Origin of the sequence: Breznakiella homolactica, assembly GCF_016616095.2 — a bacterium.
Taxonomy (GTDB): Bacteria; Spirochaetota; Spirochaetia; order Treponematales; family Breznakiellaceae; genus Breznakiella; species Breznakiella homolactica.
Map to the genome: position 1 here is coordinate 2186713 of NZ_CP067089.2, position 57671 is coordinate 2244383.

Sequence of the window (57671 nt, forward strand, 5' to 3'; positions counted from 1 at the left end):
AATCCGGAAAGCACCCAGCGTTACCGATGCGGAGGGGTGCTTTCCGGCTTAACCGGCTCGGTGCTGCCCCGGTCAGGAGGGCTGCTCCCCCTGGCTCCAGCCTTGCCGCAGTATGTGTGGCGTTTTGCTCCGCAAAACTCCCAAAAGACTTGGCGCCGCAGGCGGCAAGTCTTACGCTACCCCCACTTCGGGTTCCTCGGCAGCGGCTGCCGGTTCCGGAGGTACGGCACCACAACGGAAGGGTCTTATCGTACTGTAATCCCGCTCAGGCCGGTTTGTGTTTTACCGCTCTCCGTTCAAAAAACAGGAACACAGCGATAAAAATACAGGCCGCCGCGGGAAAGAGGATAAACCAGCGAAAGGCCGCGTCAATTCCGAAGTATTTGTACAGATATCCGCAGAGCATATTTCCCGTGACGTAGCCCAGGCCGTTGACCATAACCGTTTTGCAGGCGTGGGCGGTGGATGCGCACGCCGGCGGAACCGACAGCGCGAGGCATTCGGTGATGGCCGGCCAGATTACGGCGAAACTCATTCCCCCGATAAACTGTCCCAGGATCAGAAATACAATAGAATCCGACGCCAGCACAACCCCGTACCGGATTATTTGAATAATAAAGGAAATAAGAATCAGAGCAGGCAGGGATATTTTTTTTATCAGCATGCCGGTAATTTTATACGCGAGAAATTCACCCGCCATGGAAGCGGCCACAATCCACGCGGTGGCGGATGTGGAAAATCCGTGCTGCTGCATCCTGATGGGAAGGAACTGGGTAAACACGGATTCAGCGGCGCCCCAGAAAAAAAGGCAGGCCATGGAAAAATAAAACATCCGTATGGTAAACAGCGTCTTCAGCTGGAGCGATTTTTTCCCGCCGGGGCGGACATTTTCCCGGTCCGTCACCGCGGGTATGTTCCGGTGGTTAACCATCACGAAAAACGACAGTACCATAAACGCGGGAACAATAACCTGAACGCCGAAACGCTGTATCAGGTAACCGGAAACAATAACGCCCAGACCGTACCCCAGGGGGCCGGTGTTGCGGTACCGGGAATACTCACTGGACGCGCCGGTCTTTTTGAGGCTTGTCACAAGCAGTTCATCAATCACCGTGCTGAAGGGACCCAACCCCACGGCGAATAACACCACCGAAAGGATAAGCACGGGGAAACTGCCGCGGCCGATTGTTCCGATCCCGGCGGCGCCGGCGATGGAGACCGCCGAAAGGATATACAGTAATTTGCGGACATAGCCCAGGCGGTCTATCAGGTAACTGACAAGCAGCGCGGAAACAACGGTGAACCCGAAATAGACGCTCCCCGCGTATCCTATCCGGAGACCGTCGAGCCCGATGCTTTCGTAATACAATCCGAGGAAAGGATTGATCATCGCGCAGGCGGACCAGAAAATAAAATAAAACCGCCCGTAGACAGACGGGGTAGCTGGCTGTCGGCTCCGGTAGTCCATGGCTGAATAATACGTATTAAAACGAAAAGATTACAGAGGCCTGGGGCTCATCCCCGGGCTTTCCAAGCTGTGTTTGATTCCTTTCTCAGGGTATGATCCGTCGTCATAGGTGAAGTTCCGAGAGATATCTCTGTCATCACTTGTTCACTATTTCATAGTATGAGAAATAAGGAAGTGAAAACAAATACCGGAAACACTTATAAAGATAAATGAGACAGTCCTTTTTCTGAATACAAACAAGGCCGGGAAACATTCCCGGCCTTTTATTGGATGGATTATCCCAAAAAACTACTGCGGAGGAAGCTGGGGCAGCTGAACACCCCTAGCATCAACGTATACATGGTTGCTGGGCATGGTAAATGATACCTGGACTACATCCTGTGGGTCCTGTGTTGAGAAGTCTATGGATGTTCCGCCAACGAACAGTTCGGTAAGCTCAAACTGTTCAGCGGCCTTTACATACACCGTTACCGGGTCACCCTCCTTAGCATACGGAGGATCAAAATAGAAATACCCTATAGAGGGATCCCACATTCCGTCATTCCGGTAAATCATGTAATGATTTTCAGGAAGTTCCTTAAATGTTACCGCCAGGGCAATATCCTTGGCGGGCATGTTGAACGAAGGAACCGGAGGGGAGGAAAAAGGCGCTGTCAGCGTACTACCATCAATCTTGATAGTGTCCAGTACATACTGGATGTAATGCGGGTCGTTCAGTGTCTCAGGATCAGGAGTCATACCTATTTTGGAAAAGGGGGTTACAAAAATGGTAATGGTTGATCCGCTGAAAGGCTTGCCCATGCTATTATTACGTGATGAAAAAACAAACATGTTTCCTTTACTTTCAATATAGGAATTATAAGTAATAGTATAGGCGTCACCGGTATCAACGCTGTAATAGCGGCTCCAGAATGATGCTCCCGAAATAGTCTTTGCTTCAATCCGCACATTGTAGACAACATTTTCAACAATACCGTTATCTATTGTGGCCGAGCAATCTTTAACAGGTCCGAAAGAATCCGATATCGGCCCTCCGTCCCAGTAAGCGTAATGTACCGTATAGTCCGCAACTCCCTGGTGGGGGTTCCAGTTGACTGAAAGGCTTGTGGTACTTTCCTCGAATGTAACAGTGACTCCGCCGGCAAACTCTGTAGATTCCGGCGGTTTGATCTCCTCTTCCGGCGGAGACACCCCTCCGGAACCCTGTTCAGGCGGAGAAGAGCCCCCGGTGACATTGGAACAGGCCAGAAGCAATATTCCTGTGAAAACCGTGATGAAAAATACTTTAAAAAAACCTTCTTTCATGTATACCTCCCCATTTCTTCTCTCCGTGTCTTCGATAGGGATCGTTCCAAAATATCTGCTGCTCAAAGCTCCGTAACTCACATAGATATCGTCGATATCTGTCCCTTCACCGCATGCCACGGCACTGTCTATAATAAACAATTTTCTGGCAGCACTCTCAGCCCCGGGCTTTCCAAGCTGTGTATAATTCCTTTCTCAGGGTATGGTCTGGTTCAGCTCGCCGTTGTCGTCAATCACGGTGCTCCCGGAAGAGGTACTGGAAGTACCCTTGACCGTGAATTTTGATCTATTGTTCTGTATAAGCGCGGTTGTTCCGTCAAGAAGTTTCGTCCCACTGGAAAGATTGGTAGCGGTAATCACCGCGGTGGTTGTATAGGTACCGTAGGGGTTATTAACAGGCTGCAGTCCGTCTTCTCCAATACGAATGTATGTACCATAGGTATTAACAGAACTATCGATATATACCACGTTATCCGGAGCAATAACGGCACTGCCGTTTATAGTTACCTCCGTTGGGTCGCTGGCACTATATCCACCGTACATTATGCATAAACCTGTTCCATTTTGATCCCCTTTAATCACACCGCCATACATATTAAAAACCTGTCCCCGGCTAACATACACACTGCCGCCGCCAGCAGCCCCTTTATTATTGGTTATTTCGCCGCCATACATGTTAAATGTTCCCAAACCTACATATACCGCTGCACCGGCACGTCCGCTGGTCCATTTTGTACCACACTCAGTAATTTTTCCACCGTACATATTAATCGTACCGCCCCACATATAAAGGCCAACAACAGAAGCCGATTTAACAATAACATTATCATACAGATTGATTACCCCATTACCTGCTGCATACAAAATACCGTGGCCATTATTATCAGTAGCTGTTTGGATTAGTTCCAGCGTTCCGTATTGACTGGAATTGGGATGCCCCACATTCACGGTCGCAGATGCTGCCTGTATCCAAGCGGCAGTCCCGCTGGGAGTATAGGTTATTTTCCTAGTTTGCCCCTTCGGAACAACTATGGTTATGGTTTTTGAACCGGATGCATAAGAATTTCCAGTCTCGAAATCCTTAAGAATAGTAATGATTGCGGTCTGACCGCTCCCCACACCGTTAATACTGTCTGTGAATTTCTCATAGGAAACGGATCCTTCAACACCATTAATCTCAACTTTTGAGGCGTAACCAGCTACCGGTTCAAGATAGCCGTTATTGTTTATTTGATACGCTGCATCCGACAGGGTAAACTTGGATTTGTTCGCCGTAATTAAGGCTGCGCTGCCCCCGAGGACTTTGGCGGAATCCCGGGAATTTAAGGCATACACCTCAGGCTCTATCACGGCCGCGCTGGAAGCGGTGAGGCTTCCCGTCAGGGTAATACCCGCGCCGGTTTTAAGGTACACCCCGTGGCTCACGCCGCCGGAGGTGTTAACAGCGGCGGCCCCGGACATGGACAGAGCCGTGTGCCCCGGGACCGAGGGGGCTTCAGCGTACACCGCCCCGCCCTTGGCGCCGGCGGAATTCGGCTGCGATGCGGAAAGGGTATTAAAACCGATCTTCCCGCTGTTTATCGCCAGGCTTCCGCCGTCTTCAATATACACACCGCCGCCGTTAGCCGTTGCGGTATTCAAATATACAGCTCCGTTTTCCATCCGTACGGCGCCGCTGCCTGTTATATACACTCCGGCACCGTTGGCCGCGCTGCTGCCGTAAACCGCCGTTCCGCCGTCGAGAACCACTGTCCCGGCGTCAACCAGTATGCCGCCGCCGTTACCCGACGGTATGGACGCGTTCTTTATCTCCATCCCCTGGAGCGTTACCGTAGCGCCGGGGGCGTTCACATAGAGACCCCGTTTGCCCGCGCTGCCCGCGTCAATGACGGCGCTGTTCTCTCTTTTGATCGTCAGGGTCTTCAGCGCCGCCGCCTGGGGTATCACGACGTCGGCCATGCCGCTGCTGCCCGAATGGTTCCCGCTGCCCATTCCCTTCAGCAGGACGATGGTTCCGCTGGCAAAGTTCCGGTCTATAATTTTTTCAACCGCAGCATGTACAGTCGCCACCGGGTTTGTTTCGGTCCAGCCCGCGTCAGGGTCCGTTGGGGGCACGGCCAGTGTCGGATCAACGTACACCGAGGACAGATACGTCACCCGTACCGTCGCAACTGAAAGATAGGAATCCTGTAAACCGGGGGTTTTTGACCGGGCGCGGATTACACTACCGTCCCGGGCCGCGAACGGTCCGGTATACGTTTTTTCCTGGCCGCCGTCTACCGAGTAATAAATTGTTGTCCCTGATGATCCGCCGCCGGACGCCGTCAGGGTCATGGTAACCCATCCGTCCACCGTATTGGGATCGTAGGAGAAACCAACTGTAGGGGACTGGTCCGATCCGAACCCGGGGGTGGCGGTAACCGCGGTATACCCTTCTTCATCGGTTACCGTTACATGGAAATGGTAATGCGTATCCAGCTCCGTTCCCGCTGCCTTGACCATGGGGAATGACGCCGTATAGCTATCGCCCGACCGGGTCAGCTCATAGCCGTCGCTGCTGCGCCAGACCTCCGGCACCTCGGTTCTGACCCGCGTATACCGGCGGCTTACCGGGGTTCCATCCCCTTCCTTAAACTGTATCTGCACTTCTTCGTTGTCGTCATGGTCACCATCCGCCAGCATTTCCCACCCGGCCACAGGCCGGCCGCTTCCGTCGAGGCCCGCTATCTTCAGATTAGTCGGAATCTCCGGAGGACTGTTGCAGACAAAAAGATCCTGTATTTCGTAATCCTCAAATTTCCGCAGCCCGTCCACATGGCTGATTTCCAGCTTAAGCCGGAAATTATCCCTGACTTTGGCGTTCTGCAGAATTATCAGGACCCGCTCGTAATTCTCTACCACCGCTTCGGCAATTACATTGCTGGTCCCTTCGTTGGTAACCACCGCGTAGGGAACAAGCTCGTATTTCTGCGGATTCCGGAGTCTGACCCTGATCTGCACCAGATCCGGATCGCAGATACTGGAGGGCGGAAAGGTCGTGTACCCCGATCTGACCGACGTATACGTATCGGTTACGAATTCCCATTTTTCCGCCGCCGCTCCGCCGGCGTATTCGGCGATGTAATCCGGCGCGGACATATTAAAAAGTTCACACCCGGTGAACAGTATCATCAGGAAAATACAGTATTTCCATTTTAAACTGGAGGAAATGATAGAGTGTCTCATTAAGAACTAATTATCCACCTTTTCCCGGTTTTTTCACATCCCATATCCGCCCGTTTACGTCTCAAACACGCCCATTTACGCAGTAAAATGGGAAAAACACGCTTCAGCCAATTATACCCGCTGGTTTCACTTTAAACTATGGTATACTGCGGACATGGATATGGTGTATCCCGTCATCATCATCGCGGCAATATTTTCCCTGGCCATGGCTGTTTTTTTCAGCTCCCTCACAGCCCGGTACAAGACCGCCGTTTCTCTATTGATCTATGTAATTACCTGCATCATTTATATGTTTCTGGCCTTTTCGGGTATTCCGGGAATTTCGAAATTCCCTATGTTTGTTATACCCCTGATCCCTACTTTTATCTGTTTTAAGGACAATCCGTTCCAGAAGATTTTTGTGGTTTTTACGCTTATTACGGTCGCGCTGGTACTTTCCGCTGTTTCGTCGATCCTGGCGCAGCTTTTGTTTCCGTGGAATTCCGGTGAATATATGCTGGCCTACACGGTATTTTTTGCGTTTTTCTGCGCAGCATCGATTGTGTTAACCCTGGTATTCCTCCGGCGCATCTTTTCCAAGCTTTTTTCGTATACCGGCCGCAGGGTCTGGGCGCTGTATTCCCTGGCGCCGCTGACATCATTTTTTCTGCTCCGGGAAGCGATATTCGGATACTTCCAGATTCCGCCGCCGTATATTCAGGATATTCCCTCTTTTTTGCTCATGGTTGTCCTGATCCTTCTGAGCCTCAGCCTGGTATTTCTGGCAATCATAACCACCCATGACCGGACATCCGTATCCTTTGCGCTGAAGCAGGCGGAGGAAGCTCTGTCGTCAAGCCGGGACTATTACCAGATGCTGAATAAAACCTATGAAGAACTGCGGATTATGCGTCATGATTACAAATACCAGCTCCATGCCCTTTCGGGACTGCTGGCGGAAAAGAAATACGCCGAACTCGAAACCTTGCTGGCCGGTATGGAACGGATTCTGGATGACACCGCCATACCGGACTTTTCTCCCAATCCGGTTATCGGCGCCCTGGCATCGTGGTACGCCGGGAGATGCAGAAAAGACGGAATAGATTTCAGGTTCAGATCGATGCTGCCCGAAACTCCGCTTATTGACAATTACGATTTCTGCGTGGTCTTCGGCAATCTCCTGGAAAACGCCCTGGATGCCTGCCTTCTGCTTGCGCCCGGGATTCCGCGGTATATCGATACGGATATCCGCTGCACCGAAACCCAGGTATTCATAAAGGTAAAAAACAGTTTTGACGGTTATATAATAGAACATAACGGAGAACTGCAAACCAGGAAAACCAGCGGCGGCCTGGGAATCAGGAGTATCAAGGCCGCCTGCGGCCGGTATTTTGGGGATTATACCACCGAAACAGCGGACAAAGAATTCACTGCCTATGTTTTGCTGAACATATAGGTCATATACTGTTTCTTAAAGGCACCGCTGCGTTTGGCAATGGGTATCCGGTCATCGTTTACCATAATAACACAGCCTGGCTCCAGGCGTTTTACATAATCCATATTAATAATGAAGGAATTATGGCATACGGCAAAACGCCGGTCCGCCAGCAGCACCGGTGAAGTGTCCTTCATTTTCATGAACGTCTCAAGGGTTTCGCCGTTCTTGAGAAAAAACAAAAGGGTGTGGTTTCGTATTTCCGTATAGAGGAGTTCGCTGAAATGAATCCGGTGTGCGGTACGCCGGATAGTAACCGTGATTTCGGGATTGGGTTCTTTCCCGAGGTTATTTTCAATACGGAGGAGAATATCCCGTACCGCGCCGGGGTCCGCGGGTTTTAGAAGATAGGAAAAAGCCTGGACCCGGTAGGATTCAGCGGCATAATCATTGCTGTTGGTCAGAAAAACAATGGTCCCGGTATACCCCAGGCTCCGCATCCTTTCCGCCAGTTCGGTTCCGTTCATACCGGGCATAAGGATATCAAGAAATGCGGCCGTGAACCCGCGGCTGTGCGCCGGTGATTGGCCGCGGTCTTTTCCGAGGAAATCAAGCAGCCCCTGCGGTTCGGTATAGGTGAGGATTTCCGTTTCACCATCTCCGTAATAATCAGACAGTATAGAGCCGAGCCGGCCCGCGTCATCGGAATTGTCGTCGCAAATAAAAATCCGCCGCATAAAGTATACTTATAGTATAGCGAAAAATACGCGGAAACCATATTTTTACAGCCGCCGCCGGAAATATTCGCTTCGAAACCCAGCGATGAGATAAATTCCCGGGGATAGCCGGCACTTTCCGCGCCGCAACTCTGAATGATACGGCGGACCGGTGATTTCCGGTCCGCCGCTGTTTTTCGTAAGCACCGGCGCTAATACTCCGATAATAAAACATAATGCCTGCGGTTCAGTAACCTTTTTATACAGCGGTGTTTTAAATTTATGTAAAAGGGTAGGAATATGTATTTATCCAGATCGTCAAAAATATACAGAATCGGTTTTATTTCCACCAGGTTTAAGGGAACCGACGGGGTTTCCCTGGAAACCATGAAATGGCGGCATGTCCTCGAAAAAATGGGGTACGAATGCTTTTTCTTTTCCGGGCTTTCCGACTGGGATCCGGATAAATCCATGGTGGTGGAGGAAGCCTTTTTTGCCCACCCTCTGATCCAGGATATCCAGGACCGCTGTTTCGGGACCATTGTCCGGGGAGAAGGCCTCACCGGCGAAATCCAGGCAATCCGGTTCCGGCTAAAACGGGCGCTGTATGAATTTGTCGAGACTTTCAGCATTGACCTCCTGATAACGGAAAACGCACTGACCATACCCATGCATATTCCCCTGGGATTGGCCATCACCGAGTTTATCGCCGAAACCGGACTTCCTACTATCGCGCACCATCATGATTTTTCCTGGGAACGCCAGCGTTTCTCGGTAAACTGCGTCGAGGACTACCTGTCCATGGCCTTCCCTCCCCGGCTGAATTCCATAAGCCATGTGGTCATCAATTCCGAAGGACGGCGGCAGCTGTCCTACCGCTGCGGGCTTTCTTCCATCGTAATTCCCAATGTCTTTGATTTTGACACCCAGCCGCCGGCAATGGACAAGTACGCGAAGAGCATGCGGAAGGACCTGGGCGTCGCCGATGATGAACTGCTGCTGCTCCAGCCGACCCGCATCATTGACCGTAAGGGTATTGAGCACGCCATTGAGCTAGCCAGCCGTCTTAAGGACAAAAAGGCAAAACTCCTGATCAGCCACCAGGAACGGGACGAAGGCTCCGATTATTACAACCGGACCATGGACTACGCCGGACTGCTCGGGGTTGAGGTGATCGTCCGCCCGGATATTATTGGCGCCGAACGGGGTAAGACCGAAGAGGGGGCAAAGAAATACAGCCTCTGGGACTGTTACCTCAACGCGGATTTCGTGACCTACCCTTCAACCTACGAAGGATTCGGGAACGCCTTCCTCGAAGCCGTCTGGTTCAAGAAGCCGATCCTGGTAAACCGGTATTCCATTTTCCAGCAGGACATAGAACCGGCTGATTTCGATGTGGTGGTTATGGAAAACTACGTGACCCCGGAGATCGTGGACACCGTCAGGGCCATCCTTGACAGTCCCGACGCCGTGGAAGTGATGACCGCGAAAAACTTTGAGCTGGGGCACCATTTCTTTTCCTACAGCCTGCTCGAACAGCGGCTCCATCAGGTGATGATGAATTTCGGTCAACTGTGATACCAGGGCAGCCGCATCATACTTAATATGTAAAGCACAGAAGCATGGGAATACAAGTTCTGGGGGTCCCGTCGTATGAAAAAAATCCCGCGGGGCGGTATTTCTTTTCATACGACACCCCGCGCTGCTTGTCTGGCACCATGCTTCTGTGCCTTTGTTACAGGATTGCTGCGGCGGCCCTGGCTTGGCCGGAGTGCTGGGTCACGGAGGATAGTTCCGTGTTGGGTGATGCCACCAGCCGGAAGTGTTACCCTATACTTTGTGGACAGGGTTACCGTTTTTTTGCTTCTTCCCAGTAGGTGTCCATTACCGCGAGGTTTTCCTGTTTCATTTCCTGGCCGCTTACTTTCATGGAAGATTCCACGTGTTTGAACCGGGTGGTGAATTTTACGTTGGTTCTTTGGAGGGCGACGGAAGGCTCAATCCTGAGGAACCGGCAGAGGTTGACCACCGAAAAAAGCAGGTCCCCCAGTTCCGCTTCTACCTCATCCCGGGCTGCATCCCCGCCGCCGTCAGTGTGGCTGCCGATAGCGTCTCTGACCTCTTCCAGTTCCTCTTCGATCTTTCCGATCACCCCGCTGATGTCAGGCCAGTCGAATCCGACCTTGGAGGCTTTCTTCTGGAGCTTGTAGGCCCGGTCCAGGGGCGGCAGGGCTTTCGAGACTTCATCCAGGATTGAATCCTTCGGTTTGCGGCCTTCCTGTTCAACCTTGATTCTGTTCCAGTTAACCAGGACTTCGCCGCTGTCCGCCACGGTGGCATCTCCGAATACATGGGGATGCCGCCGGACGAGTTTATCCGAGACCGTGTCCAGCACATCGGATACGGAAAATTTCCCTTCCTGTTCATGCATATAGGACAGCATGGTAAGCAGAAAATACAGATCCCCCAGTTCTTCCTTGATGTGTTCCGAATCTCTTTCGTCGATGGCTTCGACGCATTCATAGGTTTCTTCGATCAGGTCGCCCCTGAGGGTCATGGGAGTCTGTTCCCGGTCCCAGGGACAGCCGTCCGGCCCCCGGAGCTGTGCGGTGAGTTCAACGAGGCGGTTAAACGCGCGGGATTCCTTTGTTTCGTTCATGGTATAATTTCATTCCTTTGAATATAAAAGATCAAGGGGCTATTTTCTTTTTGTTCCACTCGGGAAGCAGGGTTTCGGGGCCCCGGATCAGGGCTTCCGTGAGGGCCCGGGAAGACTGGTCCAGAACCTGGTCCAGGACCGGCTCTTCCTGGGGCGCGAAATCCGACAGCACCCAGGATGAAATATCATGGTGGTCAGGCCGGCCGATGCCGATGCGGAGCCGCCAGAAATCAGCCGTGCCCAGACGGGATTTCATGGACCGGAGTCCGTTATGCCCGCCCAGCCCGCCGGAAAATTTAAACGACGCCGTACCCAGGGGCAGTTCCAGTTCATCGTGGACCGCCAGGATACGATCCGGCTGTATTCTGAAAAACGACGCCGCCGCCTGCACGGAATCCCCGGAAAGGTTCATGAAGGTATGGGGCATGAGAAAGTATATTTTATCCGGAGCAGTACCGGCTGTCTCCGTATCGGAGGCCGTATCCCAGGAGGAAAGGCGGAATCCGTCCAGGGAAGCGTACACCCCCTTGAATTTTTCCTTCCAGCTTAATGAAGAATAAAACGGAAGCCGCTCCGCCAGCAGCCAGCCCGCGTTGTGGCGGTTCCCGGCGTACTGACGGCCGTAATTTCCCAGAAAGGCGACGAGTTCAATCATACCGGTTTGCGATTCTCCTGTTCCGATAGTAAACTGTAAACAAACATTTAGGGAAGCGCCGGCGGGGCCGGCCTTCCGCAAGGATTCTGCCATGGAAATACTCGGAATTAAAAAGACTGCTGCCAAAATAGACGGAGGGATTCCGGGAACGTGTTTACGGTACTCCGCGGACATGCAGGACGGTGAATGCCTGAGCTGCAATACTGTCCCGGAGGGGGTTGTGTTTGATTCCTTCACCCTGGATGACCTCCTCAAAACCGCCGCTGCCGGCGAAGAAGCGCGGACGGCGTTTTCCCGGAAGGAAGATCTCTGCATCCAGCCCGGGGGATGGCAGTCCTGGTCCGCGGGCTGGGAGCTGGGGCCGGGGGAATCCCTGCCCGGAAAGGTATATGTCATTCCGGAACTTATTAAACTGACAAACCGCCAGGGCGACGATCCGGGCCCGGATGAAACCGCGGGCCATTTTATAGCATACATACGGAGCGGAGACTGGTATCTCGGTATCGCGTCAAAGGAAGGAGATGGCCTCGCGCCGGTGACATACCGGATAAACCGGAAGGAGGCCCGCATCACCGCGGAAATTTTTGCCCCGGGGAAAACCCTGAATCCCGGAGAGATCCTGGCTGAATTAAACGTATTCCTTGTCCGGGGATATTTTATGTTTAAGGATTCCGTGGGAGCGATTTACCGCCAGGAAACGGTTTTTAAAGGAATAGATTTTCTCCGTTCCGGCAAACCGGTTCCCGGCCGGCGGTACGGATGGACCAAGGAATCCCTCCCCGGCGGGTATGAATCCTGGTACAACCACTACAACAGGATTGACGAAAAAATAATCACCGAGGATCTCGCGGCTCTGGATAAAACAGACAATCTTATTAACCTGTGGTACATCCGCCGGAAAAAACCCGCGGTTTTCCAGATCGACGACGGCTGGGAGATCACCGTGGGGGAATGGGAAATCGATACCCAGCGGTTTCCACGGGGGCTCAAACCCATCGCGGAAGAGATCGAGCGGGCGGGCCGCATTCCCGGATTGTGGCTGGCGCCGTTCCTCGTTACCAAACGGTCCCGGAATTTCAGGGAAAAACCCGAATGGCTGCTCCGGGACCATGCCGGAGAGCCGGTGGTGGCCGGGTTCAACCATCTCTGGGACAAACAGTACTACTGCCTGGATATTTCCCGGGAGGATGTGCTGGAATACCTGAAACAGTTAATCGACCGGGCAATCGACGAATGGGGTTTCCGGTACCTCAAACTCGACTTTCTCTATACCGGACTCTTTTACGGGAATTTCAGCCGGGACGGGGCGCCCCACGAACATTACCGGCGGGCATGCGAAGTTCTTACCGGCCGGACAAAAACCGCGGCGGGCCTTCCGGTGGCGTACCTCGGATGCGGGCTCCCCTTCGGCCTGTCCTACCGGTTTTTCCCGCTCTCCCGGATCGGCGCCGATACCCGGGAAATGTGGGACTGGAAGGGGGCAAAGCTGATCGGCCACGTGGGCCGGCCCAGCGCCTATATCAGCCTCCTGGATACCATCGGCCGGTCCTTTATGGACGGGACCGTGTACATCAGCGACCCGGATGTGGTTTTTCTCCGGAGCAGAAACTGCAAACTGAAGGAACACGAAAAAGAATGCATCGCCCTGGTCAATTTCCTGCTGGCCGGGCAGATCATGTTCTCCGACGATCCCGTTCATCTTGAACCCGGGGATATTGCCCTGACCCGGAGCATAGCGGAACTCTATGACGCGCTGGCGGGGGACGACTACGGCGCGGTGAGACTCGAAAAGGATGTTTTCCGCCTGCTGAGCCGGTCCGGAACAACCGCGGGGCTGATCAATCTGGGGGACAGAGCTTTTACCCTGGGAAAAAGCCGGAATCCCGATTTTTTCAGTGCCATGGAAACGGGAACCGCCCTTGTAGACCATCGGACCAAAATACGGCAGAATATGGTTGCCTTTGCGCCTCATACTATTACTATCATCCGGAATTAGGAAACCATGGAAAAACGTATTTTTGTCATCGGCCACCGGAATCCCGACACCGATTCAGTCGTGTCCGCCGCGGCCTACGCCCGGCTCAAACAAGCCCTGGGCATGGCCAACTGTTCAGCCGCCCGGGCGGGCAAGATCAATCCCCAGACGGAGTATATCTTCGACCGGTTTAAGGTGCCGGTCCCGGAATTCATCCCCGACCTTATTCCCCGGGTGGAGTACTACCTCTCGGATACGCCGGTTACGGTCCCCGAAGGGGTTTCACTCTGGGAAGCCCTGGAAAAAATGCAGCAGGATTCCCTTAAGGTCCTGCCCATCATCAACGGCGACGGTACCTACCGGGGCATGCTCCATTACAATGCCTTCGCCCGGTATATTCTTCATAAAATCAATCCCCACAAAAAATCCGGGATCCCCACATCCATCAATCTCCTGGTGAACACCCTCAGGGCCCAGCCGATCACGGCCTTTGATACGGAGGAAGTCAAAAAATCCCACATCATGGTGGCGGCCCTGGCGGACGATTCATTCAAAAAACACCTGGAAGCGGAGATGCCCGAAAACGCCATGGTCATCGTCGGGGACCGGGTGGATATCCAGAAGTACTGCATTGAGCGGAAAGTCCGGGCCCTGGTGATCACCAACGGGAATACCCTGGACAAGGAACTGACCGCCCTGGCGGAGAAAAACCGGGTCTCGGTGATGATAAGCCCCTTCGACACATCCTCCACCTCCCTGCTGATCATTTACTCAACCCCGGTGGGTTCCATGGGGGACAATTCAGCGCCCATGATCCATCTCAACGATACCATCCGCAAGATCCGGGAGCCCCTTTCAAAGGCCCCGTCCCGGTGCCTGCCGGTCGGCGACGACGACGGACGCTTCGCGGGGGTGATCTTTGAAGCGGATCTCTTAAAAGAACCGAATATCGAAATCATCATGGTGGACCACAATGAGCCGAGCCAGGCCGTGGAAGGGATCGAGCATTACAAGATCCTGGAGGTTATCGACCACCACCGGCTGGGCAACCTTTCCACCCGGTATCCCATAACTTTCATCAACAAGGTGGTGGGAGCCACCGCGACCATAATCACCGGACTGTACCGGGAACTGCGGATCCCCCTGGACCGGCCCACGGCGTCCATCCTGCTCTGCGGCATCCTGGCGGACACCCTGGTGCTCCAGTCCGCCACGGTCACCGATGAAGACCACGAAGCCGCGGAATACCTGGCCTCCATAACCGGCCTGGAAATAAAAACCCTGGGCCAGGAACTGCTGACCATCGCCAGCAAGATAAACGCCCGGCCCGCGGCGGAGCTCATACACATGGATATGAAGCAGTACGCGGAACAGGGCGCTGAGTTCACCGTGAGCCAGATCGAAACCGATACCCCCGACGACCTCGTCGCCCGGAAGGATGAAATCCTCGCGGAGCTGGAGTCCGCCCGAAAGTCCCGGCAGCGCCTGTTCTCGGCCCTGATGGTCACCGATGTTACGGAACTGACATCCCTGCTGTTTATAGAAGGGAAGAAATCCTTTATCAGCCGGATCAGTTTTCCCAAAATGGAAGAAGGGGTATATATCCTCAAAGACATTGTATCCCGCAAAAAGCAGCTCCTTCCCCTGCTTTCGGAGCTCGCCGAAAAGGCGATAATGGAATGAGACCGCGGATGGCAGCACATGCATAGTATAGAAATTTACGGATACGGGGACCAGGAAATCTGCTCAGGATGCGAGGGCCACTGCGGGGACTGCGCTCCGGGAGCGAAAAAAGCGACCCGCCTTCTGGTTTCGGAATTTGAAAGCCTTATCAGCAAAACGGATTTTTCCGGGGATGTCCGGTTTTACGAAGCCACCGAGGAAAATCTCCGGCGGAACGAAGACGTAAGAAAAATCCTCACCATGGCGGACCTTGCCCCGGCGATTGTGCTGGACGGCAAACTGCTCTTTTTAGGGGGCTTTTCCCCGGAAGGCCTGGTTGAGGAAGTAAAAAAACGGATCTGAAGGAACCGGATTTTACCCGGCTGCAGAATTCCGGGCAATCCGGAATCCCACGGAATTCGCCTTAAAGCTGGGGGCGTTCCAGTACCGGTAGGTTACCCGAAGCAGGTTAACCGGCGTGAACCACGCGCCGCCCCGGAGCACCCGGGATCCCGTCGCGGCGGCGCCCTGGGGATCGGTCTGGGCTTCCCGGGGGTAATCTGCGTACCAGTCCCAGCACCACTCCCAGACATTGCCGCTCATATCGTACAGCCCCAGTTCATTGGGGTTTTTTGATTTTACGGGCTTCGATTCCCTGCCGCTGTTCCCGTCGTACCATCCGACCTGGGCCGCGTTCGCGCCGCCGGAATACAATGAACGGCTCAGGGGCTGATCGGTCAGCGCGCCGAGCACGCCGCCCCGGGCGGCGAATTCCCATTCAGCCTCGGTGGGAAGCCGGTAACCGTCGGCGCCGCGGTCCCAGGTTACGGAATTTCCGGAGATTGTATAAGCCGGGGAAAATCCGTCCCGTTCGCTTAAGGAATTGCAGAAACGGACCGCCTCGAACCAGGAAACAGTATCCACAGGCCGCTGGTCACCGGAAAAACGGGAAGGATTGCTTCCCTGGATTTCCCGGTACAGCTCCTGGGTAACCTCTGTTTCGGCGATAAAAAACGAACTGACCGTTACTTCCCGGGGCCGCTCCGTATGGGCGTAGGGGCTCTCATTGCTCCCCATCCAGAAGGTTCCCCCTTCCACCGCAACCATCACCGGATCGGTACGGCCGAACACGGAAAAAGGAACCACCAGAAAAAAAACCAAGGCCGGGATACATCCCCGGAACGGAATGGTCTTTTTTACATACCCCGCAGCGGTCACAATTCATCCCGCTTCGTTACAACCCGCGAAATAAGGCCGTACTGCACCGCCTCCGCCGCGTTCATCCAGTAATCCCGGTCGGTATCCTTTTCAACCTGCGAAAAATCAACGCCGGTTTCGTCGGAAATCAGCCGGTTAATCCGGTCACGCATCTTATCCAGCTCCCGGGCGTGGATTTCAATTTCCGTAGCCACCCCCCGGATACCGGACAATGGCTGGTGTATCAGGTACTGGCTGTTGGGAAGGCCGATACGCCGTTCCTTGGGAACAGCCAGGAGTATCACCGCCGCCGCGCTGGCAACGAGACCCATTCCGATGGTCCAAACCGGCACTTTCACGAAGCGGATCATGTCGAAAATAGCGTACCCGGCATAGGCGTCTCCTCCGGGGGAGTCAATGAAAATCCGGATAGGTTCGTCGGCCATATCCTCCAGCAGCAGGAGCTGCCGGATGGTCCGCTCGGAGAGATCCTTATTTATTTCCCCGGAAAGAAGGATGGTCCGGGTTTTAAGCATTTTACTGATCAGGGGATCCGCCGGAGCCTGCTGTTTTTCCTGGTCATCGTCATCATCATCGCCGCGGATAATCCGTGTAGCATTATAATCCATCAAAAACCTCACATAAATCTATCTGAATAGCGTGATACGTATACTATATAATATAAAGGCTTCCATACCGCCGGTCAATTAGAAGGGGGAGCACTGTGCTGTATATCCACCAAGCACCCGAAATAACGATTCTGCGGGTCCTGCCATACAACAGAGGGCATGGCTCCGTGTCGGCCTGCGGCCTCGAAAGTCGCTCATGCCCTCTGTTGTATGGCACCCGGCGTTTTCATTACCCTCGGGTGCTTGGTGCTTCTACCAGCTGGGGTTAACCATTTCGGGGGGCTGCTCCCCCTCGTTTCAGCCCCGCTTCGCGGGTCTTCCACTACCCCCACTCCGGGTTCCTGTATGCGGAAGCCCCAACGGATATGGCGGCGCCTCCAAATCCCGGTTATCCCACCACCCAGCCCCGCACTCGGAAAGTGTACCAGCTTTCTATCCAGATAAGCCGGCAAAGAAGCATGGCCGTGCCGGTAACGCGGGGTGTCCGGGAAAAAATGCATAGGAGCGACTTTCGAGGCCGCAGGCCGGTGCGCCGCATTCAATGAACATGCGCTACCCACCCAGAACCGCCCTCAAAATGAGTACCAGCTTTCTATCCAGATAAGCCGGCAAAGAAGCATGGCCGGCACGGTAACGCGGGGTGTCAGAGTACTGAGGGTATGAGCGGCTTTCGAGGCCGAAGGCCGACGCGCCGCCATACCCTCAGTACTCTGACAGGACCCCCGAACCGGTTCCCACCATGCTTCTTTGCCGGGTTACATAACTATAGAAAGCTGGTACACTTTACACCGCCATGAAACCCTGGAAAGCCAATTATACGGCGTTGCTTATTGCAGAGACCCTTGCGGTTGCCGGTTTCGGCATTTCAAACCCCATTACCCCGCTGTTCCTGTCAGAAGACCTCGGGATTACGGATCCCCAGACATTGAAAATCTGGTCGGGTATTATCCAGTCTTCCTCGTCCGTCACCCTGGCGCTTTTTGCTCCCATCTGGGGCCACCTGGCGGATAAATACAGCCGCAGATTGATGCTCCTGCGGGCCATGTTCCTGGGGGGCGTTATTGTGGCGCTCATTCCCCTGACCAACGCCCCTTGGCAGGTACTCATCCTCAGGACTATCCAGGGCTGTTTCGTCGGAACGGTTTCCGCCGCCACGGTGCTTGCCGCCGGAATAGCCCCCGCGGCCCAGGTTGCTCTGGCCCTGGGGCTCCTGCAGACCGGCGTTTCCATCGGCAACTCCCTGGGACCGCTTTTCGGCGGGGTTGTATCGGATTTTTTCGGCCGGCGTATAGCCTTTCTGTTTACCAGCCTGATCCTGGTGATCGCGGGACTCATCGTACTCAAATGGGTCGAAGACGATACCCGTCCGAGACCTCCGAAGGGCGAGAAAGTAAAAAAAGGTATAACCTCCGACATGGGGATTATTTTCGCGTCTCCGGTGCTGCTGGCCCTCATGGCAGTATCCTTCTCCATTCAGACATCCAGCTCAATCATCACCCCAATACTGCCGCTGTTTGTGCGGGAACTCGCCGCGGGATCCCGGTACGTCGGGTCCGCCACGGGTATTGTGCTGGGAGTGGGCGCCGCCACCACGGCCCTGGCAACCTTCCTGGTAGGCAAATACGCCTCGCGGCTCGGGTACTGGAAGACCCTCATTTTCTGTCTCGCCGCGGGCTGTGTGCTTTCGTTTCCGCAGATTTTCGTTACCAACATAACCCAGCTGACCGTTATGCGGTCCATGGCCATGTTTTTTATCGGCGGCGCCATTCCCGTGCTGAACGCAATTATCGCGGTTACCGTGGACCGGGATAAACAGGGAATCGTGTACGGCTTCAATACATCCTTTTCCAACGCCGGGGCCGCCCTGGGGCCGGTGATCGGCTCGGTAACCGCGGCGGTTTTCAGTTTCCGGTCGGTATTTGCCGTCACCGCCCTGATATTGGGCTTTTCCGCTTCGGTAACCGTATGGCGCAGAAAGAAATATCTAAAAATGAGGGAAGAGGAAAACCAGGATAATCCGGTATCATAGCAGGCCGCCCGCAGTACCCTTATAACTCAGCTCCGCAGCATGGAATTACCAGAGCCGGGGGGCCTGTCACATGAAAAAAACCCCGCAGGGCGGTGTTTCTTTTCATGCGACACCCCGCGCTGCCGTGGTCACCTCACTGCGGAGCCTATTCTCTGTACCGTAATGCGGGCATCCTGCCTTTACGGAGAGAGGCTGGGTGTGGGAGGCCACTTCCGAGCCGTAAGCCGTAACCTGACACAAAACTTATTGGTTCTAAATGCATGGACAGCTAATTCCGCTGTATAAATAACCGCAACAGCCGGCGTGACTGCGGCTGTACAGGGGCAGCGGAAAATCCAGCGTTACGGCAACGCTATTGTTGAGGTTCCAATGCAGATGGTTTTTAGTCCAGTTATGGAAAAAATCGAAGCCGGGGCTCTGATTGTCGATGTCAGAACCGAAGATGAATTCAAAACCGGGGCGTATCCCGGGGCGGTCAATATTCCCCTGGCCGTACTCCAGTCGCGGATGGAAGAACTGGAACCCAGGGACAGGCCTATCGTTATCTACTGCACATCGGGCACCAGAGGGCACATGGCCGCGGATTTTCTGGAGGCCTTCGGCTGGACCGACGCGGTCTGCGCCGGTTCGCTCACGGAAATGGAAGAACTCCTCCATACCGGACAGCCGCCGGTTCCGGAGGAGAACCACCAGGTTTTTGCCCGGCAATAACCTCAGAAAAGGCCCGAGATACGGCCTTCCGCGTCCACGTCGATGTTCATAAACGCCGGTTTTGAAGGAAGTCCCGGCATGGTGGAGATATCCCCGCAGATGGGATAGACAAAACCCGCCCCGGCCGCGAGGCGGACCTCCCGGACCGGGAGACGCCATCCCCGGGGAGCGCCCTTTAAGGCCGGATCGTGGGAAAGGGAATACTGGGTTTTTGCCATGCATATCGGCAGTTTCCCGTACCCCTGGGATTCCAGGCGTTCCAGAGTCTCCGCGGCAGCCGCGGTAAAATCGACCCCGTCGGCGCCGTAAACTTCCCCGGCGATCTTTTCGATCTTCTCGGTAAGGGTGTTTTCCAGGGGATACAGGAATTTGAATTCGGACTTCCCGGCGGCGGCTTTCTCCACGGCTTCCGCGAGATCCGCCGCGCCTTCCCCGCCCAGGGCCCAGTGCCGGGAAACCACCGCGTCCGAGGCGCCGGCCTTGAGGGCCGCGTCCCGGATAAGATCCCATTCCGCCTGGGTATCCGTGGGGAAGCTGTTTATGGCCACCACCGCGGGAATCCCGAACCGCCGCACAATGCCGAGATGGGCCGTAAGGTTGGCCATACCGTTCCCGAGCAGTTCAAGGTTTTCTTCGGTGTATGCCGCGGGAAGGGGTTTCCCGGGGGTTACCGCGGGGCCGCCGCCGTGGGCTTTGAGGGCTCTGACCGTGGCGACCAGGACCACCGCGTCGGGAACGAGCCCGGAGCTCCGGCACTTGATATCGAAGAATTTCTCCATTCCCATATCCGAGCCGAACCCGCTTTCGGTGACCACATAGTCGGCGTACCCCACGGCGATACGGTCGGCAATTACCGAGGAATTGCCGTGGGCGATATTGGCGAAGGGGCCGGTATGGACAAAGGCTCCCTGGCCTTCCAGGGTCTGGAGCAGATTTGGCTTGAGCGCATCCTTGAGCAGGGCCGCCATGGCTCCGGCAACCTTAAAATCCTCAGCCGTAAGGGGATTTCCTTTCGTATCGTACGCGACAACCATACGGCCCAGCCGGCTCCGGAGATCCGCCATATCCGAGGCAAGGGCAAGAATGGCCATAACCTCACTGGCCACGGAAATATCGAAGTGGCTCTGCCGCAGGGGGCCGTCGGCCCGGCTGCCCATCCCGGTAACAACGTGCCGCAGGACCCGGTCATTCATATCCACGACCCGGCCGATGGCGACACCGTGGGGATCGGGATTGAGCTTGGACAGCCCCATTTTTTCAAAATACCCGTCAGACCACCGGGATTCATGGTATATTCGCGCGTCCACCGCGGCGGCGCAGAGATTATGGGCCGCGGACACCGCGTGGATATCCCCGGTTAAATGGAGGTTGAAGTCTTCCATGGGGATAATCTGGCTGTACCCGCCCCCGGCGGCGCCGCCTTTTATCCCGAAGGTCGGCCCCATGGAGGGCTGCCGCAGGGCGGCGACCGCGTTTTTCCCGATTTTCCCGAATCCCTGAACGAGGCCCACGGTGGTGGTAGTTTTACCCTCCCCCAGGGGAGTCGGACTTATGGCGGTGACATTGATGTATTTGGCTTTCCGGGGGGCTTTTTCCGAAGCGCCGCCCAGACGCCAGTCGATCTTGGCCTTATAGGGACCGTATTCCTCCACCGCGCCGGCGGGAATTCCCAAACCGGAGGCAATATCGGAGATACGCTCCAGTTCCGCGGACTGGGCGATTTCAATATCCGAAGGCACCGGGTTTTTCCGTTCTATAGCCATACATTCCTCCTTATTTTGGGACACAGCCGGACAATACCCGGACAGGCGGCCTCAGGTCACGTAAACCCGGGGAACCCGTTTATGGATATTGCAGGTGATCTCATAGGGAATCGTTCCGAGGATATCCGCCACATCCGCCGCGTCTGACCCTCCGTTCCCGAAAACCGTTACTTCATCCCAGCGTTTAAGGTCCGTATCCGGTCCGAGATCGACGAGACACTGGTCCATGCAGATGGTTCCCACCAGAGGATAGGCCTTTCCGCCGATCGCCACCGAATACCGTCCGCTCAGGGACCGGGGCAGACCGTCGGCGTACCCCACGGGGAGCGTCCCCAGGATCGTGTTCCGGTCGGCCTGCCAGGTCCGGCCGTAGGATACGGATTCACCCTTAAAAACCTCTTTCGTAAAAACGATATGGGTCCGCAGTTCCATAACCGGCTCCACCGGGACCAGTTCAGCCGCTTCCCTGACCGGCGGATAACCGTACAGGAGCAACCCCGGCCGCACCATGTCGAAAAAGCTGTCACCGTGGAGCACCACCGCTCCAGAATTGGCGGCATGAACGATACCGGGATTGACCCCGGAATCCCGGAATTCCTCAAGAACAGACTGGAAACAGTGAATTTGTTCTTTTGTATACAGCACATCGTCGGGTTTTGCTGAATCCGCCACCGCGAAATGGGTGGCTGTCCCGGTCAGTTTAAGGGATATCTGGGAACCGATATGGCGCGCCAGAACCAGGGCATCCCCCGGCCGGCAGCCCATACGGCCCATGCCGGTATCCACTTTCAAATGGACCGAAAGAATATCCCCGGCCCGGTCCGCCGCGGCCGCCGCTTCCGCCGCAAAATCAGCGTCCGAAATCATCAGCGTAAGCCGGTACCGCACAATATCAGGCAGTTCTTCCGCCAATGGCTGGGAAAGCAGCAGAATCGGGGCCACAATCCCCGCGTCCCTGAGCTCAATTCCTTCCTGGGTCGAAGCCACCGCCAGGTAGCCCGCGCCGGCCTGTATGGCGGCCACGGCAATACGCACGGCGCCGTGGCCGTAGGCATCAGCCTTGATCGGCACACAGATCCTGGGATTCGGCCCTATCTTTTCCCGGACCGCCTGGATGTTTCCGCGCAGCCGGTCCAAATGTATTATCGCTTTCGTTGCCCGCATAATTTGTATTGTACCGTGTACAAAAGCTTAAGGCAATGTGAACCCGGGGCGTCTGTGTTTTTGGTATACCCGGCAATGTATACTGCAGGATGGAACCGTAAATTACCGGTCAGGCTCAGAAATTGGGCCGGAAAAAATAATATAGAAAAATAATTGCAACTGGGGTATAATAGTACCAAATATGATTACACGATTGGTAAAATGTTTATGTCTTATTTCCCTTTTCTCACTGTTCCTCATGGGATGCGGAGAATTGGAAACAGTGCTCCCCTCCGCAAGTGAATCATATAAAGTAAATGCCTTTGTGAATGACCGGACCCTCGCGGACCATTCTTTTATATTCCGGAATGATACTCTGCGGCCGGCATTTTTGAATTCCGTGGACGGCGACCCCGATGTGACAGGTCTTCTGGTCTTCTTTGAAACCCCCGAAGGCAATGCGGTCAGCGAAAAAGTACGGTATCTGCTTCCTTCCGGGGAAGAATCTCCCTCGTATTCCGGGGAAACGGTGATTACCGTTAACAGCCTCGACGAATCCCTGGCGGTGTTTACCCTTCCCGACAACCTGGAACCGGGCCAGTATGTTATGGTTTTCCACATCCTGGGAAAACGGGACGTGCTGTATAAGAGTTCCCAGACGGTATATTACCTTGAAGACTATTACTGCTCGGTGGAGGATATACGGATGTATCTCCCCGGGGTAAGCAGCGGGCCGTACCTCATCATGCCCGGACTCACCATACTGCTGGAAACGGAACTGAACTGCGATCCGGAGATTGATCCCTATATTATCTGGTACAGCAACGGAAAACGTATTGACGGAGGAACCCTTTCCGAAGGGAAAAACCGGGTGCTGTGGACCGCCCCGGGAATAACGGGATTTACGACTATCCGGGCCGAGGTTTTTCCATTTACCCCGAAAAAAAACGTACCTAAAAACGCGGCGGGTTACGCAAAGGATTTATCCATTCCCGTATCGTCCAAGGCTCGGATACCCGCTTTTTATGCCGATGACGGCGGGCAGTGCGTTTACTGGTACCAGTTTACCGGGAACCTTGAAGCGGCCAAAGCGCCCAACCAGGGCGGCAGGGTACTTATTAAGGCTGAAGACAGCCCTCTCCGCTGGGAAGTACATGAAGACCTGTACGGACTCGCCGTCGGACCGGCGGATGTGTACACAATTCCGGATTTCAGCCTTTCCTTCGGCAATAGTAAAACAGGATTCACGGTAAATAAACTGAACATACATTTTGTCCCCCGCTCCTCAGGAACCGTTGCCCGGGGGCTTTTTTCCCTGGACAGCGGCAGGACCCTGGAAATGGAGATTTCAGTTACTGCCGAAGGGGTTCTGCTGGCGGCGGGAACGGAAACCGAAAAACACAGGATTACCCTGCCGGCCGCCGTGCTGGATGCCGGGGAAATTGTCGATCTGGCGCTGATGTTCTCCCTTACGGAAAAGGGTTTTGCCGTATCAATGTATCTTGATGGTGCCGAAACCGCGGCGGAAGAACTCATTATCCCGCTGAATGAATCCTTAAACGGGAGCGGTGTTTTCAGCCTGGGCGCGGAAAACAGCGGCAGCACCGGGTCACATTCCGGCGGAATAGTGGCACTGATTGACGAGGTTTTTCTCGAACAGCTTTCGGCGGGAAACGGAACCGCGGGAGAAGGATCGGACAGATAAACGGACCGGTATCGGGTCAAATATGGAGTATTTTTATCAAATATTTGAGATTAGGGTGTGAAACCCCTTTCTTCCGGTGTTATATTTAACATATTCCGGTTGAAAAATAAGCAAGGATGCGGCATTCTATCTATGCCGATGCCATATAATAATGGAGATTTTTTTGAAGGAGATTCAAATGAAACGTATTGCAGTATTAGCCCTCATCGCCGGGGCTTTGGTAATGGCCGGATGCGCCAGCAAACCTGCGGAACAGACTCAGACGCTTCCGCCCGCGCCGGAATACGTGGAGCGGACGGATACATACCAGGTTATTGACCATAAGACCAAAGCGGTGGGTCAGGACGTCCCCGAATGGGTAACCCGCTATATCAGCGACGGGGTCAGCGGCGTGGAAGCCATGCCCCAGTACAACAATAAATACGTCTTTATCGGTGAAGATTCCGGAACAAACCTGAATGCATTGCGGCAGTGGTCAACCGGGTTTACCGTTGCCCAGGATCTGTCCCGCATGGTGTCCAGCCGGGTGCAGGCCCGTTTTGCCGGTGCCGCCGCGGGAAGCCCCGATGACGAATACGGCCGGTATTTCGAGAACGTGGTTAAAAGCGCCTCCGACGCGACCTACAGCGGAGCCCGCAAGGAAACCGACTTCTGGCTGCTGAAACGGTATTTCAAAGCCGACGGGAAAACCGTTGACCGGGAAGTGTACGATTTCTACGTCCTGGTAAGCATCGACAAGGACCTGCTCCAGCGCCAGATCAACGACATCCTGGATGGCGTCAATGTTGACACGCCCCCCACCCGGGAACAGTCAACCGCCATTGACCGGGTCAAGGAAGCCTTCTACGAAGGATTCTGATCCAACCCGTACCGAGTTTTTTACAGACGGTCCCCCTAGGGGGACCGTTTTTTTATGCCATTCCGGCATGCGGCGGCGGACACAAACACCCGGAAACTAGAAGAGGGGGCAGTGGAGAAGCGTTAGTGTCACCTGTGACACTAACCTTCGGAACGAGGGGGAGCCGCCCTCTTCTCAGGGCAGCACCAAGCCGGTTAAGCCGGAACGTATCCGCGCGATAATGGTAACGCCGGGTGTCGTATGAAAAGAAATACCGCTTTGCGGTGTTTTTTTCATACGACGGGCCCCGCGGAACCGTTAAACACGGATACGTTCCGGATTGCCAGACTCGGTGCTCCCCCGCATCATTGACAATCTCAAAAAGAATAGGTATTTTTACTGCAGGCGCAAGCTAAAGTACCAATAAACAGTAGAGGACCGGGGAGCGATGAGGAAATAAAACCAAAGGGGACAGCAGGCAGAAACGGCACTCCCTTTTGTGTATTATTCCCGGTCAAAATCAATTCATTGCCCGGGGACCGCCGTATATACGGAGGCCCGCCATGGCTCACAATTTTTTATCATTCAATTCAGCCGATTTTTATTACCCTTCCTCGATCCACCCGGTACTGAAAAATATCCGCTTCGATGCCCATCCCGGCTGGACCGGTATTGTCGGGGAAAACGGTTCAGGGAAGAGCACCCTGCTCCTCCTGGCCGCGGGCATCCTGGAACCTTCAGAGGGGTCGATTCAAAGACCCGAACCCATAGTGTACTGCCCCCAGCGGACCGATGACCTGCCCGGCAGCTGGGAGGATTTTTTCTATTCCGGGGACAACGAAGCCGGAAAATTTATGGATCTCCTGCAAATCGGTTATGACTGGCCGTACCGGTGGGAAAGCCTGAGCCATGGAGAACGGAAACGCCTGCAGCTTGCCCTGGCGCTTTGGGAAACCCCCGCCATGCTTGCGGTGGATGAACCCACCAACCACCTCGACCGGGACGCGAAAATTCTCATCGCCAATGCCCTGGAGGGGTACGGCGGAATCGGCCTTCTGGTAAGCCACGACCGGACCTTGCTTGACCGGCTCTGCGGCAGCTGCCTCTTTCTTGACGGCGGCAGCGCGGTCCTCCGGCCCGGCGGGGTTTCCCGGGGACTTGCGGAGGATGAACGGGAACAGCTCGAGCAGAAGCGGAACCGGCAGCAGATCGTTTCCGAACGGAACCGGCTCGCCGCGGAGGCGGACAGCCGCAGACGGCTGGCCGAAAGCGCCAAAAACCGGATGTCCAAGCGCAATGTGGATAAAAATGACCGGGATACCAAGGGGAAAATAAACATGGCCCGGCTTACGGGCAAGGACGCGGTGGGAACCAATCTGTACAAGCGTATGGAAAACCGGATCGGCCGGCTCGACCGGGATCTGTCCGCCCATACGGTGCGGCATGAACGGCCGACGGGCATAACCCTGACGGGCACGACCGCCCGGGGGGACCGGTTATTCACCCTGCCGGGGGAGCGCATCACGCTGTCCCCGGAAAAGTTCCTGCTGATTCCCGAACTTACCATGGAGCCCCGGGACCGCATTGCCTTGACCGGGCCCAACGGCAGCGGAAAAAGCACCCTGATAAACCGGATTATTGCATCCATACCGGGGCAAATTCCTTTCCTGGTGGTTCCCCAGGAAATAACAATGGAAGAAAGCAGGAATATCCTGGAGCAGGTCCTTGGGGAGGAGGAAAAAAACAAGGGGGAAATCCTCTCACGGTTTTCCCGGCTTGGATCGGATCCCCGGTCCCTGCTGCAGTCAGCCTTGCCCAGCCCGGGAGAAATACGGAAACTGCTTATTGCCCGGGGAGTTTTCCAGAATCCGGCGCTGATCATTATGGATGAACCCACCAATCACCTCGACCTTCCTTCAATACAGCTCCTGGAGACAACCCTTCAGGAATCCGCGGCGGCGCTGCTTCTGGTCAGCCACGATGACGCGTTTCTAGACCGCCTGGCCCGGAAAGAATGGGCCCTCCGGCCTGTCACCGGCGGCGGAGAGCTGGTTACCCTTGACCGGGATGGGACATACAACTAGGCTGGATTTATGGAACAAGTGTATCAATGGGGCATTGCGGTTATTCAGGGAATCCAGCGGATGGAAAATCCGTTTATGACCGCGCTTATGAAGGGAATCACGTTTCTGGGAACCGAATACGTTTATGTGGTTCTGATGGCGCTTATTTTTTGGTGTATCGATGAGAAAAGAGGGTTCAGGCTTTCGGTGGCGGTGATTTTCTCGGCGTGGCTCAATACCTGGATGAAGGCGCTGCTGAAGCAGCCCAGGCCCTATGATCTCGATCCCAGCGTGGGCAGGGCGTATGAATCGAGTTACGGCATCCCGTCAGGACACGCCCAGAATTCCCTGGTTCTGGGAATGGTACTGGCCTCCTGGGGCACAAAAAAACGGTATTACCTGTTCGCGGTACTGGCAAGCGCCGTTATCGGCTTTACCCGGCTGTACCTGGGAGTTCACTTTCCCACTGATCTTTTTGCGGGCTGGCTCCTGGGGCTCATTATTCTGGCGGTATACGCTGTCTTCGGAAATCTTATTGAAGCGCTTCTCACCGCGGGGGGAATCCGCGCCCAGATAATAACCGCGGCGGCGGTATCACTCCTGATGAACGCGGTCTATCCGGAGGATACGAACCTCTCGGGGCTGTTCCTGGGTATGGGAGCCGGTTACAGTCTTATGGTGAACCGGTTTCCCTTTTCCGCGGGAAAGGGTCCCGACGGGCTTAAACCTAAATTCCCCGTACTGATACTCCGGTACATCACCGGCCTGGCCGGAGCCCTGGTCATTTTTTTAGCCCTGAAAGCCCTGCTGCCCGGGGAAACCTCGGCGTATTACCAGCTGGGACGTTTTGTCCGGTACGGCGCCGCCGGGTTCTGGGTATGCGCCGGCGCGCCATGGTTATTCCTCCGCTTCGGTCTGGCCGGCCGCAGGGATGGTACCAATCAAGGGGAAGAATCCCCCGCGGAATAAACCCAACCGTCAGGATTAACCTTTTTTCAGGGCAATATAGTTATCCAGGACACGCTTAAGGGAGGGGATGCTTTCGGCATACCGGAGGATCGCCTCCAGATATCCCTCGGGTTCTCCGGTATCCATCCGGTGGCCCGAAAGGCGTTTATACACCACCCTTCCCTCGTTCATAAGCTTGTTGAGGGCATAGATATGGTAGTATTCCCCTCCTTCATGGCGTTCCCATCCTTCTTCGAGGTAGTTGAAAAAATCAGGGGTATACAGGTACCGTCCGATGGAAACCTCATGGCTCGGTTCGGTGCCCTTCATGGGTTTTTCCACAATGGCGCGGACGTGTTTTCCGTCCGCCGCGATATCGAGAACGCCGTACCGGCTGACATCATCTTTTTCGTAGACCGTGGCCATCACCGAACAGCCGGTTTCGCGCCAGGCCTCAATAAGCTGGGATGACAGAGGGGGCTCGCCGATGTGGAGATCGTCGGGGTACGCCACGATGCAGGGGCTGTCCCCCACAAAGGATTTGACCTGGAGCAGGGCGTGGCCCGTGCCCAGCATCCGCTGCTGCCTGATAAAGGCAAAACGGACATTCGCCGGAGGGGTGATCCGTTCGAGCAGTTTCGTTTTCCCTTCCCGTTCGAAAATGGATTCCAGCTCTATTTCCCGGTCAAAGTAATCCTCCAGCGCCTTTTTGCGGCGGGAACTGACAATGATGATATCCTCAATGCCGGATTTGACGAATTCGTCCACAATAAAGGCAATGGACGGCACATTGACAATGGGAAGCATTTCCTTAGGGATAGTCTTCGTAACCGGCAGAAACCGGGTGCCGTAGCCCGCGGCAAGAATAATACCTTTCATATATACCATAGTAACGGCCCTTGGCTGAAACATGCAAGTTATTTCGCCAGGGCATCTGCATTATGACTTAATACTCAGCAAAGCTGCATGGAGATAACAGTCCGAGGGTCCTGCCTGAGGATACGGGTTCTGGCTCCTCGTCGGCCTGCGGCCTCGAAAGTCGCTCAGAACCCGTATCCTCAGGCACCCTGCGGTACCATCAAAACACCATGCTGCAGTGCTGCTGCTCCAGGAAATAATGCAGATGCCCTGCCGTGGGAGGGGGTTGGGTATGGGAGGATTTTTCCGAGTATGGTATTGTGCCGGATGCCGGAGATTTTGAACATACCGGAACTATTCTCCGTTGCGAAGCCCTCCGCCCTAAGCATAGCTGAAGTGAGTGGCCGCCCTTTCACTGGGCAGCACAAAGCCGGAAAGCACCCGGCCATGATGGTAACGCCGGGTGTCATGTAAAAGGGATGATGAGCGGCTTTCGAGGCCGCAGGCCGACGCGCCGCCATCCTCCCTTTTACATGACAGGCCCCGCGGATCTAGTAAACCCGGGTGCTTTCCGGGTATTGTTACAACATGGACCGGCCTGCCTACGGAAACAACGACCCCATCGCGGCGTACGCGACCCCCCTGGGCGAAAGCGCCCTGGCGGTGATACGGATCACCGGGGATTGTTCAATAGATTTATGCTCCCGGATATTTTCCAGACCCGCGAAACTGCAGGAAAGCCCCGGGAATACCCTGGTCCACGGATGGATAATCCGGGAAGACGGCGAACGGATCGATGAAGTCATGATCTCTGTTTTCCGGGCACCCCGTTCGTACACCGGGGAGGAAGGGCTCGATATTTCCTGCCACGGGGGTATCGCCGCGGCAAAGGCGGTGATGCGGCGGCTCCGCACCGCCGGATTCCGGGACGCCCTTCCCGGGGAATTCAGCTTCCGGGCTTTTATGAACGGGAAACTCGATCTTACCCGGGCGGAATCGGTGATGGAGCTGGTGTCGGCCAAGACCGACCTGTCCCGGCAGCACGCGGTCAGCCGGCTTTCCGGGGATCTGGAACGGGATATCCGGTCCGTCAAGGATCTGCTCGTAAAAACCCTGGCCGCGACGGAACTGTTTCTGGATTATTCCGAAGATGACGGTGTATCCATGATTGCCGGCGGCAGTCCTGATACGGGTTTTATTGAAGACGATGAAGCCGCCGGAAGAATGCCGGAGCAGCAGGCGGCGGAAACCGCCCTGGAACGGCTCAAAGCCCTTTCAGCGTCTTATACTATGGAAACATTGTACCGTGACGGGGCACTGGTGGTTATCGCCGGCCCGCCCAACGCGGGAAAATCGAGCCTTTTCAACCGGCTGCTCAAGGAAGACCGTTCCATTGTAACGGATATTCCCGGCACAACCCGGGACTGGATTGAGGCGTGGATTTCCGTTGAAGGCATACCCGTCAGGATTGTCGATACCGCGGGATTCCAGGAGTCCGAGGACCCGGTGGAACTCCTGGGCATAGAACGGAGCAGAAACCTCCTCGCGGAGGCGGATCTGATCCTGTATCTTATCGACGGGACCAGGGGCCTCACCGATGATGACCGGGATTTCTTCCGGAACACTCCCGGGGGAGGCGAAAATTCGGACCCGCCGGAAACGGCGCCGGGAATCCTCCTGTGGAATAAAGCCGACCAAACCCCGCTCCCGGAGGGGCTGGCTGGAACCGGGGCGGCCGCGGTCCTCGGGATCAGCGCGAAAACCGGAGACAATATCCAGGAGCTGAATTCCGCCATAGCCCGGCTGCTGGAATCGCGTTTCGGGGGAACCGGAGAAGCACCGGCGGCGGGAATAGCCACGGAACGGCAGAAGACCCTGGTGGACTCGGCGGCGGCCTCGGTGGCGGAAGCCCTGGAACTGGCCCGCGGCGAGGCACCCCTGGATATCATAGCCCCCATGCTCCGGGAAGCGGTAAACGCCCTGGGTGAAATTACCGGCGACGTTTCAACGGCGGATATTCTGGAAACCATGTTCAGCCGTTTCTGCGTAGGAAAATAAACCGATGGATTTCGATTGTATTGTTGTCGGCGGGGGGCACGCGGGAATTGAAGCGTCCCTTGCCTGCGCCCGTCTCGGATTTTCAACACTGCTGATTACCCAGAATCCCGACCGCATCGGGACCCTTTCCTGCAACCCCGCAATCGGAGGGCTCTCAAAGGGAAACCTGGTCCGCGAAGTCGATGCCCTGGGCGGGGAAATGGGAAAACTCATCGACGCAACCTTGATCCAATACCGGGTGCTCAACCGGTCACGGGGTCCGGCGGTACAAGCCCCCCGGGCTCAGGCCGATAAGGCGGCGTACCAGGAAGCGGCCCGGAGGGCGGTTGAATCCCAGGAGCGGCTCCGGATCCGCATGGATACGGTAACGGATCTCATTGTTTCCGGGGACGGAAAACGGGCGGAAGGAGTTCTTACCGCCCGGGGCCGCGCGATCGGCGGCAGGGCGGTTATTATCGCCGCCGGAACTTTTATGGAAGGGAAAATTTTTATCGGGGAATACGACACCCCCGAAGGCCGGCTCGGCGAGGAGGCAGCCCTGGGGCTCGGAAAAAACCTCCGGAGCCGGGGCTTTCCCGCGGAGCGGCTTAAGACCGGGACGCCCGCCCGGATAGCGGGCAATTCAATTGATTACTCCCGGCTGGAACGCCAGGACGGTGAAGTACCGGCGCCCTTCTCCTTTGATACCGATCCCGGCTCCGTCCCTGACCGGCCGGCGGTACCCTGCTGGATAACCTATACCACCGCCGAAACCCACCGCATTATCCGGGAAAACATCCACCGTTCACCTTTGTACGGCGGTAAAATAATCGGAACCGGTCCCCGGTACTGCCCGTCCCTGGAGGACAAAGTCGTCCGGTTCCCGGACCGGGACCGCCACCATATTTTCATTGAACCTGAAGGGCTGCATACCAACGAAATGTACCTCAACGGCGCGTCCAGCTCTCTGCCCGAGGATGTCCAGGAAGCCTTTATCCGGAGTATACCGGGCCTCGAAGAGGCGGTCATTGTACGCCCGGCCTACGCGGTGGAATACGACTATCTCGATCCCCTGGATCTCTACCCCACCCTGGAATCGAAACGCTTGGAAGGCCTTTTTGTGGCGGGACAGACCAACGGAAGTTCGGGGTACGAAGAGGCGGCGGCCCAGGGACTTCTGGCGGGACTCAATGCCGGGATGAAGCTTTCCGGCCGGGAGCCCCTGGTTCTCGGAAGGGCCGAAGCGTATATCGGCGTCCTTATTGACGACCTTACCACCCTGGGAACAAAAGAACCCTACCGTATGTTTACCAGCAGGGCGGAGCACCGGCTTATGCTGCGGCACGATACCGCCGATACCCGGCTGACCCCCAAAGCGAGGGAACACGGCCTCGCCGATGACATCCGCTGGGAACGTTTTATGAAAAAAGCCCATGCCCTGGATGAAATCCAGGAACTGCTCCGGACGCGGAAGGTACCCGGACCGGCGGAACTGGAAAATACCGGGGCGGCGAAGGCGTTCCATTCCCATACCGGGGAAAGCCTGGAACGGAGCCTTACGGACACTAAGATAACCGTGGATGACGTTCTTTCTTTTGCGCCGGAACTGCGGAAGTATCCCGCCGAATGGCTCCTGCGCAGCAGCCTGGATATCAAATACGCGGGATACATCGAAAAAGAAAACCGCGCGGTGCTTCAGAACGCGAAGCTGGACGCGATCCGGCTCGATCCGGCCATTGATTACGCCGGGATGGCGGGACTTTCCGCAGAATCCCGGGAAAAACTTATAATTGTACGTCCCCTCACGCTCGGACAGGCAGCCCGGATTCCCGGGGTACGGCAGAGCGACATAGCCCTCCTCATGGTATTAACAAAAAAGAATAAACATGTTTAAATAATAGCGGTTATCTTCAAAATAATTTTTTTGGAGAAAATAGCTTTTGATATTTAAACATATTAAATTCAAACTCAAAATATGAAAGAATCCATTTAATTGACATTTTTTACTTTTTTACATATAATTAAATGGTTTTGGTCTTAGTCAGTGGAAACCTCCAACAGAGGGTATAAAATTTGAAAAAAAACAATGTCGGTAACACAGATTTCCAGAAAATGGCAAACCAGGCTCTGATACTGGATTATCTGCGTAAAAAAGGTCCCAGATCCCGGGTCGATATCTCCAATGCTATAGGTCTGCGGCAATCCACCGTGACGTACATAATTAACCGCCTGTCGGCGTTTAAAATAGTCGGGGAAGTGGATATAGAATATGAGCGCAATCCCCGGGGCCGCGCACCGGTGCCTATATGTATCAATAATTCCTACGGGCATATTCTCGGAATGGAACTGGGTCCCGATTCCTGCTATATGGTGGTTACCGATATTCAGGGTGCCATTGTTTTTAAGGAACGGATAAGCCTTTCCAAGGGTCCCAAATCATTCATAAAAAAAGCCGGAGCCTGCTATACCGCGTGTACCGCAAAAATTGCGTCAAAGGGTTTTAATATCCTGGCCGCGGGGTTTGCCGTTCCCGGAATCGTGGACAGGCAGGCGGGGATTATTAAAAATTCCCCGGCCCACGGGCTGACGGAAGAACTCGATTTTACCGCCGGAATGTCGGGAATCGTCAAATATCCGTTTATTATTGAAAACGACGCGAACTGCGCAGCTCAGTCAATCCTGTGGGAAAAATCCGCGGGGGATTATGAAAATTCATTTATCTGCTTTTATATAAAGAACTACCCCGCCGCTGGCGCCGGCCGGTATCTGCCGGGCCTTTCGTTTTCGCTGGCCTTTAACGGTAAACTATACCGGGGAAAATCCGGAGAAGCGGGGAAATTTCTGGATACCGCCGCCGGACAGAACAGCAAAACCCGGATTTCCCAGGATGATATCCGCCGGGCCTTTACAGAGGCCAAATCCCGGGAAGAGCTGCTGAACAGAATTTTCGACCGGTTCGGCGGTACCATATCCGCCCTGGATCTGGATGAAGTTTATTTCGGCGGGGACAGTTTATTCGATGAACCGTGGCTTAACGATTACAGCAGCCGTCGGAAGGGACTCCAGGACGCGCCGGATATCAGGGTTAACCCCCTCCGTCCCTTCGACGCAGCCTACGGAGCGTGCGCCGGGGTATTATCCGACATATACGCCATTCCCCAGGTAGGAAGCAAAGCGAATACCGACGGATTAACCTGGGACAGCCTCCTGAGCTGAAACCCCGTTTTCCAGAGTACGGGAAAAAAGAAGCGTTTTCATCCCGGGGGCCAGTCCATCTGCCTGCCTGCGAGTACGTGCAGATGGAGATGGTCCACGGTTTGGCCGCCGTCGGATTTGCAGTTAATCACAAACCGCGCTCCTTTTTCGGCGCAGCCGAGTTCCGAAGCAAGTTCCTGGGCTTTATGCAGTAAGGTTCCCGCCAGAGGTATATCCTCCGCTCCGAGTTCCATAAGATTAGCGATGTGACGTTTCGGGATTACAAGAAAATGGACCGGCGCCTGGGGATTCGCATCGTGGAACGCCAGAATACTGTCGTCTTCATAAATCTTTTTGCTGGGAATTTCTCCGCCCGCTATTTTACAGAAAATACAGTCCTTCATGGGAACCGAGCATACCACAGCTCCGGTAAATGAAAAAGCCCCCGCGTTCCCGCGGGGGCTATTAACATGCGGGATACCGCGGGGCTTCCGCCCCGGGGGTATCCGTTATTGTGATCAGAGGCCTTTGGCTGCGCTGTTTCCTGCGATACGGCCGAAGGTGACAATATCCGCCAGAGCGTTGCCGCCGAGCCGGTTGCCGCCGTGGACACCGCCGGTTACCTCACCCGCCGCGTAGAAACCGGGGATGGGTTTTCCAGCGGTGGATATAACCCGGGTCTCGGTATCGATTTTGACGCCGCCCATGGTGTGGTGCACCGCGGGAAGAACTTCAATCGCGTAATACGGAGCGGTTGAAAGCGCCCGGGGCAGGTCCGACCGGCCGAACTGGCTGTCGTTCTTGGAAGCCACCGCCTGGTTGTAGGTGTTCAGGGTGGCGGTCAGGGTCACGGGATCCGCGTTGATAGCCGCCGCCAGCGCTTCCGGGGTCGCGCCTTCGATAACGGCACCGAGTTTTACGTAATCCTCAATAGCCTTGAGGCTCTTCCGCACCGAATCGTCAAACACGAGGTAGGCGCTCTTGCCGTCCTGGTCCAGGATTGCCGCGGAAACCACGTCCCGGGTCTTAAGCTCATCGATAAAGCGGGAACCTTTCTTGTTTACCAGAATGGCTCCGTTGCCCCGGACCGCTTCGGTGATCATTTCCTTATCCGGAGCGTAGGTAGGATGGGTCTGGATTTCGGCCATATCCACCAGGGCAGCGCCGATTTTTTCCGCCATTACAATACCGTCACCGGTCGCGCCGGGCTGGTTGGTGGTGGCGAATCCCCTGAGTGAAGGAACCAGGGAAGCGGCCATTTCGTTGTTGGCACCGAAACCGCCGGTGGCCAGGACCACGGCTTTTCCGTTGACCTGGTAGTTCTTGCCGTTGGAAGCGGTAACGGAGACGCCGGTTACGGCGCCATTTTTTACGATAAGGTCGGTGACTTCGGTCCGTTTATAGACGGAAATTCCCAGTACTTTTTCCACCTCATTATCCAGGGTGGAGGCAATCTCCGGTCCTACCTTCGCGCCGCCGGTGGGGCGGTGAGCCCGGTTTACCGACGCGCCCGCGAGGCGGCCCACATCGCTGAGATCGGCGCCCATCTTGGTCAGCCAGTCAATGGATGAAGCGGATTTCTCCGCAAGAACCCTGACCAGGGCGGGATCGTTCTTTTCGTATCCGCCTTTCATGGTATCGGCGTAAAAAAGATCCGGACTGTCAGTGATACCGGCCTTTGCCTGGAAGGAAGTCCCTGCGGCATTGATTCCGCCGGTGGCCCTGAGGGTATTGCCCCCTACCATGGCCATTTTTTCAAAAACCACCACGCTGGCGCCTGCCTGTTTCGCTGAGACAGCGGCGGATAATCCCGCGCCGCCGGCGCCGATTATGATAACATCATACTCCGAGGCGAACCCGGAATCCCCGCGCGGAGTTCCCCCCGCGCAGGAAACGAGCACCATGCCCAATATTGCAGCGGCTGCTATCGACACTGCAATAATTCTGCTTAGATTTTTCATAAATACTCCATAAATTAATTAAAGAAATTTTCTTAAAAAAGATACTCTGCTGCCGGAATGGTTTGGTTTCCGCGGACCTTCTTAAAGCCGGGCTTTGGAAAGGGCGTTTTCAACAGCCGCAAGGAAACCCCTGCTGGAACCGGTGGCTCCGGCAACGGTATCAACATTTGTTGAATTCGCGTCAATTACCGCGGGGGTAAGATCCTCAAACGCCACGGTTCCGATCCCCGGTGTATCTCCGTGGGAGACAATTTCGACACCGGTAATGGCAGCAGCCGTAACGGTCACCGAAACCCGGATATCCCCATGGTAACCTTCTCCGACCCCTTCATACGAACCGGGGTTGTAAATTGCCGCAGCTGAACTTCCGCTGCTGGCGCATGCGGAAAGGGCCGCCACAAGCACCGCGGCAGCCAATACTACTGAAATACGTTTCATGATTCCTCCAGAAAATAATAAAAAAATTATCGATTTAAATGTTCTATTTTTCGTAAGGAATGTCAAGGGATGCGGGGTATATGGTGAAAAAATACATCCTTTTCCTCAAAACATCCCCACTATTGATCAGTCCTTCCGCTGTTTTTCGCCGGTTTTTTTCATGAATTTTTCAGTTTCCACAATAAACCGCTCATGCCGGCCTTCCCCGATTTTTCCGGCTTCGTCAGAAGCTTCCACGGCAAAAACAAGGCGGCGGCCGTCAATTTCGGTAAGTTCCGCCGCAGCGGTAACCCGCATCCCCAGCGGGGTCGCCGAAAGATGCCGGATTTCCAGAACCGTTCCCACGGTGGTGTATCCGTCGGGGAGCAGCCCTTCCAAAGCCGCGACGGAGGCTCCTTCGATGAGGGCTACCATCGCCGGGGTTGCATACACATCCAGGCTTCCGCTGCCCATGGCCGATGCGGTGCTGGACTTTTCCGCGGCGGCCGCTTTCCCGCCCCGGATCCCGGGTTTTATCCGTTCATTCCAATCCATTATTCCTCCTGTATATAATCTTTCGGAAAAGAGTATTATTCACCTCATTTTTGACTTATTCATATATATATACAACACTATTATAAGAAATAAACACTCAAAGGGGTACGCCTTGCTTTTACTTATTGCCTTGATTCTGATTTTCCTTGTTTTAGGGGCAGCTCTGTTCCGGCGGTTCAATATACCGCTTATTATCCTTGCCCTTTCCCTGGGGATTATTTTCGGAAAAGACGTTACGGGGCTTATCTTTTTCGATAACGCCAAGCTGACCCAGCAGGTCGCGGACATCGCGCTGGTTTTCATACTGTTTGCCGGCGGCTACGGAATCCGGCGGGATGATTTCAAACCCATTATCCTTCCGACTACCCTGCTGGCGACTGTCGGGGTTCTCATAACCATGGCAGTTACCGCGGCGGTCTTTTACTTTGTCAGCGGCTGGACGCTGATACGGGCCGTTCTGGTTTCAGCGGTGATTTCATCCACCGATGCCGCGGCGGTATTCTCGATTCTCCGTACCCGCTCCATTCAGAAGAAAGTCTCCTCCATCACCGAAATTGAATCCGCCGCCAACGACCCGATGGCGGTTATTTCCACCACCCTGATAATCCAGATTGCCGCCGGCAGCGGCAGTTTTTCCGCCGGATCGGTTGGTCTTTTTGCATGGCAGCTCATCGGAGGCGTCGCGGTCGGTATCGCCATCGGCTGGGCCGGAATTTTCCTTTTCAAAAAACTCAAGGATATTGACGCGGGGTATTATTATATTTTTCTCATTGCTCTCATACTGGCAAGCTACAGCATAGCGGGACTGGTGCGGGTCAGCGGCATGCTCTCGGCGTTCTTTGCGGGATTCATGCTGGGAAACAACAAGCTGCCCTTTAAAACCAGCATCAGTTCGTTCATATCCGCGCTTTCCTTTATTGCGAATACCGGACTCTTTATACTTCTGGGGCTGCTGGTATCGCCCCGGGCATTGCGGGATATCTGGCCCCTGGGAATCGCCATGTTCCTTATCCTGAGTTTTGTGGCCCGTCCCGCGGCGGTGTTCCTCTGTACCCTTTTCCAGAAATTCACCCTGAAGGAACAGGCCTTTCTGAGCTGGAGCGGCATCCGCGGATCGGTCCCGATCGTTCTGGCCACCTATCCCCTGGCCGCGGGCCTCGACCCGGATAATAAAATTTTCAATATTGTTTTTCTGGCGGTTACACTTTCGGTAATTTTCCAGGGAACCACCATCGGGAAATTCGCGGATATCCTCAAGCTCAGCACCAAAGAACGGCCGAAATCAAAACACAAAATGGAACTGGTTACCATTATTGATACGTCTTACGATCTTATCGAGGTTTTTATCGACCCCGATGTGTACTGCGGTTCCTGCCCCGTGGAAGATCTCGAGCTTCCCTCGGACAGTACCATTACCATGATAACCCGGAATAATAAGATCATTGCGCCCCGGGGAGGAGCCAAGCTTGAACCCGGCGACATCGTGACCCTGCTGGTGGATGAACGGAAGATAGATGAAATCACCCAGCATATTTTCGATAAATTCAGTGATCTGGTATGTGATCCGCCTTCGAAATAATACGGCCGGGGCGGGATAGCGGAAGCAGCGGCAGCGGGTGTACAATAGCCGGACATGAATCGGGATGATCACCTCAGGGGAGTTTTGCTGGTTTTTGCCGGCATAGTGGTTTACAGCGCCGATGCGCTGCTTATTCGCATGTCGGACACCGGCGGATTTACCGCGGCTTTCTGGCGCGGGCTCATCGCGGGGCTGACGCTTTTCGTTGTTTTTTCAGTCCAATACAGAGGCTCGATGAAACGCATCCTCACCGCGGGGGGCATTCCCATGCTTGTTTCCGGACTGCTGTGGGCCCTGAGCGGTATCTGCTTTTCCCTGGCAGTCCGCCTGGCCAGCACATCGGTGGCTCTGGTATGCCTCAGCACGGCGCCCTTTTTTGCGGCGCTGTTCAGCTTGCTGATTCTTAAGGAAAAACTGTCCCCCCTGACGCTCTGCTGCATCGCTGTTTCCGTCGCCGGCATCGGATATATGTACAAGGACGGCATTGCGCCGGGAACCCTGGCAGGGAATCTGGCGGCCATGGCCGCGCCGGTAATTATCGGCCTCAATTTCACCAACCTCCATAAACACCCGTCGGTAAGCAGGGTCGCGGTGTGCATGATCGGCGGCTTCTCCGGAGCCCTGATCAGTTTCGCGGCGCTCCGCGGAAACGTGCTGATCCCCTTTTCTTCACTCAGGTATCTTCTGCTCCTGGGAGCCGTGGTTCTTCCCGTGGGACAGCTTATGGTTTCCCTGGGAACGAAATACGTTCCCGCGCCGGAGGTTTCGCTGATTAATTCTCTGGAAACGGTTTTGGGTATCGTGTATGTGTGGGCCTTTATCGGAGAACGGCCCGACAGGAATTGCCTTATCGGCGGTATCGCCGTAACCCTGGCGGTGGCTCTCAATTCGCTCGTTTCACTGATCCGGCGGAGGAACCGCGCCGGGATGCGGGCCTGAACCGTCAGTCCCGGCCCGCTGTTTTTCCTATAAAATCGAAAACCGAACCGAACCAGGTTCCGGGGTCAACCAGCACGCTCTTTGCGTGGCTCGCGTCCCGGACAAGGACCAGTTCCGTGGGACCGCTGCCCGCGGCTGTCCGCTTTTCCGCCATTTCCACGGACATTTTTGTGGGCACATAGCGGTCGGCTTCCCCGTGAATAAACAAGATGGGAACAGGGCTTTCCATACACGCTTTCTCCGGAGACGCGTCCGAAAGGGTATAGCCCCGGAACCGGCGGAGAAAAAAGGAAACCAGCGTCCGGGCGGGGATTCCTATACAATCCGGGATATGCAGAGCCTTGAGCCGGGCGCCCATGGCATCCTTCATGGATGTGTATGAACAGTCCGCCGCCACCACATCCATCTTCCATTCCTTCCGGGGAGTACCCGCCGGAGCGCCCAGGGGAGCGTACTGGAGCACCGTGGCGGCGCCCATGGATTCACCGATTAAAACAAGGGGAACCGCTCCGGGAAACCGGGAACGGGTCCAATCCACCACCGCGTCAAGGTCGTATTTCTCATAATACCCGTAGGCGGGAGCCGGAATTGTTCCGGCGGGACTCGCGCCGTGGCCGCCGAGATCGAAAACCACCGTATTCCATCCTTTTTCAATAAATCCCCGGGCGTATTTAAGGGCGCCGTAATGGGTCCAGCTTAAACCGTGGAGTATCACCGCCGTTCCCGGGACCACCCCCGAAGCGGAACTGCCGGGATTTCCCGCCAGGGCATAAACGGCCAGGGAGGCATTCCGCACGGAGGAAAAAACGCTGACCGTTTCCCAGGGGAGATCCAGTACGGCAGGGTCGAATTCCTTCCGTTCGATACACTGCGCCAGGGAATATTCAAGGGAATGGAACCGGGGCCGGAACATGATGATGTATCCCGCCAGGGTGAGTACAGCCACCAGAAGAAGGTACATCCCAGCGGATATACCAATGATTAGAAAAAAAACCGCCATAATGTAAATATTATCCTTGAGAATCGGATAAATCAATTCTATGCTTAAGGGTATGAATCTATTTGACGCGATAGCAAAACGCCACAGCGTACGGACATATTTGGATAAACCGGTGGAACCCGAAAAACTCCAGTCTATCTTTTCAGCGGTCCGCCTGGCTCCTTCGGCGCGGAACGGCCAGGAATGGCGGTTTATCGCGGTTACCGATCCGGAACTCCGGGAGCGGGTTGCCGCTGCCGGCGGACAGCCCTTCCTGTCCCAGTGCCCGGTGATAGTCGCCGCCTGTGCGGAAACCGACCGCAGGGTGATGCGCTGCGGGGAAATGGCCTATCCCATTGATGTTGCCATCGCGATTGACCATCTTACCCTGGCGGCCGCGGCCATGGGCCTGGGAACCTGCTGGGTCGGTTCCTTTGATCCCCAAATTGTCAGAGAGGCTCTGGGAATCCCTGAGAATGCTCCGGTGGTGGAACTCATTGCCCTGGGATATTCCGCGGAAGAAGACAAACCCGCAGCGGACAAGGCACGTCTTAAAATGTCCGAAATTTTCTGGGAAAACAGCTGGAACAATCCGTTCCTCCGCTAGGCTCTCAGGGCACCTGTATTATTACTTTTTCTTTGCGGTACAGAAGCATGGTGTAAAACGGGTCCAGGGGTCCTGCCTGGGGATATGGGCTCTGGTTCCTCGTCGGCCTGCGGCCTCGAAAGCCGCTCAGAGCCCATATCCCCAGGCACCCCGCGTTACCGCTCTGACACCATGCTTCTGTGCCGCGTCTGTTAAAATAATACAGGTGCCCTGCTCTGCGGGGGCTGGATGGCGGGGACGATTCGGGGAAGGTTTTGTGCCGGCAATACATCCGGCTGCCGGTTCGCTGCGGTACCGAATAAGCTCTCCCAAAAACGGCTATTGCCTTTCTGAGACAGGATACCTGCTGGTTACACAGAACAGAACTGAAACACGGTACGGAAAAAGCAACACGAGAGTACAACTCCTGGGACCGGGCAGTACAGAGCCGGTTAAGCAGGAAAATACCCGGGCCGTAATGGTAACGCCGGGTGTCGGATAAAAATGGGTTTGAGCGACTTTCGAGGCCGCAGGCCGACACGGAGCCAAACCCATTTTTATCCGACAGGACCCGCGGCACCGGTACCTCCCGGATGCTTTCCGGCTTGAAAGTCTCTATGCTTCCCCCCTTGACTCGGTGTACTGTATTTTTATACTATCCTGTGCATAAATATGCAATTTTACGGAGGAATTTATGAAACTGTATAAAAAACTGATGGTTTTCGCGGTTCTGGCGGCCATGGCGCTTCCGGTATTTGCCGGAGGAGGTGAAGAAAAGGATACCAGGCTCGATAATATACGCAAATCCGGCAAGCTGGTGATCGGTACGTCCGCGGATTATCCTCCCTACGAATTTCATTATCTGAAAAACGGACAGGACGTAATCGGCGGTTTCGACATTGCCATCGCGGAAGCCCTGGCAAAGGATCTCGGGGTAACCCTGGAAATCAAGGATATGCAGTTTGACGGGCTCCTGGCGGCGCTCCAGGCCGGAACCATCGATATCGTTATTTCCGGTATGTCCCCCACGGCGGAACGGCGGAAAAGCGTCGATTTTTCGACAATCTATTACTACGCGACCCATGGGGTAATCGTACGCCAGGGGGATCTGGCAAAGTACGCCACCGTCGCGGCTCTTAAGGATGCCCGGCTCTCGGCCCAGAAAGGAACTATCCAGGTCGGTATTGCCAAAACCCAGATCATGGGAATGAGTGAAGAAGACGCGGAAAAAGCCGTGGATGTGGTTAAGGAAGTGGGAAGCATCAAAAACCTCATTCTGGACCTAAAAAACGGCAATGTGGATGCCATCGTGGCGGAACTTCCGGTAGCTCAGGCTTATGTCAGGGCTAACGCCGACCTCGGGCTTGCGGCGCCGACCTTCCGGGACGATGACGGCGGTTCGGCGATCGCGATTAAAAAGGGAAATCCCAGCCTCGTGACCGCGGTCAACACCACCCTGGAACGGCTCATGGCGGAAGGCAAAATCGAAGAGTTCTTCGCCGAAGCCCAGGCAATCCAGGAAGAACAGGGTCAGTGATAGTACCAGGGTACCTGTATTATTACTTTTTCTTCTCAGCACAGAAGCATAGAAAATACAAATCCGAGGGGCCCGTCGTATGAAAAAAACACCGCAGGGCGGTATTTCTTTTCATACAAACCTCTGGTTTGAAGACACCCCGTGTTACATTTTCACACTACGCTTCTGTGCCGCTGCGGGAAAGATAATACAGGTACCCTGCTGTGAGGGGTGCTGGGTTATGGATACTTCCCCGTAATATGGTGGCGTTGGCAGGTGAAGGTTTTACCTATCACAAATCCGTCCTTCCATACGCAGCACCCCACCCAAAACAGAATACCCGCAGCATACCGGGGAGCGTCACAGAAGCATGGCGGGAATCGGTAACGTGGGGTGTCAGATGAAAAGAAATACCACACCGTGGTGTTTTTTTCATCTGACAGGCCCCCACGAAACGTATTCCCATGCTTCTGTGGAGACTAGCCATAATGCGGGTACCCTGTGCAGGACCATTGCGGTTCTGTGGAATTTCCTTTATGTTTCAGTATCTTCAATAATCAATTGAATAGGATCCGCTGGTGAATTTTTCGTTTCTTGCACGGTACTGGCCGTTTTATCTGAACGGAGCAAAAAATACGATTCTCCTGGCCATGTTCTCGGTGGTCCTGGGGACGGCTATCGGGCTTATCCTGTCACTGATGAAACTCTCCAAACACAGGGTTCCCCGGTTTATTGCCACGGCATATATCGAATTTATCCGCGGCACCCCGCTGCTGGTCCAGCTTTTCATCATATATTACGGCCTCCAGTCCATAGGCATCCGGTTTCCCAATGTGGTATGGCTCAGCAAACTGCTGGGAATCAGCTTTTCGGATTTTATGGCCGGCATAGTCACCCTGGGAATCAATTCCGGCGCCTATGTAGGTGAAATTTTCCGGGCCGGTATCCAGGCGGTGGACAAGGGGCAGACCGAAGCGGCCCGGTCCCTGGGGATGAGCCAGTTCATGACCATGCGGTACATTGTCATTCCCCAGGCAATCCGGAACATCCTTCCCGCCCTGGGAAATGAATTCGTTGTGGTTATCAAGGAATCTTCAATTGTTTCCATTATTGGTATCGCGGATCTCATGTACCGGGCGGATACCGTGCGGGGAAACACCTTCCAGCCCTTTGAACCCCTGATTGTGGCGGCGGTGCTGTATTTCCTCATGACCTTTCCCCTTTCCAAACTGCTGGCCTATATTGAGCGGAGGATGAGAGCCGGTGACAAATAACGAAGCCCTGATACAGACCATGGATCTCAAAAAGGATTTCGGCAAACTCCAGGTGCTGAAGGGAATAACGTCGTCCTTCAACCAGGGTGAAGTTGCGGTCATCATAGGCCCCTCGGGAAGCGGGAAAAGCACCTTTCTGCGGTGCCTCAACCTCCTGGAGGAGCCCACTGGGGGAACCATTATTTTTGAAGGCACCGACATAACCAAAGACGGCCACAACCTGGACAAGCACCGCCAAAAAATGGGCATGGTGTTCCAGCTGTTCAATCTCTTTCCCCACATGACGGTGCTGAAGAACATCACCCTGGCGCCCATGAAGGTCCGGGGGCTTTCCGGGGAGGAAGCGGAAGCCGCCGCCATTACCCTGCTGCGGCGGGTCGGCCTCGAGGAAAAAAAGGACACCTATCCCGGCCAGCTTTCGGGCGGACAGAAACAGCGGATCGCCATTGTCCGGGCCCTGGCGATGCAGCCGGATGTGATGCTTTTTGATGAACCCACCAGCGCCCTGGATCCGGAGATGGTCGGAGAGGTTCTCGAAGTTATGCGGGGTCTGGCAGCCGAGGGCATGACCATGATTGTGGTAACCCACGAGATGCGCTTTGCCCGGGATGTGGGTACCCGGGTGCTTTTTATGGATGAAGGCATCATCGCCGAGGAAGGGCCGCCGGCCCAGATTTTCGGGGCTCCTAAAAATCCCAGAACTAGAGAATTTTTACAAAAAGTACTGTAGCACTTGTAAATATCATCCCCTCAAGCTATTAATAGAAGTATGAGCGCCCCACTGTCGCCGTACCGGTTAGGGAAAGCCCGGGAATTATACAATATTTTTAATTTCTTCAATTCCTTTTCCTACGCGCTCCTGGCGGGCAACATAATTACCCTGTACGCCCTGCGGCTTAACGCATCATCAACCCTGGTAGGCGCCCTGAGCGCCATGATTTACTGTTCCTTTTTTTTTATGCCCCTGGGCAAGGCCCTGCTCAAAAAATTCCCCATAGTCCCGGTCTTCGCCACGGCGTGGCTCCTGCGGGCGGTTTCTATGGTACCGGTGGTGTTCGCGCCCATTGCCGTCAGGACAGGCCGACACGATATTGCCATGGGGCTTATGCTGGCGGGAGTAATGGGATTCCACATGTGCCGGGGAATCGGTACGATCGGCAACAACCCGGTTCTCCACTCCCTGGCGGCGGGTCCCGACCGGGGAAGCTATATTACCCTCATCCAGATCATCAACAGCGGCGTAAGCATGTTTTCGGGCTTTGCCCTGGCCCTGCTCCTGGGACGCAATCCGCCCCTGGGCCTCTATTCCATTATTTTTTCCGTGGGAATCGCTTCGGGGATTTTCGGGGCGCTGCTGCTGTACAAAATTCCCGAACCGGAAAACAGCAGCGACGGCGGCAAAGTAAATTTTTTCCAAGTTTCCAAAGAAGCCCTGTCCGAACCGTCATTCAGGCAGTTTGTGATCATTTTCTTTACCATCAGCTTTGTGGCGTCCATTGCCCGGACCTTCATCGTTGTATACAGCCGGGAAGTTTTCTTTCAGACCGACGGGATGGTCTCCCTGTATACGGTCTTCGGAGGACTGGGTGCCCTGATGATGGGCCTAATCATAAAATTCCTGGTGGACCGGGTCGGAGCAAAACCGCTCTATATAACCTGCACCATCGTCAGTTTTATCAGTCTGCTGCCGGTACTCTTCTTTCCCTCAAGCGCCATCGAATCGGCCACCACGGTGATCCTGTTTCTTGCCTCGGTGCAGTTCCTGATAAACTTCGGTTTTATCGGAGCCGAAGGAGTCGCCCAGAACTATTTTTTTGCCCTGATCCCGTCAAAGTACATGCTCAACCTGGGTATACTGTATTATTTTGTATTCGGCCTGGCCGGCGCCGGCGGGTCGTTCCTTGCGGGTGTTTTTCTCGATATCCTCATGGGATTCGGCCTTACGGGATTTATTTCATATAAAGTGCTCTTCGGGATTCTCGTGGTTATCCTGGGCCTGATGATCTTTGCCCAGCGGAAACTGGTCCCCTTAGGAGCACTCCCCTTCCGGGGTGCCCTGGAGGTGATGTTCTCCTTTAAGGATCTTCGGGCAATAACCCTGCTGGACCGGCTGGAAAAAACAAAGGATACCAAGGAAGAAGAAGAGCTCCTGGAGGCGCTCCATGTAACGCCCTCGCGGCTTGCCCTCAAGGGGCTGCTGGACCGGGCAAAATCCCCCCGCCTGGCGGTACGGATCGAATCCTTCCGGGCGCTGGAGCCCCTGGATACCCTGACGGAACAGGCCGAACAGACCTTCAAAGATGACGTAATCAACAACCCCTATACAACGGCGTATATTTCAGCCCGGATCCTGGGAAATCACGGGGTTTTTTCGGCTATCCCGCTGCTCAGGGAACGGATTACTTCGGACGATTACATGCTTGCCGGAGAATGCATGATAGCCCTGGCCCGGCTTCAGGATACGGAGTATCTCCCGGCCATCGAAAAACTTATTGTAAAGACGAAAAACCCCCGGCTCAAAATCATGGGCGTCAGCGCCCTCGGGATTTACGGGTCGCCTAATTCCGTCTCCGTGCTTCTGGATCTTCTCAGAGCCGCGGATCCGCCTCCCTACCTCCGGGATGAAGTCGTACTGGCCCTGTCGTCAATCCTCGATATCCAGAACCAGTACTATCCGCTACTGGTACGGTATCTGGAAAATCCCGAACTGGGGGCAACCCTGGCCCTGGATGAAGCCGAAGCGGCTTATGAGTACTACCTTTCCATCAGCCGGCGCCGCGGGAAAAAGAAAAACGGAAGGATATCCCCTGCCCAGGCAAAGGCGCTTTACCCCGCTGTCGCATCATACGCGAACGAACTCAATGGTGCCGCGCTGTCCAAATGGATACTTCAGCTCCCCCACGATACGAGCCATACCATTGTTCAGGTGGTCCTTTCCGAAGCGGTGCTGGACGACGACTTGACCGACCACGGCCGGCTCCGGCTTCTCATCGCAAAATGGTCTGCCCACCAGCTCAGGTTCTGGTCAAAGCAGGGATAAGCAGGATACCTGCGCAATACCGTAAAGCCCAGCAGAGCGGCATGGCAATAACGGATCCGGGGGTCCTGTCTGAGGGGGTGGGGTATGGCTCCTCGTCGGCCTTCGGCCTCGAAAGTCGCTCATACCCCACCCCCTCAGACACCCCGCGTTAGCTTTTTTACCATGCCGCTCTGCTGCATCTCCGTACATTGCAGGTACCCTGCCTTTGCGGAGGGGTTCGGTATGGGTGGATTGCACGGCTTAGGGCAAAACGTCTAACCCGGGGTGTTTAGCAATCATCTTATTAATCAGAAAACCTCTGACCGCCAGACAGCAAATCATACCGGAAATGCACCCGGCACCTGTCTATACAGAACAGCAGCAAAGCAGCATATGGTCATGCCGATAACGCGGGGTGTCGGAGGAAAGGGGGAAGGGCTCCGTGTCGGCCTTCGGCCTCGAAAGTCGCTCCTTCCCCCTTTCCTCCGACAGGACCCCCGGATATGGTATTCTCCATATGCTGCTTTGCTGAGTCTTACGTTTAATGCGGGTGCCCTGTAGCATTTCAGGGTTGAATTACGGTATGGTTATACCATGAAGCGCAAAGGGTTATCGGGCTTTTACGGCTTTTGTCTGTGTATTGTTTTCAGTATTTTGTTCAGCTCCTGTACCCGGCTGCTCGGATGGGGAGTGCTCCTCTGGTCCGTGGACGATCCGGCTATTCCGTCAGGTACGGTGCTTCCCGTTTATATCCGTTCAAATATCGATCAGGTATGGGTTGTCGGCATTCCCGACGAATACCGGGAATCGGAAGATTCCATAGATAAGTTTGAACTGCCCCTGTGGCAGCTCAATTTCAGCAAAAATAAGAAGGATGCCCTGGAACAGGCCGAGGCATTCACCGAATACGCCAAACAGTACGCCGAGACCATCCAGGATGGACTTCCCATCAGGGAAGAACCGGATAACAGCGCCCGGCGGGTATACCGGCTCCGCCAGGGGCAGATAATCAAAATACTTTCCCTGTCAACGGGCAACCCCGCCATCAGCGCGGCCGGGACCCCCCTGCCCGGGGACTGGTACCGGGTACTCACCGAGGACGGCACCACCGGATACTGCTTTTCCTACCGTCTCAGGCTGTTTGAGCATACCGGAGGGCCTCTGATGGTGACCCAGACAGTGGCGGAGGAAACCGAGGACAAGGACCTGGAGCTCGTCTTCTCAAAAACCTGGTACCCCGAATCCTACAGCACCATGGTTTCCCGGGGCCGGATCGACCTGAATGATCTGTCCAAAAAATGGTCTTTTTCGCCGGGACAGGATTCCGGCATAGCCCACATCTACCTGTCCAACCTGGACAGGAGCTTCCCCTATACCAGCATACGCCGGACCGGAAACCGGGCATGGGTATTCGAAGGGACCAATTTACAGATGAACCTCCGTTCCGATACGACCCTGGCGGTCCAGTTTTCCGAAAACGGCGGAACCCAGCGGACGCTCCTCTTTGTCGCCCTTCCCGGGGATGTGGATGATCTCATAGACCAGGAAACGGAACGGCGCAAGACACAGTTTGACGGGATTTACAGCCAGGGACCGGTTTTCCAGAGCGCAAATTACGGCACCCTGGTATTCACCGAGGATGGTAAATTCACCTGGACGGGATTCAATCTGCTCAGCCCGTCGGTTATTCCCCCGTCGGTTCCGGGAACGGGCACCATAGATATGGGTATTTACCTGACGGGTTCCCTTCAGAATCAATATACCGGGGCCTTAACCCTGCGGTTTGACGGCGCAGGAAGCCGGGGCCCCAGCCTCAACTTTATGTATGTCCTGGATTCCCAGGGGCTCAGGCTGGAACACGCTCCGGATTCGGTGATGGACGGAATCACGGTGGTCCGCCGGGCATCGTCGCCCCTGGTCATTTACTTTTATATTCCGGGCCGGTAACACCATGGCATTTGTCCAGTTCACAAAAGTTTCCCTGGCATTCGGTGACCGGGATATTCTCTCCGAAGTCGGGCTCAACCTGGCGTCGGGCTCCCGGGCCGCCCTGACCGGGGCCAACGGTTCCGGAAAATCAACCCTCATGAAGGTAATCGCCGGGAAGATTTCCGCGGATTCCGGGGAACGGGCCGTCCAGAAGGGAACGCGGGTCTCGTATCTCCCCCAGTCCGGGATTGTCCACCGGGGAAGAACCCTCCGGGAGGAAGCCGAAACTGCCTTCGAGGACATCCTGGCCATGCTGACCAGGGTTGATGAACTCGGCCGCGAGCTGCAGCAGGCCACGGAAGACGACAGCCGGACCGCGGCGCTCCTGGATGAATACCACAGACTCCAGGAGGAAGCGGAAAACCGGGGCTACTACACCCGGGAACAGCGCATCGCCATGGTCCTCACCGGCCTCGGATTTTCGGAAAGTGATATGGACCGGCCGGCGGAGGAATTTTCCGGAGGCTGGCAGATGCGTATCGCCCTGGCCAAGGTCCTTCTGGAACAGCCGGATATACTCCTTCTGGACGAACCCACCAACTACCTGGACATAGAAGCCCGGGACTGGCTCGAATCCTGGCTCAGGGATTTTACCGGGGGTTATCTCCTGGTTTCCCACGACCGTTACTTTCTCGATGTCACCGTAAACGAAGTGTATGAACTGTTCCAGGGCAAGCTGAAGCGGTACGCGGGAAACTACTCCGCCTATGAAACGGTACGGCAGACGGAGCTGGAAAGCCTCGTAGCCCGGTACAAGGCGCAGCAGGAGGAAATCGCGAAAGCCGAGGACCTGATCCGGCGCTTCCGGTACAAGGCCACCAAGGCGGCCATGGTCCAGGAGCGGATCAAGAAGCTCGACAAAATGGAACGCATCGAGCTGCCGGAATCCCTCAAGAAAATATCCATCACGTTCCCGCCCCCGCCCCATTCAGGCAGGATTGCCATGACCCTCAAGGGCATCGGGAAAACATACGGGTCCCGCCGGGTGCTATCCGGTCTGGATCTGATAATAGAATCCGGGGAAAAGCTGCTCGTGGTGGGCCGCAACGGCGCCGGCAAAACGACGCTCCTCCGTATCCTGGCCGGAGACGATACCAATTACGAAGGTGAATATACCTACGGAGCCGGTATTGCCGTGGGCTACTTTTCCCAGGACGCGGCGGAAACCATGGGCGGCGGCCAGTCGGTTCTGGAATACCTGGAATCAGAGGCGCCCACGGACCTCATCCCGAAACTGCGGGATATGCTCGGGGCGTTTCTGTTCCGCGGCGACGATGTGTACAAATCCCTTTCGGTGCTCTCCGGGGGTGAAAAGAGCAGGCTTGCCCTGCTTAAGCTGCTGCTTAAGCCCATGAACCTGCTCATCCTCGATGAGCCCACCAACCACCTGGACCTCCAGTCCAAGGACATACTCCTGGAAACCCTTACGAATTACGCCGGCACCGTGATATTCGTATCCCACGACCGGTATTTTATGGAAGCCCTGTCCACAAAAACCCTGGAGCTGACCGCTGAAGGGCCCCGGCTGTTCTACGGAAACTATACCTACTACCTCGACCGGCTTGAGCGGGAATCCCAAACGGACCAGGCCCCCGGGATTTCCGGGACGGACATTCCGGTCCAGGAAAGCGGAACGAACGCGGTACCGGATTCTGGCCTGGGAGCGGCCGCCCACCGGGAGGCAATGAAGAAAAGGCAGACCCTCATCCGCCGGCTCGAACGGGAGGAATCGGAATTCCTGGCGGCCCTGGAACAGCTGGAAACCGAAAAAGCCGAGCTGGAAGGCGAAATCCAGAAACCCGAAGTTTACGCCCAGGCGGAAAAGCTCAGGGCGGTCCAGGCTAAACTTGACGGGATTACCCTGAAGATAGATACTACATTTAAGAAATGGGAAGAAACCGCCGCGGAGCTGGAATCATTCAAAGCCGGTTAATACCGGCGGAGCGGAAACAGGTTATTCCCGGGAGAAAAATATGAACATTTTAATAATCGGCGGAGCGGGATACATCGGGAGCCACGTTGCCCGGGAATTCCTGGATCAGGGTCACACCGTGACGGTATACGACAATCTTTCCAGCGGCCTGGAGCAGAACCTCTTTCCGGAAGAGAAATTCATCAAAGGCGATATCATGGATTATCCGGCCTTGGTGCAGGCCATGAAGGGCGGCTTCGACGCCCTGGTTCACCTGGCGGCGTTTAAGGGCGCCGGAGAATCCATGGTCAAACCGGAAAAATATTCCCTGAACAATATCAACGGAACCGTCAATATTATCAACGCCGCGGCGGAGACGGGGATTTCCAATATCGTGTTTTCCTCCACCGCGGCGGTATACGGTGAGCCCGTGTACCTTCCCATTGACGAGAAGCACCCCACCAACCCGGAGAACTACTACGGTTTCACGAAACTCGAAATTGAAGGAACCCTCCGCTGGTACGATAAACTCAAGGGCATCAAGTTTGCGTCCCTCCGGTACTTTAACGCCGCGGGGTACGATGTCAAAGGCCGCATCACCGGCCTGGAGCGGAATCCCGCCAACCTGATTCCGGTTATCATGGAAGCCGCCTGCGGCATGCGGCCGGAAGTGCAGGTCTTCGGCAGCGATTACGATACCCCCGACGGCACCGGCGTCCGGGATTACATCCATGTAAATGACCTGGCGGTGGGCCATGCAGCGGCCCTGGACTATATTGCCAAAAACGGCAAAAGCATTATCGTAAACCTCGGAAGCGAAACCGGCCTTTCGGTCATGGAAATTATTGAAGCCGCCCGCAAGATCAGCGGCAAACCCATACCGGTCAAGATAACCGGCCGCCGCCCGGGGGACCCCGCAAAACTGACCGCTTCATCCCAGCTTGCCCGGGAACTCCTCGGCTGGAAAGCGCAGCATTCGGATCTGGATACCCTGATCAGCACCAGCTGGGGGGTATACAAAAACCAGGGCAAAGCCTGAGGCCGCCGCTTCAAAAAATCTACAAGGACCATATATGAAAGAAAAACTCTTTGCCTTTATCGATAAAAGTCGTTCTGCCGCGGCGGAACTTGAAACGGAACTTACCAAACGGCCCGCGGTGTCCCCGGATTCCGGCGGACATGGGGAACTGGATAAATGCGAATTCCTGGAAGGGTGGCTTAAAAACCACGGCATAACCAATCTGGAACGCCACGACGCGCCGGACGCCCGGGCAAAGGGCGGTATCCGGCCCAACCTGGTGGCGACCATTCCGGGAAAAAACGATACGAACAGGCTCTGGATCATGAGCCACCTCGATGTGGTCCCCCCGGGGGAACAGTCCCTCTGGAACAGCGATCCCTGGACCGTGGTCGAAAAAGACGGAAAACTCATCGGCCGGGGCGTCGAAGACAACCAGCAGGGTCTGACCTCTTCGGTGCTGGCAGCCCTGTCCCTGGTCAGCCAGGGTATTGTCCCGAACAATACGGTTAAACTCCTTTTTGTGGCGGATGAGGAAATGGGCAGCGCCTACGGCATCGGATGGCTCATGGAAAACCGGGACCTCTTCAGGAAGGACGATATGGTGCTCATCCCCGACGGGGGTGATCCCAAGGGAGAGTCCATCGAGATTGCTGAAAAGAACCTCATCTGGATTACCTTTAACACCAAGGGGAAACAGGCCCACGGGTCCCGGCCCGATCTGGGCGCCAACGCCTGCCTGGCCGGGGCGGAACTGGCGGTCCGGCTGCATACCGAACTCAATGAAAAATTTTCCGCCCGGAATCCCCTCTTTGACCCGGAATATTCAACCTTTGAGCCCACCCGGAAAGAAGGCAATGTCCCCAACATCAATACCATCCCCGGTGACGATGTGTTCAGCATGGATATGCGCATCCTGCCCCAGTACCCGGTAAAAACCGTGCTTGCCGAGATCGACCGGATCAAAGGTGAGGTTGAAAAGAAACACGGCGTTTCGGTCAGTTATGCTCTGCCCCAGACTATGGAGTCGAAACCGACCTCCGAGGATACCCCCCTGGTGAAAATTCTTTCCCGGGTAGTGCAGGAAGTATACGGCGTGAAAACCAAACCCATCGGTATCGGCGGCGGGACCGTGGGCGCGTATTTGCGGAACGCGGATATCCCCTCGGTGGTATGGAGCCGCATGGACGACACCGCCCATTCACCCAATGAATACTGCCTCGTCGACAATATCATCGGGGACGCCAAAGTTATGGCCCTCCTCATGGCGGAAGAACGGTAACTATCCCGGAGATGAACGGACCGGTTATTGTCTCTTCGCTGGAAAATCTGCCGCCGTCCCTGGCGGCTTCCGTAACCCCAGAAGAAAAAGCCTACCTCGGAACCCTCGGGTCCGGGGGCAGGCTGCCATTTTCGGTGACATCCCACTTTGCCTCCCTGGCGGAGCCTTCCGGCGAAGATCCGGTCAGGCGCCAGTTTTTTCCCGATCCCCGAGAGGAAGAAAGAACCCCCTGGGAGCTGGATGATCCCCTGGGGGAAGCCTGCCACCGGGCGGCGCCCCGGCTCATCCACCAGTACCGGGACCGGGCGCTGCTTAAAACCACCGGGATATGCGCCGGATACTGCCGGTACTGTTTCCGCAGGGTCTGGATGGGAACCCGGGAAGGGTTTATCCGGGAAGATGAACTCAAGCCCGTTCTGGAATATCTGTCCGCCCATCCGGAGATCCGGGAGATCCTCGTTTCCGGGGGCGACCCCCTTACTGCGGGGGACAAGCAGCTCGGCGGGCTCTTCGGTGAACTGCGCCGTGCCCGGCCGGGGATACTCCTCCGGATCTGCTCCCGGATTCCCGTTGTTTTGCCCTCGCGTATAACCTCGGAGCTTATCGCCCTGTTCAGGGAATGGCGCCCCCTGAGAATGGTGGTGCACCTCAACCACCCCCGGGAGCTCGCGCCTCAAATCCTGAGTGTTTTTGCCGCCCTCATCGACGCAGGCATTCCCGTACACGTACAGACTGTTTTATTGAAGGGAATCAACGACAGCCCGGAGCTGCTGGCGGAGCTCTTCCGGGAATGCGCCGACCTTGGGCTCACCCCGTATTACCTCTTCCAGGGCGATCTCGCGCCGGGGACGGCCCATTTCCGGGTTCCCCTGGAAGCCGGCCTGGCAATCTACCGGCACCTGAGAAAACTTGTATCCGGCCTTGCCCTGCCGGTATACGCGGTGGACCTCCCGGGCGGGGGCGGAAAAATTCCCCTCCATGATCGGTCCATCGCGGGGGAGCGCCGGACGCCCCGGGGACCGGAATATCTGCTCCGGGGTCCGGACGGTTCCCTGTGGTCTTACCCCAAAGAAACCTGACCTCCGCCACCGGCCTTCATTAATTACTCTCCGGGATTGGAATCTCCACGCTTCTGTGCTTTATACTATATAATGTGAGGGATTTAACAAAATATCATAAACCGATTGACAATGATCCGCAAAAAAAGCATTGTACATTTTAGAATAAATAATCCGGATACCGAATCCGGCTGTTTGTTTCAAGAACCGCTGAAGGGAGGTTGAAGGGGCACTATTGAAAGGAAGCGATGTTGTCATTGAGGGGGTTTCCAAGGCCTTCGGTGATTTTAAGGTACTGAAGGATGTAAACCTTACCATTAAGAAGGGGGAATTTTTTTCCCTCCTCGGACCGTCCGGGTGCGGCAAAACGACGCTCCTGCGTATTATAGCGGGATTCGAAAGTCCGGATATCGGGGTGGTTACCTTTGACGGCAAAGACGTGCTTCCCCTGCCCCCAAACCGGAGGCCGGCGAATACCGTATTCCAGAACTATGCCCTTTTCCCCCACCTGTCGATTTTCGACAATGTGGCTTTTCCCCTGCGTATCCGCAAAGCGTCAAAACAAGAAATAGACAGCAAAGTCACGGAATACCTGAAACTGGTTGAGCTCGAGGAACATTCCCATAAGAAACCGAACCAGCTTTCCGGCGGCCAGAAACAGCGGGTCGCCATAGCCCGGGCGCTCATCAACGAGCCGAGCGTCCTGCTCCTGGACGAACCCCTGTCTGCCCTGGACGCGAAACTGCGGCAGCACATGCTCATAGAACTGGACCAGATCCACGATAAAATCGGCATCACCTTTATCTATGTAACCCATGACCAGCAGGAAGCCCTGTCCGTATCCGACCGCATAGCGGTCATGAACAAGGGTAAAGTGCTCCAGGTGGGCACCCCCCATGACATATACGAAAGCCCCGCCACCGATTTCGTCGCCCGCTTTATCGGTGAAACGAACCTCTTCGACGCCACCGTCGTATCGGTGGAACCCATGCACAAAGAAACCGGGGACGAATTCATGGTGGTGCTGGACATACCCGAACTGGGCAGTATCAAAGTTACCACCGTGGATACGGTGGTACCCGGCCAGAAGGTGAGTTTTACCGTCCGCCCGGAAAAGATACTGATCTCCAAGGAAAAACCCGCCACGAAGCGGGAGGATATCAACCTCTATCAGGGTATGGTGGATGAACCGATTTATTCGGGGTTCCAGACGAAATTCTATGTAAAGGTCATGGACAACGTGGTAATCCGGGTCATCAAACAGCACGCTAAATACTCCGACGAAGGCCCCGATATTGTCTGGAAGGATTCGGTGTACGTTTCCTGGAGCGCCATTGACGGCTATATTGTAGGGGTACGGGACGAATGAAAGACTCCGGCGGCCGGCGCAATTACGGCCCGTTTTATTCCGGTCCCATGGGACTGTGGTTCACGGTATTTTTCCTGGCGCCGCTCTTAATCATTGTGCTGTACAGTTTTCTCAGGAAAGGTCTCTACGGCGGCGTGGTATGGGAATTCTCCCTGGACGCGTACAAGGCCCTGGGGAATGCCAGCTTTCTGGTTATCGCAGTGCGGACCCTTATCATGGCGCTTATCGCCACGGTAATAACCATCATGCTTGCCCTGCCCTGCGGGTATTTTATGGCGAAAAGCAAACACCAGACATTCCTGCTGCTGCTCATCATAATTCCCTTCTGGACGAATTTTCTCATCCGGGTTTTCGCCTGGATGAATATTCTGGGAAACAACGGGTTCCTCAACGACCTGCTCCTGCGCCTGGGTATCATCAAGGATTACATCCATTTCCTGTACAACAAACAGGCGGTGGTGCTGGTCCTGGTATATATGTACCTGCCCTATGCCATTCTGCCCCTCTTTTCGACAATCGATAAATTCGATTTCTCCCTGCTGGAAGCGGCACGGGATCTGGGGGCGACCAAATTTAAATCCATGATGAAGGTTCTCCTTCCCAATATTCGGAGCGGCATTTTTACGGCGGTACTCTTTACCTTTATACCGATCTTCGGGGCCTACGCGGTTCCCCTCATGGTAGGCGACACCGACTCGTACATGCTGGGCAACGTTATTTCGGACCAGCTCAAGACCAACCGCAACTGGCCGCTGGTATCCGCCATCTCCATGGTAATCACCCTGGTTACCACCATCGGAGTCATGGCCATGATGAGCCTCCAGAAGAAGGACGCCATCCGCACCGGGGACCTTAAGGCCGAAAACGCGGGCATGGACAGTACCGTAATGCAGTCCCGGCTCAGGGGCTTCGGTTCGAATTTCAGGAAACGGAAACCCCACGAACTTCCGAAAGGAGGCGCCCAATGAGCGGTGTTATCGCCTTCCGCAAACCCGCCCCTTCCGGGGAGGCGGCCCGCCACGCCCGGCGGGCCTACCGGAGCCGGTTTTCATTTTCCCAGACTATTTTTATTGCGACCATTGTATTCCTGTTCCTGCCCCTCTTTGTTCTGGTCCTGTATTCCTTCAACGAATCCAAGGGAATGGGCTGGACCGGTTTCTCCCTGGTCTGGTATGAACAGCTGTTCTTCCATTCCCGGGACCTCTGGCGGGCGTTCTGGAACAGTATCCTTATCGCCCTTTCTTCGGCGGCGTGCTCCACCGTGCTGGGAACCTTCGGAGCCATCGGGGTAAATTGGTACCGGTTCAAAGCCCGGGGCTATATCCAGGCGATTTCGTTCCTGCCGATGATTCTCCCCGAAATCGTGGTGGGGGTTTCCCTGTCGATTTTCTTCGCGGGGATAAAACTCAAGCTCGGCCTCCTGACGATTTTTATCGCCCATACGACCTTCAACCTGCCCTTTGTGTTTCTCATGGTCATGGCCCGGCTGGATGAATTCGATTTTTCCATAATAGAAGCTGCCAAGGATCTGGGCGCCAGCGAACTGCAGACATTGCTCAGGGTAATCATACCGGTCTGTATGCCCGGTATTGTTTCCGGGTTCCTGACGGCGGTTACTATTTCGCTGGAGGACTTCGTAATAACCTTCTTCGTCTCCGGACCGGGATCAACGACCCTCCCCCTGTATATTTACTCTTCCATACGGTTCGGAGTGTCCCCGGTTATAAACGCCCTTTCGGTGGTGATGATCTTCGGCACAGTGGTCCTGACATACCTGCTGAGGAATTTCCTTAAATATATCGCGGCCAAATAGACGTCCGCGGTTAATAGCCTCCCCGGAGGCTGCCTCGTGTTCCTGGGGTGGAGAAAAATCCGCCGGGTACTATACTTTTATTAGGAGGAAGGAATGAAGTCTCTCAAAAAAAAATCGTGGGTTACCGCTGTATGCACAGCCGCGGCTGTATGCGCGGCGGCTCTTTTTACCGGATGCTCCGGCAGCGGTGATTCCAGCAGACTGTATATT

Annotated in this window: 46 protein-coding genes (1 of these 46 running past the window's edge); 30 read left to right on the forward strand and 16 right to left on the reverse strand. The window is 55.2% G+C overall.

The features are described from left to right. Nucleotides 1-265: 265 nt before the first annotated feature. The 3 genes from JFL75_RS09975 to JFL75_RS09985 form a co-directional block, all read right to left on the reverse strand. Nucleotides 266-1468 carry an MFS transporter gene (locus JFL75_RS09975; protein WP_215626536.1) on the reverse strand — a complete coding sequence of 401 codons (1203 nt, stop codon included), beginning with the start codon at nucleotides 1466-1468 and terminating at the stop codon, nucleotides 266-268. Between the two features lie 288 nt (nucleotides 1469-1756). Then, on the reverse strand, nucleotides 1757-2914 hold the full coding sequence (locus JFL75_RS09980; RefSeq protein ID WP_223292817.1) for a fibronectin type III domain-containing protein: 1158 nt from the start codon (nucleotides 2912-2914) through the stop codon (nucleotides 1757-1759). 54 nt (nucleotides 2915-2968) lie between these two features. Beyond that, nucleotides 2969-5944, reverse strand: coding sequence for a hypothetical protein (locus tag JFL75_RS09985; RefSeq protein ID WP_215626538.1), 2976 nt, complete (start codon nucleotides 5942-5944; stop codon nucleotides 2969-2971). A 214-nt stretch (nucleotides 5945-6158) separates the two neighbouring features. Between JFL75_RS09985 and JFL75_RS09990 the strand changes: the two genes are divergently transcribed. Beyond that, entirely contained in the window at nucleotides 6159-7433 is a 1275-nt protein-coding gene (locus JFL75_RS09990; protein WP_215626539.1) for a sensor histidine kinase, read from the forward strand. Here JFL75_RS09990 and JFL75_RS09995 read toward each other — a convergent pair. After that, nucleotides 7412-8149 (reverse strand): LytR/AlgR family response regulator transcription factor, encoded by a 738-nt coding sequence (locus tag JFL75_RS09995; RefSeq protein ID WP_215626540.1) that lies wholly within the window; start codon nucleotides 8147-8149, stop codon nucleotides 7412-7414. The two genes, JFL75_RS09990 and JFL75_RS09995, sit on opposite strands and share 22 nt — an antisense overlap. A 279-nt stretch (nucleotides 8150-8428) precedes the next feature. Between JFL75_RS09995 and JFL75_RS10000 the strand changes: the two genes are divergently transcribed. Continuing rightward, complete coding sequence (locus JFL75_RS10000) at nucleotides 8429-9706, forward strand: glycosyltransferase family 4 protein (RefSeq protein WP_215626541.1); 1278 nt, start codon at nucleotides 8429-8431, stop codon at nucleotides 9704-9706. 271 nt (nucleotides 9707-9977) lie between these two features. On the opposite strand, the gene mazG is transcribed toward JFL75_RS10000, so the two are convergent. Both mazG and pth read right to left on the reverse strand, forming a co-directional pair. After that, nucleotides 9978-10787, reverse strand: a complete 810-nt coding sequence (gene mazG / locus JFL75_RS10005; RefSeq protein ID WP_215626542.1) for a nucleoside triphosphate pyrophosphohydrolase — start codon at nucleotides 10785-10787, stop codon at nucleotides 9978-9980. A 31-nt stretch (nucleotides 10788-10818) separates the two neighbouring features. After that, nucleotides 10819-11442, reverse strand: a complete 624-nt coding sequence (pth, locus tag JFL75_RS10010) for an aminoacyl-tRNA hydrolase (protein ID WP_215626543.1) — start codon at nucleotides 11440-11442, stop codon at nucleotides 10819-10821. A 91-nt stretch (nucleotides 11443-11533) separates the two neighbouring features. On the opposite strand from pth, the gene JFL75_RS10015 reads away from it, so the two are divergent. From JFL75_RS10015 to JFL75_RS10025, 3 genes are read left to right on the forward strand one after another with little or no spacing between them, the layout of a single operon-like run. After that, nucleotides 11534-13438, forward strand: a complete 1905-nt coding sequence (locus JFL75_RS10015) for a glycoside hydrolase family 36 protein (RefSeq protein ID WP_215626544.1) — start codon at nucleotides 11534-11536, stop codon at nucleotides 13436-13438. 6 nt (nucleotides 13439-13444) lie between these two features. Further along, entirely contained in the window at nucleotides 13445-15100 is a 1656-nt protein-coding gene (locus JFL75_RS10020; RefSeq protein WP_215626545.1) for a putative manganese-dependent inorganic diphosphatase, read from the forward strand. Between the two features lie 18 nt (nucleotides 15101-15118). After that, entirely contained in the window at nucleotides 15119-15442 is a 324-nt protein-coding gene (locus tag JFL75_RS10025; RefSeq protein ID WP_215626546.1) for a hypothetical protein, read from the forward strand. A gap of 12 nt (nucleotides 15443-15454) precedes the next feature. Here the strand turns inward: JFL75_RS10025 and JFL75_RS10030 are convergent, their stop codons facing one another. Both JFL75_RS10030 and JFL75_RS10035 read right to left on the reverse strand, forming a co-directional pair. Beyond that, nucleotides 15455-16297, reverse strand: coding sequence for a formylglycine-generating enzyme family protein (locus JFL75_RS10030; protein ID WP_215626547.1), 843 nt, complete (start codon nucleotides 16295-16297; stop codon nucleotides 15455-15457). Beyond that, the gene (locus JFL75_RS10035; RefSeq protein ID WP_215626548.1) at nucleotides 16294-16905 is read right to left on the reverse strand and encodes an ATP-dependent Clp protease proteolytic subunit; all 612 of its coding nucleotides are present in this window, start codon (nucleotides 16903-16905) and stop codon (nucleotides 16294-16296) included. Before JFL75_RS10035 ends, JFL75_RS10030 begins: the two co-directional genes overlap by 4 nt. 793 nt (nucleotides 16906-17698) lie before the next feature. On the opposite strand from JFL75_RS10035, the gene JFL75_RS10040 reads away from it, so the two are divergent. Together JFL75_RS10040 and JFL75_RS10045 are read left to right on the forward strand one after the other, a co-directional pair. Next, a complete protein-coding gene (locus JFL75_RS10040; RefSeq protein ID WP_215626549.1) occupies nucleotides 17699-18934 on the forward strand; it encodes an MFS transporter in 1236 nt (411 codons plus the stop codon). A gap of 369 nt (nucleotides 18935-19303) precedes the next feature. After that, nucleotides 19304-19645 (forward strand): rhodanese-like domain-containing protein, encoded by a 342-nt coding sequence (locus tag JFL75_RS10045; protein ID WP_223292818.1) that lies wholly within the window; start codon nucleotides 19304-19306, stop codon nucleotides 19643-19645. Nucleotides 19646-19647: 2 nt separating this feature from the next. On the opposite strand, the gene JFL75_RS10050 is transcribed toward JFL75_RS10045, so the two are convergent. Beyond that, nucleotides 19648-21408 (reverse strand): formate--tetrahydrofolate ligase, encoded by a 1761-nt coding sequence (locus JFL75_RS10050; protein ID WP_215626550.1) that lies wholly within the window; start codon nucleotides 21406-21408, stop codon nucleotides 19648-19650. Nucleotides 21409-21459: 51 nt separating this feature from the next. Continuing rightward, nucleotides 21460-22572: an alanine racemase gene (gene alr / locus JFL75_RS10055; protein WP_215626551.1), complete on the reverse strand. Its 1113-nt coding sequence runs from the start codon at nucleotides 22570-22572 to the stop codon at nucleotides 21460-21462. A 304-nt stretch (nucleotides 22573-22876) separates the two neighbouring features. On the opposite strand from alr, the gene JFL75_RS10060 reads away from it, so the two are divergent. The 4 genes from JFL75_RS10060 to JFL75_RS10075 all read left to right on the forward strand — a co-directional run bounded on the left by JFL75_RS10060 (nucleotide 22877) and on the right by JFL75_RS10075 (nucleotide 28126). Further along, on the forward strand, nucleotides 22877-24256 hold the full coding sequence (locus tag JFL75_RS10060; protein ID WP_215626552.1) for a hypothetical protein: 1380 nt from the start codon (nucleotides 22877-22879) through the stop codon (nucleotides 24254-24256). Between the two features lie 178 nt (nucleotides 24257-24434). Beyond that, on the forward strand, nucleotides 24435-25115 hold the full coding sequence (locus tag JFL75_RS10065; RefSeq protein ID WP_215626553.1) for a hypothetical protein: 681 nt from the start codon (nucleotides 24435-24437) through the stop codon (nucleotides 25113-25115). Nucleotides 25116-25657: 542 nt separating this feature from the next. Next, nucleotides 25658-27178: an ATP-binding cassette domain-containing protein gene (locus JFL75_RS10070; RefSeq protein WP_215626554.1), complete on the forward strand. Its 1521-nt coding sequence runs from the start codon at nucleotides 25658-25660 to the stop codon at nucleotides 27176-27178. A 9-nt stretch (nucleotides 27179-27187) separates the two neighbouring features. Next, nucleotides 27188-28126 carry a phosphatase PAP2 family protein gene (locus JFL75_RS10075; RefSeq protein WP_215626555.1) on the forward strand — a complete coding sequence of 313 codons (939 nt, stop codon included), beginning with the start codon at nucleotides 27188-27190 and terminating at the stop codon, nucleotides 28124-28126. Nucleotides 28127-28141: 15 nt separating this feature from the next. On the opposite strand, the gene JFL75_RS10080 is transcribed toward JFL75_RS10075, so the two are convergent. Beyond that, nucleotides 28142-28984: a UTP--glucose-1-phosphate uridylyltransferase gene (locus JFL75_RS10080; protein ID WP_215626556.1), complete on the reverse strand. Its 843-nt coding sequence runs from the start codon at nucleotides 28982-28984 to the stop codon at nucleotides 28142-28144. A gap of 567 nt (nucleotides 28985-29551) precedes the next feature. Between JFL75_RS10080 and mnmE the strand changes: the two genes are divergently transcribed. From mnmE to JFL75_RS10095, 3 genes are all read left to right on the forward strand, one after another. Continuing rightward, entirely contained in the window at nucleotides 29552-31021 is a 1470-nt protein-coding gene (mnmE, locus tag JFL75_RS10085) for a tRNA uridine-5-carboxymethylaminomethyl(34) synthesis GTPase MnmE (RefSeq protein ID WP_215626557.1), read from the forward strand. Nucleotides 31022-31025: 4 nt separating this feature from the next. After that, on the forward strand, nucleotides 31026-32894 hold the full coding sequence (gene mnmG, locus JFL75_RS10090) for a tRNA uridine-5-carboxymethylaminomethyl(34) synthesis enzyme MnmG (protein ID WP_215626558.1): 1869 nt from the start codon (nucleotides 31026-31028) through the stop codon (nucleotides 32892-32894). A gap of 179 nt (nucleotides 32895-33073) precedes the next feature. Continuing rightward, complete coding sequence (locus JFL75_RS10095; protein WP_215626559.1) at nucleotides 33074-34216, forward strand: ROK family transcriptional regulator; 1143 nt, start codon at nucleotides 33074-33076, stop codon at nucleotides 34214-34216. A 38-nt stretch (nucleotides 34217-34254) separates the two neighbouring features. Here JFL75_RS10095 and JFL75_RS10100 read toward each other — a convergent pair whose 3' ends face one another. From JFL75_RS10100 to JFL75_RS10115, 4 genes are all read right to left on the reverse strand, one after another. After that, nucleotides 34255-34599 (reverse strand): histidine triad nucleotide-binding protein, encoded by a 345-nt coding sequence (locus JFL75_RS10100; RefSeq protein WP_215626560.1) that lies wholly within the window; start codon nucleotides 34597-34599, stop codon nucleotides 34255-34257. A 114-nt stretch (nucleotides 34600-34713) separates the two neighbouring features. Beyond that, the gene (locus tag JFL75_RS10105; RefSeq protein ID WP_215626561.1) at nucleotides 34714-36156 is read right to left on the reverse strand and encodes a flavocytochrome c; all 1443 of its coding nucleotides are present in this window, start codon (nucleotides 36154-36156) and stop codon (nucleotides 34714-34716) included. A gap of 81 nt (nucleotides 36157-36237) precedes the next feature. Then, on the reverse strand, nucleotides 36238-36594 hold the full coding sequence (locus JFL75_RS10110; RefSeq protein WP_215626562.1) for an FMN-binding protein: 357 nt from the start codon (nucleotides 36592-36594) through the stop codon (nucleotides 36238-36240). A 126-nt stretch (nucleotides 36595-36720) separates the two neighbouring features. Then, entirely contained in the window at nucleotides 36721-37128 is a 408-nt protein-coding gene (locus JFL75_RS10115; protein WP_215626563.1) for a thioesterase family protein, read from the reverse strand. A 112-nt stretch (nucleotides 37129-37240) separates the two neighbouring features. On the opposite strand from JFL75_RS10115, the gene JFL75_RS10120 reads away from it, so the two are divergent. Continuing rightward, the gene (locus JFL75_RS10120) at nucleotides 37241-38707 is read left to right on the forward strand and encodes a potassium/proton antiporter (RefSeq protein WP_215626564.1); all 1467 of its coding nucleotides are present in this window, start codon (nucleotides 37241-37243) and stop codon (nucleotides 38705-38707) included. A 54-nt stretch (nucleotides 38708-38761) separates the two neighbouring features. Further along, nucleotides 38762-39646, forward strand: coding sequence for a DMT family transporter (locus JFL75_RS10125; protein ID WP_215626565.1), 885 nt, complete (start codon nucleotides 38762-38764; stop codon nucleotides 39644-39646). Between the two features lie 4 nt (nucleotides 39647-39650). On the opposite strand, the gene JFL75_RS10130 is transcribed toward JFL75_RS10125, so the two are convergent. Beyond that, nucleotides 39651-40646: an alpha/beta hydrolase gene (locus JFL75_RS10130; protein WP_215626566.1), complete on the reverse strand. Its 996-nt coding sequence runs from the start codon at nucleotides 40644-40646 to the stop codon at nucleotides 39651-39653. A gap of 40 nt (nucleotides 40647-40686) precedes the next feature. Here JFL75_RS10130 and JFL75_RS10135 point away from each other — a divergent pair, with 40 nt between their 5' ends. The 14 genes from JFL75_RS10135 to JFL75_RS10200 form a co-directional block, all read left to right on the forward strand. Next, entirely contained in the window at nucleotides 40687-41232 is a 546-nt protein-coding gene (locus JFL75_RS10135) for a nitroreductase family protein (protein ID WP_223292820.1), read from the forward strand. Nucleotides 41233-41905: 673 nt separating this feature from the next. Next, nucleotides 41906-42748 (forward strand): transporter substrate-binding domain-containing protein, encoded by an 843-nt coding sequence (locus JFL75_RS10140; protein WP_215626567.1) that lies wholly within the window; start codon nucleotides 41906-41908, stop codon nucleotides 42746-42748. Nucleotides 42749-43305: 557 nt separating this feature from the next. After that, nucleotides 43306-44001, forward strand: coding sequence for an amino acid ABC transporter permease (locus JFL75_RS10145; protein WP_215626568.1), 696 nt, complete (start codon nucleotides 43306-43308; stop codon nucleotides 43999-44001). Between the two features lie 7 nt (nucleotides 44002-44008). Next, nucleotides 44009-44731 (forward strand): amino acid ABC transporter ATP-binding protein, encoded by a 723-nt coding sequence (locus tag JFL75_RS10150; RefSeq protein ID WP_215628759.1) that lies wholly within the window; start codon nucleotides 44009-44011, stop codon nucleotides 44729-44731. A 39-nt stretch (nucleotides 44732-44770) separates the two neighbouring features. Next, the gene (locus JFL75_RS10155; protein ID WP_215626569.1) at nucleotides 44771-47041 is read left to right on the forward strand and encodes an MFS transporter; all 2271 of its coding nucleotides are present in this window, start codon (nucleotides 44771-44773) and stop codon (nucleotides 47039-47041) included. 573 nt (nucleotides 47042-47614) lie between these two features. Then, nucleotides 47615-48967: an SH3 domain-containing protein gene (locus JFL75_RS10160; RefSeq protein WP_215626570.1), complete on the forward strand. Its 1353-nt coding sequence runs from the start codon at nucleotides 47615-47617 to the stop codon at nucleotides 48965-48967. A 4-nt stretch (nucleotides 48968-48971) separates the two neighbouring features. Further along, nucleotides 48972-50942: a ribosomal protection-like ABC-F family protein gene (gene abc-f / locus JFL75_RS10165; protein ID WP_215626571.1), complete on the forward strand. Its 1971-nt coding sequence runs from the start codon at nucleotides 48972-48974 to the stop codon at nucleotides 50940-50942. A 40-nt stretch (nucleotides 50943-50982) separates the two neighbouring features. Beyond that, complete coding sequence (gene galE / locus JFL75_RS10170; protein WP_215626572.1) at nucleotides 50983-51960, forward strand: UDP-glucose 4-epimerase GalE; 978 nt, start codon at nucleotides 50983-50985, stop codon at nucleotides 51958-51960. Between the two features lie 34 nt (nucleotides 51961-51994). Next, nucleotides 51995-53221 carry a M20 family metallo-hydrolase gene (locus tag JFL75_RS10175; protein WP_215626573.1) on the forward strand — a complete coding sequence of 409 codons (1227 nt, stop codon included), beginning with the start codon at nucleotides 51995-51997 and terminating at the stop codon, nucleotides 53219-53221. A gap of 11 nt (nucleotides 53222-53232) precedes the next feature. Next, nucleotides 53233-54300, forward strand: a complete 1068-nt coding sequence (locus JFL75_RS10180; RefSeq protein ID WP_215626574.1) for a KamA family radical SAM protein — start codon at nucleotides 53233-53235, stop codon at nucleotides 54298-54300. A 214-nt stretch (nucleotides 54301-54514) separates the two neighbouring features. Further along, entirely contained in the window at nucleotides 54515-55648 is a 1134-nt protein-coding gene (locus tag JFL75_RS10185; RefSeq protein ID WP_215626575.1) for an ABC transporter ATP-binding protein, read from the forward strand. Beyond that, the gene (locus JFL75_RS10190) at nucleotides 55645-56616 is read left to right on the forward strand and encodes an ABC transporter permease (RefSeq protein WP_223292821.1); all 972 of its coding nucleotides are present in this window, start codon (nucleotides 55645-55647) and stop codon (nucleotides 56614-56616) included. The genes JFL75_RS10185 and JFL75_RS10190 overlap by 4 nt, the downstream gene beginning before the upstream one ends. Further along, nucleotides 56613-57461 carry an ABC transporter permease gene (locus JFL75_RS10195; protein WP_215626576.1) on the forward strand — a complete coding sequence of 283 codons (849 nt, stop codon included), beginning with the start codon at nucleotides 56613-56615 and terminating at the stop codon, nucleotides 57459-57461. Before JFL75_RS10190 ends, JFL75_RS10195 begins: the two co-directional genes overlap by 4 nt. Before the next feature lie 93 nt (nucleotides 57462-57554). Further along, on the forward strand, nucleotides 57555-57671 hold the beginning of the coding sequence (locus JFL75_RS10200) for an extracellular solute-binding protein (RefSeq protein WP_215626577.1). The gene runs 945 nt beyond the window's last position; the window shows 117 of its 1062 coding nt (coding positions 1-117); it begins with the start codon at nucleotides 57555-57557; its stop codon lies off the right edge, out of view.

Coding starts and splice junctions, on each gene's coding strand:
- JFL75_RS10040 (WP_215626549.1), top strand. CDS start 17,699: ATGAAACCCTGGAAAGCCAATTATACGGCGTTGCTTATTGCAGAGACC.
- JFL75_RS10140 (WP_215626567.1), top strand. CDS start 41,906: ATGAAACTGTATAAAAAACTGATGGTTTTCGCGGTTCTGGCGGCCATG.
- abc-f (WP_215626571.1), top strand. CDS start 48,972: ATGGCATTTGTCCAGTTCACAAAAGTTTCCCTGGCATTCGGTGACCGG.
- JFL75_RS10020 (WP_215626545.1), top strand. CDS start 13,445: ATGGAAAAACGTATTTTTGTCATCGGCCACCGGAATCCCGACACCGAT.
- JFL75_RS09995 (WP_215626540.1), bottom strand. CDS start 8,149: ATGCGGCGGATTTTTATTTGCGACGACAATTCCGATGACGCGGGCCGG.
- JFL75_RS10155 (WP_215626569.1), top strand. CDS start 44,771: ATGAGCGCCCCACTGTCGCCGTACCGGTTAGGGAAAGCCCGGGAATTA.
- JFL75_RS09985 (WP_215626538.1), bottom strand. CDS start 5,944: ATGATACTGTTCACCGGGTGTGAACTTTTTAATATGTCCGCGCCGGAT.
- mazG (WP_215626542.1), bottom strand. CDS start 10,787: ATGAACGAAACAAAGGAATCCCGCGCGTTTAACCGCCTCGTTGAACTC.
- JFL75_RS10075 (WP_215626555.1), top strand. CDS start 27,188: ATGGAACAAGTGTATCAATGGGGCATTGCGGTTATTCAGGGAATCCAG.
- JFL75_RS10045 (WP_223292818.1), top strand. CDS start 19,304: ATGCAGATGGTTTTTAGTCCAGTTATGGAAAAAATCGAAGCCGGGGCT.
- JFL75_RS10065 (WP_215626553.1), top strand. CDS start 24,435: ATGAAACGTATTGCAGTATTAGCCCTCATCGCCGGGGCTTTGGTAATG.
- JFL75_RS10035 (WP_215626548.1), bottom strand. CDS start 16,905: ATGGATTATAATGCTACACGGATTATCCGCGGCGATGATGATGACGAT.
- JFL75_RS10025 (WP_215626546.1), top strand. CDS start 15,119: ATGCATAGTATAGAAATTTACGGATACGGGGACCAGGAAATCTGCTCA.
- JFL75_RS09975 (WP_215626536.1), bottom strand. CDS start 1,468: ATGGACTACCGGAGCCGACAGCCAGCTACCCCGTCTGTCTACGGGCGG.
- JFL75_RS10190 (WP_223292821.1), top strand. CDS start 55,645: ATGAAAGACTCCGGCGGCCGGCGCAATTACGGCCCGTTTTATTCCGGT.
- JFL75_RS10015 (WP_215626544.1), top strand. CDS start 11,534: ATGGAAATACTCGGAATTAAAAAGACTGCTGCCAAAATAGACGGAGGG.
- JFL75_RS10135 (WP_223292820.1), top strand. CDS start 40,687: ATGCTTAAGGGTATGAATCTATTTGACGCGATAGCAAAACGCCACAGC.
- JFL75_RS10105 (WP_215626561.1), bottom strand. CDS start 36,156: ATGAAAAATCTAAGCAGAATTATTGCAGTGTCGATAGCAGCCGCTGCA.
- mnmE (WP_215626557.1), top strand. CDS start 29,552: ATGGACCGGCCTGCCTACGGAAACAACGACCCCATCGCGGCGTACGCG.
- JFL75_RS10000 (WP_215626541.1), top strand. CDS start 8,429: ATGTATTTATCCAGATCGTCAAAAATATACAGAATCGGTTTTATTTCC.
- JFL75_RS10180 (WP_215626574.1), top strand. CDS start 53,233: ATGAACGGACCGGTTATTGTCTCTTCGCTGGAAAATCTGCCGCCGTCC.
- JFL75_RS10050 (WP_215626550.1), bottom strand. CDS start 21,408: ATGGCTATAGAACGGAAAAACCCGGTGCCTTCGGATATTGAAATCGCC.
- JFL75_RS10100 (WP_215626560.1), bottom strand. CDS start 34,599: ATGAAGGACTGTATTTTCTGTAAAATAGCGGGCGGAGAAATTCCCAGC.
- JFL75_RS10195 (WP_215626576.1), top strand. CDS start 56,613: ATGAGCGGTGTTATCGCCTTCCGCAAACCCGCCCCTTCCGGGGAGGCG.
- JFL75_RS10110 (WP_215626562.1), bottom strand. CDS start 36,594: ATGAAACGTATTTCAGTAGTATTGGCTGCCGCGGTGCTTGTGGCGGCC.
- JFL75_RS10080 (WP_215626556.1), bottom strand. CDS start 28,984: ATGAAAGGTATTATTCTTGCCGCGGGCTACGGCACCCGGTTTCTGCCG.
- JFL75_RS10070 (WP_215626554.1), top strand. CDS start 25,658: ATGGCTCACAATTTTTTATCATTCAATTCAGCCGATTTTTATTACCCT.
- galE (WP_215626572.1), top strand. CDS start 50,983: ATGAACATTTTAATAATCGGCGGAGCGGGATACATCGGGAGCCACGTT.
- alr (WP_215626551.1), bottom strand. CDS start 22,572: ATGCGGGCAACGAAAGCGATAATACATTTGGACCGGCTGCGCGGAAAC.
- JFL75_RS09990 (WP_215626539.1), top strand. CDS start 6,159: ATGGTGTATCCCGTCATCATCATCGCGGCAATATTTTCCCTGGCCATG.
- JFL75_RS10130 (WP_215626566.1), bottom strand. CDS start 40,646: ATGGCGGTTTTTTTTCTAATCATTGGTATATCCGCTGGGATGTACCTT.
- mnmG (WP_215626558.1), top strand. CDS start 31,026: ATGGATTTCGATTGTATTGTTGTCGGCGGGGGGCACGCGGGAATTGAA.
- JFL75_RS10160 (WP_215626570.1), top strand. CDS start 47,615: ATGAAGCGCAAAGGGTTATCGGGCTTTTACGGCTTTTGTCTGTGTATT.
- JFL75_RS10125 (WP_215626565.1), top strand. CDS start 38,762: ATGAATCGGGATGATCACCTCAGGGGAGTTTTGCTGGTTTTTGCCGGC.
- JFL75_RS10175 (WP_215626573.1), top strand. CDS start 51,995: ATGAAAGAAAAACTCTTTGCCTTTATCGATAAAAGTCGTTCTGCCGCG.
- JFL75_RS10115 (WP_215626563.1), bottom strand. CDS start 37,128: ATGGATTGGAATGAACGGATAAAACCCGGGATCCGGGGCGGGAAAGCG.
- pth (WP_215626543.1), bottom strand. CDS start 11,442: ATGATTGAACTCGTCGCCTTTCTGGGAAATTACGGCCGTCAGTACGCC.